The organism is uncultured Oscillibacter sp. (genome assembly GCF_950073225.1).
GTDB lineage: Bacteria > Bacillota > Clostridia > Oscillospirales > Oscillospiraceae > Oscillibacter.
This window is the reverse complement of sequence record NZ_CATMPS010000021.1, coordinates 1-47,715: the sequence shown is the minus strand read 5'-3', so window position 1 is coordinate 47,715 and position 47,715 is coordinate 1. Positions and strand designations below refer to the sequence as shown.

Here is a 47,715-nt window from a genome sequence, read left to right as displayed (position 1 = left end):
ATCATTGCGGTGAACAAAAACGACACGGCCCCCATCTTCGAGATTGCGGACTACGGCATCTGCGGCGACCTCTTCAAGGTGACCCCGCTGCTGACCGAAGCCATCCGGGCCGCCAAGGCCGCGAAGTGATACTTTCTTGAAAGAAAGTATCCAAAGAACTTTCGCGCGCTCTGGTTGTCTGGTGATGAACCGGGCCGGAGCGACGGCAACGAAGTCTCAGCGCACCAAAACGACCGAAGGGCGCAAGCCCTTCGGTCGTTCTTTTGTTTGCTTCACGGTTTTTTGCGTCAGTTCTCCAGGAATTTTTCCTTGTCCCGGTCGATCTGCTTCTGATAACGGTCCTGCTCCGAGAAGACGCAGCCGCAGTATTTCTGCATATAAAAACCCAGCTCCCTGGCCCGGCGGTTGCCCTCCCGGAAATTGGGCCGGAAGTCCCGGTAGAAAAATTCCACGCCGTACTGCGCCGCGTACCGCTCCGCAGCCTGGACGATGCCCTCATGATCCTGGTAGAGGCTGGCCAGCAGGGTGGTGGTGAAGGAGGAAAAGCCGTGCTCCGCGGCGTACTTCGCCGTTCCCTCGATCCGGTGCTCGTAGCAGTAGGTACAGCGGTGGTCAATGTCCCCCGCCACCTGGCGGCAGAACTCCTTTAAGCCATAGTCCTCCCGCACCCGCACCTCCATGCCGATGGCGGGGGCGTACTCCAGCAGGCAGTCCCGCCGGGCCTGGTACTCCTTCCAGGGGTGGATATTGGGGTTGTACCAGAAAGCCACGGGCTCAACGCCCTCGGAGCGGAGGGGGTCGATGCAGCTCAACGAGCAGGGGGCGCAGCAGCAGTGGAGGAGTACGGTTTTCATGGTCATGCCTCGCTTTCGTTGTGAATAAGATGAGTATAGCACGTCCCCGGAGAATCCGCAAGCCCGGTCGGACAGGCCATTTTTAACAGGTTCTTTACAGTTTTGAAAGGGATTTCCGATTGAAAAAGTCGTCGAAAGCGTGTATGATACCAAGGATATGATACTTTGCGGTTCCTGCCGGATGGACGGCGGGTAATCGTTTGCCTAAAGGAGGAGCGCGGCTTGAAGATTGGCCTTGACGTGGGGTCCACCACCATCAAATGCGTGGTGCTGGACGGCGCGGACAACATCGTATACAGCACCTACGAGCGGCACTTCAGCCATATTTTGGAGAAGTCCGAGGAGCTGCTGCGCCGGGTGGCCGGGCAGTATGTCCCGTCCGGAAGGGCGGAGCTGGCCATTTCCGGCTCCGCTGGAATGGGCATGGCGGAGAGCGTGGGCGTGCCCTTCGTTCAGGAGGTCTTCGCCACCCGGGTGGCCGCGGGGCGGCTGGTCCCGGGCACCGATGTGGTAATAGAGCTGGGGGGCGAGGACGCGAAGATCCTCTTCCTCACCGGCGGCATGGAGGTCCGCATGAACGGCTCCTGCGCCGGGGGCACCGGGGCGTTCATCGACCAGATGGCGACCTTGCTGAAAATGACCGCCGACGAGATGGACCTGGCCGCGCAGACGGCGGAAAAGACCTACACCATCGCCTCCCGCTGCGGCGTCTTCGCCAAAAGCGACGTGCAGCCCCTCATCAACCAGGGGGCGCGGGCTACGGACATCGCTGCCAGCATCTATCAGGCGGTGGTGAACCAGACCATCGCGGGCCTGGCCCAGGGGCGGCCCATCAAGGGAAACGTCCTGTATCTCGGCGGGCCGCTGACCTTCTCCAAATGCCTCCGGGAGAGCTTTGACAAAACCTTAGGCGTCGCCGGGACCTGCCCGGAGAACAGCCTTCTGTTCGTGGCCCTGGGGGCGGCGTTCTACGCCGACCAGAGCTTCGATTTAAGCGCGCTGGCAGACCGCCTCCGGGAGCGGGGGGCCTCCGAGACTTACCGGAGCCAGCCGCCGCTGTTTGAGACCCGGGAGGAATACGCGGCCTTCCAGGCCCGCCACGCCAGGGCGAAGGTTGCCCGGGCCCCCTTCGGCCCGGACTACGCCGCCCCGGTCCACATCGGCATCGACTCCGGGTCCACCACCGTCAAGGTGGCGGTCATCGACCAGGAGGCCCGGCTGCTGTTTACGGACTACCGGCCTAATCTTGGCAATCCCGTGCCCCTGATCCGGGGCGTGCTCCAGCAGCTTTACGACGAGCATCCGGCCTTGCAGGTGGCCTCCGTCACCACCACCGGCTACGGCGAGGAGCTGGCGAAAAACGCCTTCCACGGCGACTACGGCGTGGTGGAAACCGTGGCCCATTTCACCGCCGCAAGGCATTTCCTGCCCAATGTGGATTTTATCATCGACATCGGCGGGCAGGATATGAAGTGCTTTAAAATCGAGGACGGGGCCATCAGCAACATCTTTTTAAATGAAGCCTGTTCCTCCGGCTGCGGCAGCTTCCTCCAGACCTTCGCCCAGGCCCTGGGCCACGACGTGAAGGACTTTGCAGAGCTGGGCCTCTTCGCGGACCGGCCTGTGGACCTGGGAAGCCGCTGCACCGTCTTCATGAACTCCAGCGTGAAGCAGGCCCAGAAGGACGGGGCCAGCGTGGAGAACATCTCGGCGGGCCTCTCCATTTCCGTGGTGAAAAACGCCATCTACAAGGTCATCCGGGCCGCCAGCCCCGAGGAGCTGGGCAGGAACGTGGTGGTCCAAGGGGGCACCTTCTACAACGAGGCGGTGCTCCGGGCCTTTGAAAAGGAGATGGGGGTGGAGGTTATCCGCCCGGATATCGCCGGGCTCATGGGGGCCTTCGGCGCGGCCCTTTACGGCCGGAGCAAGTCCGTTCCGGGGAAGGTGAGCGCCCTTTTGAGCCGGGAGGCCCTGGCGAACTTCACCCAGGAGACGGAGAGCCGGGTGTGCGGCCTCTGCGGCAACAACTGCCAGCTCACCGTCAACACCTTCGCGGGGGGAGAGACTTTCATCAGCGGCAACCGCTGCGACCGCCCCGTCACCGGAAAGGCCGACAGCGGGGAGCGGAACCTGTACGCTTACAAACGGAAGCTGATCCTGGGCTACAAGCCCGTTCCCGGAAAGCGGGGGAAGATCGGGATTCCCCTGTGCCTCAATATGTGGGAACTGCTGCCCTTCTGGCACACCTTCTTCACCAAGCTGGGCTTTGCCGTGTACCACAGCCCCCTTTCCAGCCGGGACCTGTACCTCAAGGGCCAGGCCACCATTCCCAGCGACACTGCCTGCTTCCCGGCCAAGCTGGCCCATGGGCACATCCAGTTCCTCTCCAAGCTGGGCCTGGACGCCGTTTTTTATCCCTGCATGACCTACAACCTGGACGAGGGCCTGGGGGACAACCACTACAACTGCCCCGTGGTGGCCTACTACCCGGAGGTCATTGCCGGGAACTGCCCGGAAATCAAGGACACGAAATTTATCTATGACTACGTGGGCCTCCACCGGCCCAAGGACTTCACCAAAAAAATCTACAACATCCTCCAGCGGTATTTCCCCGGCATTTCGAGGTCCGAGATCCGGGAGGCCGGGGACGCGGCCTACGCCGAGTATGCCCACCACATGGCGGAGATCCGCAGGGAAGGGGCCCGGATTATGAATCAGGCCCGGGCGGAGGGACGGCGCGTCATCGTCCTGGCGGGACGGCCCTACCATGTGGACCCGGAGGTCAACCACGGCATCGACACCCTGATTACACGCTTCGGCGCGGCGGTGGTGACGGAGGATTCCGTTTCCGGCCTGGTGGACAAATTCCCCACCACGGTTTTGAACCAGTGGACATACCACTCCCGGCTCTACGCCGCCGCCCGGTACTGCTGCGAACACCAAGACTGCGATTTGGTGCAGCTGGTCAGCTTCGGCTGCGGCGTGGACGCCATCACCACCGACGAGACCCAGGCCATTTTACAGGCCGGGGGAAAGCTGTACACGGAATTGAAGATTGACGAGATCACCAACCTGGGCGCGGTGCGCATCCGCCTGCGGAGCCTCTTCGCCGCTTTGGATGAAAAGGAGTGAGAGCACGATGGAAGCCTTGAACTATCCCAAATTTACACCGGAGATGAAGAAGACCCACAAGATTCTCATCCCCAACATGGCCCCGGTGCAGTTCCGCATCCTGGCGGCCGTCATGGAGCAGGCGGGCTACACCTGCGAGCTGCTGGAGAACTGCGGCAGCCAGGTCAGCGAGCTGGGGCTCAAGTACGTACATAACGACACCTGCTACCCGGCCCTGCTGGTGATCGGCCAGTTCCTGGACGCCCTGGCCTCCGGGCGGTACGACCTGGATCATACTGCCCTCATCATCACCCAGACCGGCGGAGGCTGCCGGGCCTCCAACTACATCCACCTGCTGAGAAAAGCCCTGGTGAAGGCGGGCTATCCCCAGGTGCCGGTGGTGAGCCTGAACTTCTCCGGCCTGGAGAAGGACTCCGGCTTCCCCATGACCCTGGATCTTCTGCGCAAGCTGCTGGCGGTGATCTACTACGGCGATCTGCTGGCGGCCCTCCGGGCCCAGACGGAGCCCTACGAGGTCCGAAAAGGGGACGCGGAGCGGCTGCAGGAGAAGTGGCTGGATACCATCTGCGGCTGGATTCATGAGAACAAGGGCTGGACCAACCGGGAGATGAAGGGGGCCATGCCCGTCATTGCCCGGGAGTTTGCCGCCATCTCCGTCCGCCGGGTCCCCAAGGTGAAGGTGGGCGTGGTCGGTGAGATCTACGTCAAATACTCCCCCCTGGGGAATAACGACCTGGAGCGGTTCCTGGCCTCCCAGGACTGCGAGGTGAACCTGCCGGGGCTGATGGGCTTTGTGCAGTACTGTGCCTACAACCCCTCGGAGACCGCCCGGCTCTACGGCGGGACCTTCCTGGAAAAGCACGTATCCGATTTTGTGCTTAAGTACATCGAGGGAATGGAGAGCGTGGTTATCCAGGTTTTGAAGGATAACGGCTACCACGCGTCCCTGCCGTTCCGGGAGCTCATCAAGCTCACCGACGGGGTGATCAGCACCGGGGACAAAATGGGGGAGGGCTGGCTCCTCACGGCGGAGATGATCGAGCTGGTCCGGGCGGGGTATGAAAACATCGTCTGCGCCCAGCCCTTCGGGTGCCTGCCCAACCACATCTGCGGCAAGGGCATGATCAACAAAATCCGGGAGCTGTATCCCCAGGCCAACATCACCCCCATTGACTACGACCCCAGCGCCACCCGGGTGAACCAGGAAAACCGCATCAAGCTGATGCTGGCGGTGGCCCGGGAGCGCCTGGCGGAGCGGGCGGCGGAGGCAGAGGAAGCGCCCCGCCGGGCCGCGGCGGAGCGTCCCGTCCCGGAGCGGCTGGGAAGACGGGCCAAGGCCGTGGTGTGACGGCGGCCCCGGCGTTTTAAGACGGAAAAAAGGCAGAGACGAATCGTCTCTGCCTTTTTGACGCGCGTGGAGCCCCTTCAGTCCTTCTTCATGGCGGCGGCGATGGCCTCCTCCTCCAGGCTGTGGGTCCGCAGATAGTTCAGCCAGACCTTGCACCCGGCGGGGTTCAAGTGGATGCCGTCGAAGTTTAAGTCCTTGGGCAGAAGGCCGTCCCCGCCGGTGAGGCAGGCCGCCACATCCAGGAAATAGCATTCCTTTTCCTCCGCCAGGGCTTGGATGACCCCGTTGTATTCGGCAATGCGGGCGTTGTTGACGTAGGTTTTTTTGGCCTCCTGCTTGGCGCTGACGGGGGGAATGGACTGGAGGACGATTTTCGCCTCCGGGTGGTCCGCCCGGACCCGGTCGACAAGCTTGGCATACTGGTCGTGGAAGGTCTTGACCTTGCTCCAGCCCAGCTCGTTGATGCCCAGCATGATGTAGATTTTGTCACAGTCCTGCTCCGCCACCGCGTCCAGCAGGGGGACCTTTTCCCCGCCCTCCGTCTCAAAATTCTTCTTCGAGAAGACGGACTCCACCGTAGCCCCCACGGCGGTGTAGAAATACCCGGTCTTCAAGCCGCTGTAGAGGGACAATCCTTCCGTCCGGGAGTCCCCCAGGAAGACGGCGCCGTCAAAATATGTATCCTCCACCGCCTCCGTTTCCGGCAGGGGGCAGGGCAGGGACTCCGTCTCCTCCGGCAGGGCCTTGGCCCTGGCCTCCGTTCCCGTTCCGATTTTCCCGGCGGCGGGGGCCGCCTTGTATGGCACCGGCTCCGCCGCCTCCGCCAGCGGGGAGCTCACCGCCGTGCCGCCGGACGCGCCGGTGGTCAGCAGCAGCGTGGCCGCCGCCAGGGCGGCCATGACGCCGGGCAGGCGGCGCCTGCGGACCCGTTCCCGTTTTCCCTCCATAAACGTATCCCTTCCTCATCTATCGTCATCCCGCCGCGGTGCGGGAAAGCCTCTCTTTTATTATACGCGAAAACCATCGAAAAAAGTCGAAACAATTTGTTAAAATTTTGGTGACAAAATGTCTCCGTCTTTCCAATCCTATCCAGTATACGCGGGGCCGCCGCCGGATATGCCGCGGTCAGTCCCGAAGGCTCCGCGGGTATTCCCCGCTCTCGTGGAGCCGCAGCAGGGCCTGGGCCACGGCCTCCCGGTCCTCCCGGTAGGTCATGCCGAACCACTGCCCGGCGGAGGAGAGGAGGGAGACCTCCAACGCTCCCCGGCGGAGCTGCTCGTCCACCATCTCGGGCAAAAGCCGCTCGGCCCGGAGATCGTCTCCGGCGGCGCGGAGGAAGTCCTCGAAGTCCCGCCGGAGGACGGAGAAGATGGAGGGCATGAACCCCCAGAAATTCATGGACACCACCGCGTCCGGGTCCAGGTCCCGGCCCGTCCCCAGGTCCCGGAGGGAGCCGTCCGGGTAGAGCTGGATGTTCCGGGTTTCCCGGACGCTTTCCAGAATGCCCTCCCGCCCGGCGCACAAACCGCGGGTGACGGTGCCGTGAAGGCTGGCGGTGTTTTTCAAAAGATAGCCCACCATGGCGGCGCGGCCCTCCTCCGGCAGGCGGCGCAGGGCCTGCGCCATCTGGCGGTAGGCGTCGAAGCCGTAGAAGTCGTCGGCGTTGATGACGCAGCAGGGTTCCCGCACCGTGCCCTCCGCGCAGAGCAGGGCGTGGACCGTGCCGAAGGGCCGGGTTCTCTCCGCCGGGATGGGGTAAAACGCGGGGATGGAGGAGAAGTCCTGAAAGGCATATTCCACCTCCACGGGGCTGCCGTCCGGTGTGGTCCGGCGGCGGAGATAGCCGCAGCGCGCCTCCATCATCTCCCGCATCTCCGGCTTGATGATGAACACCACCTTGCCGAAGCCCGCCCGGAGGGCGTCGTGGATGGAGTATTCCATGAGAATTTCCCCGTGGGGGCCGATGCCGTCCACCTGCTTGCTGCCGCCGTAGCGGGAGCCCAGGCCCGCCGCCATAATTACCAGAGCGAGTTTCATGGTCGTGTTCTCCTGTCTTCCGGGCGCGCCGCCCGGTAATATCCGTCTCTATGTTACCCCGGTTTGCCGGATTTTGCAAGAGTCCTTCTCAATCCTTTCCGCAGCGAAAACGCCGGGCCTCGCCGGTCCAGTCCCAAAGGGACGGGGGGAAAGCCTCCGGAGCCTCCGGGAGAATCAGATGGTTGGTGAACCGCCCGGGATACGCCTCCACCGCCATAAGGAGGAGGTCCGTCTCCAGAGGCCGGGGGAGGAACAGGGACAGCAGGGCCCCGGGGGCGGGCCTGCCTTGACGCGCTTCCCCGGGGCCGTCAGGGCGCAGTAGGGCCGGGGGTCCCGGAGGCCCACCTGGGATTTCTGGGTGACGATTTCCGTCTCCGGCCAGCGCTCCAGGGCCCCCAGGAGGAAGGAACGGACAGAGGGCAGGGCCTGGGGCTTTCGGGCGAAGAAGGCCTCCGCCAGGCGCAGGGCTTCCAGGTCCATCACCCCACCGCCTTTTGTTCCAGGCTGTAGAGCCCCGCGCCGATGGCCGTTGCGAAGGTGGCCCGCTCCGGGATGACGTATCGGATGCCGTAGAGCCGCTGGAAGTTCTCAAAGTTGGGCTGGGCCTGGGACAGCGTGGTGACGGAGCCGGTGAGGACCACCGTGTCCGCCCCGCAGCACCGGCAGGCCAGCACCGTCATGGTGCCGATGGCCTGGAGCACCAGGTTCACCGCCCCGGCGGCCAGGTCGGCGGGGGTGGCGTCCTCGGAGAGGTTGCCGAAGTTGGCGGCGGTGAGGGTGGGGTCCAGGGTGGCGGCGGGGTCCGGCGTGATGTCCCGGATGGTCAGGTCCACCTTGCCCAGATCCCCCTGCTCCGCCAGCTTCTTGATCTGGCCGAAGCGCTCCATGTCCACCAGCTTCCGGCAAAGGCCCCCCAGGGTGCCGCCGCCGATGCCGCTGCCGCAGAGGTGCCGGACGCCCCGGCCCTTTTCCGCGAAGAGAAAGGCGGTGCCGGTGCCCATGGTGGCGACGACGGCCTTGTCCTGCCCGCTCATGGCCAGGGCGCCGGTGCCGCTGGCGGAAAACTCGTCCACCACGCAGGTGGGCAGGCCGTAGATGTCCCCCTGCACGTAGGAGGCCCCCACGCCGGTGAGGACCACCCGCTCCACATCCGCCAGGGTGAGCCCGTTTCCGGAGAGATAGCTTCCGAAAGCGCCGTAGAGACTGGTCAGTGGATCTCCCGCCTGAACCCGGAGGGTGGAGAGGAGGGTTCCGGCATAGTCAAGGCCCACGATTTTCGTCGTGGTACCGCCGATGTCGATGCCGAGGATGGTTTTCATAAGCGCGTCCTCCCATGTTAATCTTCTGCCATTATGGGACATCCGGGAAGAAATGTCAACAGGACTTTGGAAGGGCCCGGAAAGAGGGAAAAAAGGGCGGCTTTCCTTGACAAATCTTCCCAAAAATGGTATGGTCAACATAGCTGTTTTCAGAAAACGGCGGGGGCTTCCAGCGGCTTTGCCGGCGGGGGCCCCAAACTAAGAAAGGGAAGGAAAAGAAAGGAGGAGAAACGTGAATCAAACCGATCAGCGCTATCACCATTTTGTGCAGATCCTGCGGGAGGAGCTGGTGCCCGCCATGGGCTGTACCGAGCCCATTGCAATCGCCTACGGCGCGGCCAAGGCACGGGAGGTTCTGGGCCGCCTGCCCGAGAAAATCCTGGTGGAGGCCAGCGGAAACATCATCAAAAACGTCAAAAGCGTGGTGGTGCCCAACACCGGAGGGCTGAAGGGCATCGAGGCGTCCGCCGCCGCCGGCGCGGTGGCGGGAGACGCGGGAAAGATCCTGGAGGTTATCTCCCAGGTGACGGACGCACAGAAAGAAGCGATCAAGGCCTATCTGGCGAGCCATGAGGTCCGGGTGGCCCCCGCGCCGGGGGACGTGGTGTTTGACATCATCGTCACTCTCACCGCCGGGGAGGACACGGTACGCCTGCGCATCGCGGACTATCACACCAACATCGTCCTGATTGAAAAGAACGGCGAGACCCTGCTGGAGGCGGGAGCCGTGGTGTCCCAGGACGCGGCCGGGGGCCTGACGGACCGCAGCTGCATGTCTGTGGAGGCCATTGTGGACTTTGCGGACACCTGCGATATCGAGGACGTGCGGGAAATTGTCCAGCGGCAGATCGACTACAACTACGCCATCGCCCAGGAGGGCATGAAAAACCCCTGGGGGGCCAACATCGGCAAGGTCCTCCGGGAGCACTACGGCGACGACATCAAGATTCGCGCCCGGGCCATGGCCGCCGCCGGGTCCGACGCCCGGATGAGCGGCTGCGAGATGCCGGTTATCATCGTCTCCGGCAGCGGAAACCAGGGCATCACCGCCTCGGTTCCCGTCATCGAGTACGCGAAGCACCTGGGGGCGGACGAGGAGAAAACCCTCCGGGCCGTCACCCTCAGCGACCTTTTGACCATTCACATGAAGACCGGCATCGGGCGGCTCAGCGCCTACTGCGGGGCCGTCAGCGCCGGGTGCGCCTCCGGCGCCGCCATCGCCTGGCTGAACGGCGGGGGCTATGAGGAGATCGCCCACACCCTGGTCAACGCCCTGGCGACGATCTCCGGCATGATCTGCGACGGGGCCAAGCCCTCCTGCGCCGCCAAAATCGCCGCCGCCGTGGACGCGGGCCTCCTGGGGTACAACATGTACCGCAGCGAGCAGCAGTTCCGGGGCGGGGAGGGCATCGTCTCCAAGGGCGTTGAAAACACCATCGCCAACATCGGCCGCCTGGGCCGTCTGGGCATGCGGGAGACGGACCGGGAGATCATCCGCATCATGACCGGCCAGCCCCCCAAGGCGTAAGGACTTCGCTTCCACCCGGCGTGCGCATGCGCAGGCTCCGCCGCGCGTATGCTGGAATAAGACCGCGGAGCGGAATTTAAATGTGTTTCAACACAAGAAAGAGAGGAATCCTTATGGCCGCTGAGAAAAAGGGCATGAGCCTCCCCCTGAAGCTGCTGATCGGCATCGCCGTCGGCATCGTCTGCGGACTGTTCCTGCCCGAGAGCGTCATGACCATCGTGGTCACCCTGAAGTATGTCCTGAACCAGCTCATCATGTTCTGCGTGCCCCTGATCGTCATCGGCTTCATCGCCCCGTCCATCACCAAGATGGGCTCCAATGCCACCCGGATGCTGATGGTGGCCATCATTGTGGCCTACGCCAGCACCGTCCTGGCTACCCTGATGTCCATGATCGCGGGCTATGTCCTGGTGCCCTTCCTGCCCATCGCCTCCAGCATGGAGGGATTGAAGGAGCTGCCGGGCGTGGCCTTCCAGCTGGACATTCCCCAGATCATGCCCGTCATGAGCGCCCTGGTCTTCTCCGTCCTGATCGGCCTTGCCGCCGTGTGGACCAAGGCCAGGACCATCACCGCCATGCTCCAGGAGTTCCAGAACATCGTCCTGAGCGTTGTGAAGAAGGTCGTCATCCCTGTTCTGCCCTTCTTCATCGCCCTGACCTTCTGCGGCCTCAGCTATGACGGCACCATCACCAAACAGTTCCCCGCCTTCCTGCTGGCCATCGTCATCGTCATGGCGGGCCACTACATCTGGATGGCCGCGCTGTACGGCTTTGCCGGTGTGTACTCCGGCCGAAGCTCCATTGAGGTGGTGAAGCACTACGGCCCCGCCTACCTCACCGCCGTGGGCACCATGTCCTCCGCCGCCACCCTGGCCGTGGCCCTGGACTGCGCCCGGAAGAGCAAGAGCCTCCGCTCCGACATGGTGGAGTTCGGCATTCCCCTGTTCGCCAACATCCACCTCTGCGGCTCCGCCCTCACGGAGACCTTCTTCATCATGATCGTCTCCAAGGTCCTCTACGGCGAGCTCCCCAGCGTGGGCAATATGATCCTCTTCATCCTTCTGCTGGGCATCTTCGCCATCGGCGCCCCCGGCGTCCCCGGCGGCACGGTTATGGCCTCCCTGGGCCTCATCACCGGCGTCCTGGGCTTCGACGGCGACGGCACCGCCCTGATGCTGGCCATCTTCGCCCTCCAGGACAGCTTCGGCACCGCCTGCAACGTCACCGGCGACGGCGCCCTGACCCTGATCCTCACGGGCTACGCCGAAAAGCACGGCATCAAGGAGCAGGCCATCAAGTCCGTGGACCTCTGATCCCCCTCCAAAGCGCAAAACCATATTGAGAGCCGAGGCCCCCGGAGTACCCGGGGGCCCGGTTTTTTCCCGCCCGGAGCCGGCGGGAGCTGCCCCTCTTATTAATTTTGGGCAGATTGTTTCAAATGTCCGGTGATTTCTTATGCTATTTATGTATTGCTTTCCAGAAAATGAACGATTATAATGGTAAGGCATTTAGGCAAACGTTTGCCAAGCGGACGGCGGGCACCGCCGCCCAGCGAACGCTAAAAATAACGGAGGAATGAAAATGAGCAAAAAGTACTGCTACCTGTTCACCGAAGGCAACGCCAACATGCGTGAGCTGCTGGGCGGCAAGGGCGCGAACCTGGCCGAGATGACCAACATCGGCCTGCCTGTCCCCCAGGGCTTCACCATCACCACCGAGGCCTGCACCCAGTATTATGAGGACGGCCAGAAAATCAACGACTCCATTATGGCCGAAATCATGGAGTATATCACCAAGATGGAGGAAATCACCGGGAAGAAGTTCGGCGACCTGGAGAACCCCCTGCTGGTCTCCGTCCGCTCCGGCGCCCGGGCCTCCATGCCCGGCATGATGGATACCATCCTGAACTTAGGCCTCAACGAGGACGTGGTTCAGGTGCTGATCCGCAAGTCCGGCAACCCCCGCTGGGCCTGGGACTGCTATCGCCGCTTTATCCAGATGTACTCCGACGTCGTTATGGAAGTGGGCAAGAAGTACTTCGAGCAGCTCATTGACGAAATGAAGGAAAAGAAGGGCGTCACCCAGGATGTGGACCTGACCGCCGAGGATCTCCAGGAGCTGGCGGGCCAGTTCAAGGCCGAGTATAAGGCCAAGCTGGGCGTGGACTTCCCCTCCGACCCCAAGGAGCAGCTGATGGGCGCCATCAAGGCCGTGTTCCGCTCCTGGGACAACCCCCGTGCAAACGTTTACCGCCGGGACAACGACATCCCCTACTCCTGGGGCACCGCCGTCAACGTCCAGTCCATGGCCTTCGGCAACATGGGCGACGACTGCGGCACCGGCGTTGCCTTCACCCGGAACCCCGCCACCGGCGAGAAGAAGCTCTTCGGCGAGTTTTTGACCAACGCCCAGGGCGAGGACGTGGTGGCCGGCGTCCGGACTCCCATGCCCATCAGCCAGATGGCGGAGAAGTTCCCCGAGGCCTTCGGCCAGTTCGAGAACGTCTGCAAGATCCTGGAGGACCACTACCGGGATATGCAGGACATGGAATTCACCGTGGAGAACAACAAGCTCTACATGCTCCAGACCCGCAACGGCAAGCGCACCCCCGCCGCCGCCCTGAAAATCGCCTGCGACCTGGTGGACGAGGGCATGATTGACGAAAAGAAGGCCGTGGCCATGATCGAGCCCCGGTCCCTGGACACCCTGCTGCATCCCCAGTTTGACAGCGAGGCCCTAAAGGCCGCCCCCGTGGTGGGCCACGCCCTGGGCGCTTCTCCGGGAGCCGCCAGCGGCAAGATCGTCTTCACCGCCGAGGAGGCCAAGGAGTGGGCCGCCCGGGGCGAGAAGGTGGTCCTGGTCCGCCTGGAAACCTCTCCCGAGGACATCGAGGGCATGAAGGCCGCCCAGGGCATCCTGACCGTTCGCGGCGGCATGACCTCCCACGCCGCCGTGGTGGCCCGGGGCATGGGCAAGTGCTGCGTCTCCGGCTGCGGCGAGATCAAGATGGACGAGGAAAACAAGAAGTTTGAGCTGGCCGGAAAGACCTATCACGAGGGCGACTGGCTGAGCCTGGACGGCTCCACCGGCAAGATTTACGACGGAGCCATCCCCACTGTGGACGCCGTCATCGGCGGCGAGTTCGGCCGGGTCATGGGCTGGGCGGACAAGTACCGCCGCCTCCAGGTCCGCACCAACGCCGACACGCCCCACGACGCCGCCCAGGCCCGGAAGTTCGGCGCCCAGGGCATCGGCCTGTGCCGCACCGAGCACATGTTCTTCAATGAGGACCGCATCCCCGCCATCCGGGAGATGATCTGCTCCGACACCCTGGAGCAGCGGGAGAAGGCCCTGGCCCGCCTGGAACCCATGCAGCAGAGCGACTTCGAGGGCATCTACGAGGCCATGGAGGGCTGCCCCGTCACCATCCGCTTCCTGGATCCCCCCCTGCACGAGTTCGTCCCCACCGAGGAGGCCGACATCGCCAAGCTGGCCCAGGATATGGGCAAGACCGTGGAGGATATCAAGGCCATCATCGCCGGGCTCCATGAGTTCAACCCCATGATGGGCCACCGCGGCTGCCGCCTGGCGGTCACCTATCCCGAGATCGCCGCCATGCAGACCCGGGCCGTTATCAAGGCCGCCCTCAAGGTCCAGGCCGCGCATCCCGACTGGAAGATGGTCCCCGAGATCATGATTCCCCTGGTGGGCGAGGTCAAGGAGCTGAAATACGTCAAGGGCGTGGTGGTAGAGACTGCCGACGCCATCATCAAGGAAGCCGGATCCGACATGAAGTACCTGGTGGGCACCATGATCGAAATTCCCCGCGCGGCCATCACCGCCGACGAAATTGCCAAGGAGGCCGGATTCTTCTCCTTCGGCACCAACGATCTGACCCAGATGACCTTCGGCTTCTCCCGTGACGACGCCGGGAAGTTCCTGGACGCCTACTATGACCGGAAGATCTATGAGAACGACCCGTTTGCCAAGCTGGACCAGACCGGCGTGGGCCGTCTGGTGGAGATGGCGGCGAAGCTGGGCCGGGGCGCGAATCCCGATTTGCACCTGGGCATCTGCGGCGAGCACGGCGGCGATCCCTCCAGCGTGGAGTTCTGCCACCGCACCGGGCTGGACTATGTGTCCTGCTCCCCCTTCCGCGTGCCCATCGCCCGTCTGGCGGCTGCCCAGGCGGCGATTAAGGAAGCCTGAGCAAAGCCTTAAAGCCGCGTGAATCGAATAAAGGCGCGCCTCCCGGAGCTCTCCGGGAGGCGCGCCCTTTCGTTTCCGCGGGCCGGGGAAGGAAAGACCTTGACATTCCGGGGAAAGGACGATATCATATTTGTAAGAGAGGAAGATCGGAAAGCCCGCGGCGGCGTTCGCCTGGCGCGGGGTTTGCGGAGGATACGGGAGGGATTGCGTATGGAGGCGCTGCTGATCAAGTTCAGCATATTGGCCGGGGTGTTCGGCATCATCGGCCTGATTGGACTGGCGGCGCTCTTGGCGTCCGTGATTTGGCTGGTTATCCGGGTGGCTAATTTTGATTCCCTGCTCCCGGCGCTCCTCTGCGTCCTGGTCTCGATTGCCCTGGTGGTGGGGGGAATGTTTTTGAGCCCCGCGCCGGAAGGCCGCGCGGCGCCGTACCTGAAAGCGTCCTGGGAGGTACCGCTGGAGGCGATCAAGGGCCAAATCGGCAAACTCGAGGAGCTCAAGGACAATGGGCCCTGGGCGCGGTTCTTCAAGGATGGGGACGGGGAAATGGAGACAATGGAGGTAATCCGAACAAGCGCCCCGGACAGGGTCCTCGTGGACGAGACGATAGACGGCTGGCGCGTGCGGCTGACTCTCCCGAAAGAGTGGAAGGATGCGTGCGTGGTCGAAAACGACGGGACGAGCTTGTCCTTTTATCAAAAGGCTTCCAAGCAGGACTATGGCGGTCTGGTGTTCTTCCTGGTTACCGCGGAAAGCCCGGCCGACCTTGATTCGCCGGAATTTGGGTATATGGACGGCCCGAGCGTGGTGGTGGAGAAGGAAGGGGCGGCCCTTATTTCCGCAGGTCCCACGGACGTGCAGTACAATTCTGAAATAACGGAGCTTTCGGACGAATATGACCGGATGCGGGCGGAAATCCCCGGCATCCTGGAGACCGTAGAATTTGATCCTACATAAAAGCACAGCGCGTGACCGGACCGGCCACGCGCTGCTTTTGTTTTTATGGGATATTTACAGGTCCACCACGGTGACCGCGTGCCCCGTGCGGGGAAGGAGTTTTTCCAGCACCTCCGCCGTTTTCAGCTTCAGGCTGCTGGTGCAGATGCAGGGGTGGCAGCTCAGGTACTCCGCCTCATAGACCTCCCGCTCTATGAGGAGTCGGACCCGGTGCTCCGTATCGTTCATCAGACCCAGCACAGTGGCGGAGCCGGGAGTACAGTGGAGCAGCTCCCAAAGGCTCTCCTCCGGCGCGAAGGACAGCCGGGCGGAGCCGATCTGATGGGACAGGTCCTTGGTGTGAAAGGGCTTATCCGGCCCCATGAGCAGAAGGTAAAACTGCGTCTTCTGCCGGTTGCAGAGAAAGAGATTCTTGCAGATGGGCACGCCCAGGACCTCGCTGACGGCGGCGCACTTCTCCATGGTGTCGGCGGGTTCGCCGGACACCCGGACGTAGTCCATACCCAGCTCCTCCAGCAGGGCGAAAGCCGCCTCCTCCTGGGGCAGCAGCTCCCCCTCCGGCCGGGCGTTGTGAATAAGCGGCGAATGCTCCATAGCGATCATTCCTTTGCCAAAAGCTTTTCTCCGGCCCGGTAAATATCCCCCGCGCCGACGGTCAGAATCAAATCCCCGGGCCCGGCCAGCCGCCGGACGGCCTCCGCCGTCTTGTCCAGGGTAGAGCAGTAGACGGAGCCGGGAATTTCACGGGCCAGGTCCGCCGAGGAGATGCCCAGGATGTTCTGCTCCCGGGCGGCGTAGATCTCCGCCAGCACCACCACGTCCGCCAGCTTCAGCTCCTCCACAAAGCGGTCGAAAAGCTTGGCGGTCCGGGAGTAGGTGTGGGGCTGGAAGGCAACGATAAGCCGCCGGTAGCCCAGGCCCTTGGCTGTGGTCAGCAGGGCGTGGAGCTCGTCGGGGTGGTGGGCGTAGTCGTCGTAAATCTCCGCGCCCTGAAAGGCCCCCTTGTACTCAAAACGCCGCCCCGCGCCGGTGAAGGACGCCAGGCCCTGTTCCACCGCCTGGCCGGGGAGGCCCAGCACATAGGCCGCGGAGGCCGCCGCCAGGGCGTTGGACACGTTGTGCCGCCCGTAGACCCGCAGCTCCGCGTGGGCGTAAAACGTTCCGTGAACGTGGATGTCGAAGACCGGGCGGCCCTTGTCCTCCCGGAGGTTCACGGCGGTGCACTCCGCCCCCGGCTCCAGGCCGAAGGTAAAGGCGTCCAGGCCCTGGGCAGCGTCCCGCGCCCCGGCGTTGTCCGCGTTGACAATCACATGGCCCCCGGCGGGCACCAGCTCCGCGAAGCGGCGGAAGGAGCGCTTGATGTCCTCCAGGTCCTTGAAGAAGTCCAGGTGGTCCGCCTCCACGTTCAAAATCACCGCCACGGTGGGGTAGAAGCTGAGGAAGCTGTTGCAGTACTCGCAGGACTCCAGAATGATGGTGTCCCCCTGGCCCACCCGGTAGCCGGAGCGGAGCAGGGGCAGGGTGCCGCCGATCATCACCGTGGGGTCCGCCTCCGCCGCCATGAAGACGTGGGTGCACATGGAGGTGGTGGTGGTTTTCCCGTGGGTCCCGGCCACGCAGAGGGCGTTGGGATAGTGCCGCATGATGGCCCCCCAGGCCTGGGCCCGCTCATAGACGGGGATGCCCCGGGCGACGGCCCCGGCGATTTCCGGGTTGCCGTCGTGGACGGCGGCGGTGCGGATCACCAGGTCGCAGTCCCCCAGGTTGTCGGCGTTGTGCCCCACGGCCACGGGGATGCCCAGGGACCGCAGGTGCTGCACGGTGCCGCTCTCCGACATGTCGGAGCCCTGAATGACAAGCCCCTTGTCCCGCAGGACCTCCGCCAGGGGGCACATGGACACGCCCCCGATGCCCACCAGATGGGCCCGGGCGCCGGGGACAAAGAAGTCGCTGATGGGTTTTTCGTTATGCATCATGGAACTCAGCTTCCTTTCCAGAAAACGGAACTTAAAAAAGATTGTATCCTCACAATTTGTTTATTATAATATAAGAAGCAAAGAAATGCAACGGCGAAAGGGGGCAAAACCTGTGGATATCCCGGAGAATGTACAGGCAGTCCTGAAAACGTTGGAAGCGGCGGGCCACGAGGCCTGGTGCGTGGGCGGCTGCGTCCGGGACGCCCTCTCGGGCCGGAGGCCGGAGGACTGGGACGTGGCCGCCTCCGCCCGGCCGGAGGAAACCCTGGCGGTGTTCGGCTCCCGGGCGGAGCCCACGGGGCTGAAGCACGGCACCGTCACCGTGAAAACGCCCGGCGGCCCGGTGGAGGTTACCACCTACCGGGTGGACGGCGCGTACCGGGACCACCGCCGCCCGGAGTCCGTGACCTTCACCCGTTCCATCGGGGAAGATCTGGCCCGGCGGGATTTCACGGTCAACGCCATGGCCCGGAACCTCCGGGGCGAGCTCCGGGACCCCTTCGGCGGAAGGGAGGATCTGCGCCGGGGAATTCTCCGCTGCGTGGGGGACCCGGACCGCCGTTTCCAAGAGGACGCCCTGCGGATTCTCCGGGGCCTCCGGTTTGCGGCGGCGCTGGGGCTGGAAATCGAGCCTGGGACGGCGGCGGCTGTCCGCCGGAACCGGGAGGGGCTGCGGGACATCGCGGCGGAGCGGATTCAGGTGGAATTCTTCAAGCTTCTGCCGGGAGAAGGCGCGGCGGCGGTGCTGCGGGGATACCCGGAGGTTTTCGGCGTCTTCTGGCCGGAGCTCCTCCCCATGGTGGGCTTCGGCCAGCGGAACCGCCACCACTGCTACGACGTGTGGGAGCACACCCTCCACGCCCTGGACGCCGTGCCGGGTGACGTGGTCCTCCGCTGTGCCATGCTCCTCCATGACGTGGGGAAGCCCGCCTGCTTTACCCTGGATGAAAAGGGCGTGGGCCATTTCTACGGCCACCCCGCCGTCAGCCGTGATTTGGCGGATAAGATGCTCCGGCGGCTGAAATGCGGCACGGCTTTCCGGGAGACCGTGGTCCGGCTGGTGGAGTGGCACGACAAGGATATCCCCCGGACGGACAAGTCCATCCGGCGGGCCCTGCGGATTCTGGGGGAGGCGGACCTGCGCCGCCTGATTCTGGTAAAGCGGGCGGATAATCTGGGACAGGCCCCGGCGTACTGGGACCGGCAGCAGGAGCTGGATAAGGCGGAGGAAATCTTGGACCGCCTCCTGGCCGGGGACGCCTGTTTCTCCCTAAAGCAGCTGGCGGTCAATGGGCGGGACCTGCTGGCCCTGGGTCTTTCCGGCCCGGCGGTGGGAAAGGCGCTGGAGGATCTCCTGGAAAAGGCCGTCGACGGCGTGCTGCCCAACGACCGGGAGACGCTGTTGGAGCATGTCCGAAAAAACCGTGAGCCCGGCGGAGAGGGGGGCGGATATGAAAGGCTTTGAGGGAGTTCCCCCGCGGAGCGTATGGGGGGATTGATGAACGCGATTCCTTCATTCCCCACCAAAACCAACGGCCGGGTCTGGGAAAAGCCGAAAAACTGAAACACGGCGCCGGAAAATTCCGGCGCCGTTTGTTCATACGATGTTCAAAAGCTCCCGCAGATCGGAAATCTCATAGTCAACCCGAAGCCCCGCCCGCCGGGGCTTTTTTGCCGGGTTGAACCAGCAGCAGGGCAGTCCGGCGTTGTTGGCCCCCTGAATGTCTGTAGACAAAGAGTCCCCGATGACCAGGGCGTTTTCCTCCGTCAGCCCCGGAAGCCGGCGGCGCACATAGTCGAAATAGGCCCGGCTGGGCTTGGCGGCCCCGGCCTCCTCGGAGATAAAGGCGGCCTCGAAAAGCTCCGCGAAGGCGCTGCCTTGGAGGCGGCTGCGCTGGACGGAGGCCACGGCGTTGGTGACGATATACATCCGGTGGCCCTGGGCCTTTAACTCCCGGCAGACCGCCTCGGCGTGGGGGAGGGGGTAAACACCTTTGCCCAGGGCGGCCAGATAGTCCCGGTTGCAGGCCGCCGGGTCCCGTTCCAGATCCAGGGCCTTCAAAAAGCGGACGTAGCGCTCCAGGGTGATGAACTCCTTGGTCAGCTCTCCCCGGTCGAAGGCGGCCCAGAGCTCCAGGTTGATTTCATGGTAGAGCCGGTAAATCTCCGGCGTGTAGGGGATGCCGTGGGCCCGGCACATGTTCTCAAAGGCCCGGGAGGAGGCCTTGGGGAAGTCGAACAGGGTGTCGTCGGCGTCGAAAAGCAGGTACTCGTATCTCATCATCGTCCAGTCCTTTCGGCAGGTTTCACGGCTTTCATTGTAGCACGTCCGCCGGAAAAAGACAATCACCCATTTCTTCTCCCGGCCATACCATGGAGCGAGGGGGAGTGTTGAGATGAAGAAAACCTTTGGCGTCATCGGCGGGGACCGCCGCCAGGCGGAGCTTGGGCGGCTGCTGGCCGGAGACGGCCATTTTGTCCGTACTTACGGCCTGGAGCGCTGGAAGCCCGTGGGAGCGGGTACGCTGGATCGTGCCGCCGCCTCCGACGTGGTGATTCTGCCCCTGCCGCTGTGCAGGGGGGATGGCGTCTTGAACTGCGAGGAGGGGGCGGTGCCCACGGCGGACCTGTTCCGCCGCCTCCAGCCCGGACAGCGGATTCTGGCGGGCCAGGTGCGGCCCCAGCAGCGCCGGGAGGCGGAGGCCCTGGGCCTGACGGTGGAGGACTACTTTCTCCGGGAGGAGCTGGCGGTGGCCAATGCCGCCGCCACGGCGGAGGGGGCCGTCCAAACCGCCATGGAGCGGCTGGACCGGACGCTTTTGGGGCTGGACTGCCTGGTGCTGGGCTTCGGCCGCATCGGAAAGCTCTTGAGCTGCCGCCTCCACGGCCTGGGGGCCAGGGTCACGGCTACGGCTAGACGGCCGGAGGACCTGGCCTGGATTCGGGCCTACGGCTACCGGGCCTTGGAGACCGGGAAGCTGGACGGCTGTTTAGGCGCTTTCGGCGCGGTGTTCAACACGGTCCCCTTTCCCGTCCTGGGCGGGCCGCTTCTGGCCCAGCTGCCGCCGGACTGCCTTTTGATGGACCTGGCTTCCGTCCGGGGCATCGAGGCGGCGGAGGACGGCCCGGAGGTTCTCTGGGCCCGTTCTCTGCCGGGGCGGCTCAGCCCGCGGTCCGCGGCGGCGGCTGTTCGGGACGCGGTGTATTACATCCTATTGGAAGAATGAGGTGACCTGTATGCGCAAGGAACGGGTCGGTTTCGCGGTCTGCGGGTCCTTCTGCACCCACGAGAAGGTGCTGAAGGCCCTGGAGGCGCTGACGGAGATCTATGAAACGGTGATTCCCATCGTCTCGGAGATTTCCGCCTTTACGGACACCCGCTTCGGCCGGTCCGAGGACCTGCTGGAGCGGCTGGAGGACCTGACGGGGAACGACGTGCTGCTGGATATTCCGTCGGTGGAGCCCATCGGGCCCAAGGGGCTGCTGGATGTACTGGTGATTGCCCCGGCCACGGGGAACACGATTGCAAAGCTGGCGGCGGGCATCGCGGACACATCGGTGACCATGGCGGCCAAGTCCCATCTGCGGAACGGCCGGCCGGTGGTGCTGGCGGTGTCCAGCAACGACGGGCTGGCGGCGGGGGCGCGGAACATCGGCGAGCTGCTGGTCCGGCGGAATTATTATTTTGTGCCGTTCGGCCAGGACAACGCCGAAAAGAAGCCCAGTTCTCTGGTGGCGGATTTCGCGAAGCTGCCGGAGACGGTGGATGCGGCGCTCCGGGGGGAACAGTACCAGCCGATTTTGCTGCGGTGAGAGGATGAGAGAAACAGGGGGAGAGGCGGCTGCCTCTCCCCCTTTCGTTCCAGCGGGAAGTTACAGGGACTTCTCGTAGGACTCGATCATCTTCTTGAACGTGTGACCCGTACGACGTTTGAGATTTGTGAGGTATTTGTCGGTAGTGTCCCCGGTGAATATCTTGATTTGCAGCTTTAAGCGCCCATCCTCGGGGGTGACGAAAATCTTGTCAATGTAGCGATCCACAAATTCCTTGTTGATGATGCCTTGGGCGGCGTCCCGTTTGACCTCCCGGAGTACCCGGCGGATGGTGTCGATGTGCTTCTTGAACTCTGCCTTTGAAAGCTGCTGCTGTTCCAGCTCGTAGATCTGCCGCTCGGCCTCGTCCATCTCCCGGTCGCACTCTTTATTCATGGAAAGAAAATCCCGGTCGGAGAGCTGCCCGGCGGCGTTGTAGCCCAGGAGCTTGCTTTTCTTCTTTTGGGCCAGCTCGATTTGCTGACGCAGAGCGGCGATCTGCTTGGCTGTGTCCTCACCATCTCCCAGGGATTTGTACATCTCAATGTATTCCTCAATGAGAGCGTCGGCGTCCGCTTCCGCCTCCTGGAACACTTCAAAGAGAAGGGGTTTTAGCTCTTCCTCGTAAATCGGGAAGGAAGCGCAGGAATCGGCCCCGTTTTTGATTTTCCCGGAGCAGACCCACTTGCTGTTTTTCTTTCCGGTTTTGTCCACGGAATCCCGGCGGTAGTAGGCCGTCCCGCAGTCTGTACAGAACAGCTTACCGGTCAGGAGGTTGGCATGGTTGCAGATGCCTTGACGGCCCTTCACGTCCTCGCTGCGCTTCTGGAGGACTTTGTTGGCCTGCTCCCATAGCGTTTCATCCACGATAGCGGGGACAATCTCGCCGGTTTCATCCTTGAACATAACCCACTCTTCCGGAGGAAGGAATTTCTGTTTTTTCGTGAACAGGTCCACCACCTTGACCTTGTTTCCCACATAGTAGCCTTTGTATTTCGGGTTGGAAATCATGCCCGACATGGTGGTATGGGCGATTTTTTTCCCGTTGTGGTTTCGGTAGCCCTTATCCCAGAACAGGGTTTCGATCTGCTTCATGCTGTATTCGCCGGAGGCGTACAGCTCGAACAGCTCCCGGACCATGGGGGCCTCGCCCTCGTCAATCGCCAGCCGCCCGCCGTCCTTGACGTAGCCGAAAATGCGGCTGTTGCCCAGGACCACATTTTTCTTGATGGCCTGGGCGTGGCCGAACTTGACACGGCTGGAGAGCTTCCGTAATTCGTCCTGGGCAATGCCGGACATGATGGTCAGGCGCAGCTCGGAGTCCTCGTCAAAGGTGTTGATGTTGTCATTCTGGAAAAACACCCCCACCCCGGCGCTCAGCAGTTCCCGGGTGTACCGGATGGAGTCCAAGGTGTTTCGGGCGAACCGTGTGATCTCCTTGGTGATGATGAGGTCAAATTTGTGGGCCCCGCCGTCCGCCACCATGCGATGGAAATTCTCCCGCTTTTTGGTTGTAGCGGCGGACAGGCCCTCGTCCACGTAACCGGGAACATATACCCAGGCAAAGTTTTTGCGGATGAGCTCCTCGTAGTAACTGACCTGGTTGCCCAGGGAGTTGAGCTGCTCGTCGCTTTCGGAGGACACACGGGCGTAGTAGGTCACCCGCAGAGGGATGTCATAGATGGATTTTGTCCGCAAGGACTGACGGATGCTGTGCAGGTCCATGGGACCCTCCCTTTCATTTCGTTTTATCATGTTCTGTTTTTCAGTATATCACAGAACACAAAAAAAGCAAGGGGACTGTGGAAAATTCACAGTCCCCTTGTGTAGGATTGTCAAACAAATTGGACAAGGAATTCGAGAGGAGAAAGCCAGGCGAGGGGACGCATCGGTAAGTTGTTGGAGCTGTGGTTATGGACAGCAGGCTGTTTGTGAAAGTCAGCCAGAGAGAAGAAAGAGTGGACAGAATAAAAGCGTTTCTGGTCTTCCCGGTGGCTGCGCTCCACTTTGCCGTTATGCCTGGGCGTGTAAGGACGAATGAGCTTGTGTTGGATACGAAGATCAAAGGAGTTTCCCGCAGGGAGATCTGTTTGAAGCTCTGTCCCAGTGCGGACCGGCAGGAGAGCATATCAAGAAGCTCTTTGGAGATATTACTTCCGAACTGAAAGGTCGGAAGTAATATGTGCCATGTTCTGCGGTTGCCGCTGTTTACAGCGGCAACCGCAAAACGGCTTAAATCAAATGTATTATTTCCGAGTTTTAAGCTCGGAAATAATACCTCCCACCACGATTTGCCTTCTGAGCTTAGGCCATGTTTCAAACAAGGCCTAAATTTATCTGACTGAAATCTTATCATAAAACCAGGCGGTGAATCAAGACGATTTTGAGGCCGTTTAGAGTTTGAAAATCAGCTTCTATGACATGCAAAGTATCTCTGTGAAACATTCTGCAAGAATTTTGATATTTTCTATTGAACGCTGATATCCTGCACAAATATATTCCTGTAGAATAGAAGACACTGGTTGAAATGGCAGAAAACACCTGGCGGCAGGAGGGACGCTTCAACATGAACATGCCTGGCCCAAACAGCGGAATCGCACGGTTTTTAACCAAAATCTGCGACCTGATTTTTTTGAACGTGGTCTTCATCCTTACCTCATGCACCGTCGTCTGTTTGGGGGCGGCGGTCACGGCCCTTTACATGACAGCGATGGAGCTATACCAGGAAAGGGACTGTACCCCCGTTCGGGATTTCCTTCGGAATCTGCGGAAAGCCTTTACCGCCTCAACGCCAGCGGCGGTACTGCTGCTGGCGGACCTGACGCTGCTGGCTGTCCTTTGCCGGGCCCTCTATGCCGGGACGCTTCTGTTTCCGCCGGAGCTGTTTGTGCTGTTTTGCATCGCTGCTGTGATTTTGACAGCTATCCTGTCCTGGCTGTTTCCACTTCTGGCCTGTTTTGAAAATACCTTCTCCAGGCATTTCGGGAATGCCGTGCGGCTGGCACTGGCAAGGCTCCCAATCACGTTTTTTATAACAGCGGTCAATCTCCTGCCGATCCTGGTTCTTCTTTTTCTGCCACAGTTTTTTGGCGCCTTCCTGGGTGTGTGGCTGCTGATTGGGGCCGCGGCGGGAGCCTATGGGAACCTCTTTTATCTGCGCAGGATATTCAAGCAGTAACAAAACAATGCGATCTTAGAAGGAGATGAAATCATGAGCGAATATCTCTCTTATGACGGGTATGCCCTGGTTTTCGAGGACGATTTTAACGGGGAAACTCTGGATAGAACCAAATGGAACGTAGAGCTGCACGATCCGGGCTGGGTCAATGAGGAGCTTCAAGCCTACGTAGACGCGGAAGATGTCCTGTCCCTGCGGGACGGCTTCCTGCATATCCGCCCCACCAGGCTGGCGCTGGGGGATGGAAGCGTCTTTTACCGTTCCGGACGGATTTCCACCCAGGGAAAGCACGAGTTTACCTATGGGATTTTCGAGGCCCGCTTGAAGGTTCCGCGGGGAAAAGGGTTTCTCCCGGCCTTCTGGCTGATGACGGGGGACGAGGAGCGCTGGGGCCAGTGGCCCGTCTGCGGCGAGATCGACGTCTGTGAGGTCCTGGGCCACGAGCCCCGGACGAACTACGGCACGCTTCACTACGGCCTGCCCCACGAGCAGAGCCAGGGGGCGGTTACTCTGCCGGAGGGGGACTTTGCGGCGGATTTCCACACATTCTCTTTGGAGTGGCTTCCCGGGTGCATCCGCTGGTATGTGGACGGCAGGCTGTTCTATGAAGCGGAACAGTGGTTTTCCGCCGGGACGGATGGCCTCCGCACGCCCTTCCCGGCGCCCTTTGACCATAACATGTATGTGATTTTGAATCTGGCGGTGGGCGGCGTTTGGCCCGGCCCGCCGGATGAAGCAACAGACTTTGCCCGCGCCGCTTTTGAGGTGGACTACGTGCGGGTATACCGGAAAACACGTCAATCAATGGAGGAGCTATGATGGAGAAAATCCGCTTTTTGGATGAAAACGGAACCTTTGAACTGAGAAATCCCGAGGCGGTCAGCGGCCTCTATTTTCCCCTAGCCAGCGAGACCGGACTAAAAAGCGCCATCGCCCCCGATCTGGCCGGAGACAGCAAGCTGGACCAGGAGTCTTTTCTTCTGGAGCCGGTAAGCATCGAGGACCTGCGGAACAGCCGCGGCACCCGAAATTTCTGGTGCGTGACAGAAAAGGGCTGCTGGTCCGCCTCCGGCGTCAGCGCCGAACAGGAGGCCGCCCGCTTTACGCCGGACCAGGACGAGAGCGTCCTGACGGCGGGATTCTTGTGGCAGACGGTGCGCCGGACCTCAAGGCGCTATGGCCTTCAGGCGGAGCTGACGGCCTTTGTGCCGCCGGATGAGAATGTGGAGATTCTGGAGGTGCGGGTGACAAACCGGGACGCTGCGCCCCAGCGCGTCACCGGCGTCGCGGCGGTTCCCATCTACGGCCGGAGCGCGGACAACCTCCGGGACCACCGGAATGTGACCTCCATGCTCCACCGGATTCGGACCACAAAATACGGCGTCCAGGTCAAGCCCACCATGTCCTTTGATGAAAAGGGCCATCGGGAAAACCGCCGGATTTACTATGTCTGCGGAACAACCGGGAACGGTGGCGCCCCCGCCGGATTCTACCCGACGGTGCAGGAGTTTGTGGGCGAGGGCGGCACATTTCTCCATCCCCGGGCCGTCTGCGAGGACCGGGAGGCCCGGCCCGCCGGAATGGAGATCGACGGCAGGGAGGCCATGGGCGGCATCCGCTTCCCTGAGGTCACCCTGGGACCTGGAGAAACGTCGGTGTACCTCGTCTTCCTGGGAATTACGGAGGATGCCGGGGACATGGACCGGATTTTAACGGCCTGCGGCACAGAGGAACGGGTCCATGCCGCCCTGGAGCGCACAAAAGCTTATTGGCAGGACAAGGTAAACGTCCGCTACCAGACCGGCTCGGCGGACTTCGACCGCCTGATGCGCTGGGTGAGCCTCCAGCCCCTTCTGCGGCGGATCTACGGCTGTTCCTTCCTGCCCCACCACGACTATGGCCGGGGAGGCCGGGGCTGGCGGGACCTCTGGCAGGACTGCCTGTCTTTGCTGCTGATGGACCCCGGCGGCGTGGGGGAGATGATCCAGGCCAGCTTCGGCGGCGTGCGGATGGACGGAACCAACGCCACCATCATCGGAGAGGGCCTGGGGAACTTTATCGCGGACCGCAACGGCATCGCCCGAGTCTGGATGGACCACGCCCTCTGGCCCTTGATGACCACCAAGCTCTACATCGACCAGACGGGGGACCTGGATATCCTGCGCGCGAAGGTCTCCTACTTCAAGGACCCCCAGGCTATGCGGGGTACAGAGATCGACGGACAGTGGGACCCGGCGTACGGAAACAGGCAGCGGACGGCTTCCGGCAAGGTCTACACCGGCAGTATTTTGGAGCACCTGCTGATTCAGCACCTCACCGCCTTTTATGAGGTGGGGGAGCACAACATCTTCCGCCTCCGGGGGGCCGACTGGAACGACGCCCTGGACATGGCCCCGGAGCGGGGGGAGAGCGTGGCCTTCACCTGCGCCTACGCAGGCAATCTCAAGGACCTGGCGGGGCTTCTCCGGCGGCTGGCCGAGACCTGGAAAAACGTGGAGCTGGCGGAGGAGCTGGAGGAGCTGCTTCGGACGCCGCCCATAGACTACGACGATCTGTCGGAGAAAAAGGCGGTCTTGGAGCGATACACCCGGCGCTGCGCCCACAATGTCAGCGGCGGGACCATCCGGGTCCTCCCGATGGAGCTGGCGGAGAACCTGGAGGGCAAAGCGGACTGGCTGATGGAGCACATCCGCCGTCAGGAGTGGATCGCGGACGGGAGGGACGGCTGGTTCAACAGTTACTATGACAACCACGGGCAGCCCCTGGAGGGCATTGCGGAGACCGGCGCACGCATGATGCTTACCGGACAGGTGTTCGCCATCATGAGCGGGACCGCCACGGAGGAACAGGTAAAGGCCATTGCCCGCAGTGCCGACAAATACCTCTACAAAAAAGAGGAGGGGGGCTACCGGCTGAACACGGACTTCCACGAGCTGAAATTCGATATGGGCCGGATGTTCGGCTTTGCCTACGGTGAGAAGGAGAACGGGGCGGTGTTCTCCCACATGACGGTGATGTACGCCAACGCCCTCTACCGCCGGGGCTTCGTCCGGGAGGGCTATAAAGCGCTTCAGACCCTGGCGGACGCCGCTCTGGATTTTGAGAGCAGCAAAATCTATCCCGGCATCCCGGAGTATTTCAACGCCGAGGGCCGGGGAATGTACCACTACCTCACCGGCGCGGCCAGCTGGTACATGCTGACGGTGATCACGGAGGCGTTCGGCGTCCGGGGGGAGAACGGCAGCCTGGCGATCGCCCCGAAGCTGGTGCGGGAGCAGTTCGGCGAAGCAGGGACCGCCTCCCTGACCCTTCCCTTCGCCGGTAAGCGGTTCCAGGTGATCGCCGTCAACCTGAGCCGGAAGGACTACGGCGAATACCGGCTGGAAAAGGCGTACCTGACCACGGCGGACGGCCCTCAAATGCGGCGGCTGCCGGTGACGGAAGGACGGGTCCTGCTGGACCGGGCGCTTCTGGACCGGCTGCCTGTGACGGAAAATCAGATCACAGTGGAATTGATGTAAGGAGATGACGCGCGATGCAGTATGGATTTTTTGACGATCAGGCCCATGAGTACGTGATCACCCGGCCCGACACCCCGGCCCCTTGGGCCAACTACCTGGGCTCTCCGGAGTACGGGGCGCTGATCTCCAACAACGCCGGAGGCTACAGCTTTGTCAAATCCGGGGCCAACGGACGGATTCTTCGGTATGTGTTCAACCAGTTCGACCAGCCGGGGCGGTACCTCTATCTTCGGGACAACGAGACGGGGGACTTCTGGTCCGCCTCCTGGCAGCCGGTGGGAAAGGACCTGGATACGTACAAAAGCGAGTGCCGCCACGGAATGGGCTACACGGTCATGACGGCGGATTACGGCGGCATCCACAGCGAGGCGGCTTATTATGTGCCCTTGGGCGGGACCCACGAGGTCTGGCGGCTGACAGTGCGCAACGACTCGGACCGCCCCCGGACGTTGACCCTCACGGGCTACGCGGAGTTTACCAGCCACGGCAATTATGAGCAGGACCAGGTGAACCTGCAATACTCCCAATTTGTCACCAGAACCCTGTTCGACGAAAACCGGGTCCGCCAGCAGATTCACGGCAATCTGGACGCGGCGGAGGACGAGGTGGACGCCAAGTCCGTCATCGAGCGATTCTTCGGACTGGCCGGGGCGGAGGTTTCCTCCTACTGCGGCGACAGGGCGGAATTCCTGGGACCCTACCGGGGATACGGCAGTCCCGTAGGCGTGGAGCGTGGGAACCTCTGGAACCGCCTGGGCTACAACGGCAACAGCTGCGGCGCGCTCTCGGCGGCTGTGACCCTGAAGCCGGGAGAGACTGTGACAGTGGCCTTCCTGCTGGGGGAGAAACACGAGCGGGAAAGCGCCGCTCTTATGAAGGCGTATCAAGACCCGGAGGCGGTCTGTGAACGGGAACTGGAGGCCCTGAAACAGTTCTGGCACGGCAAGCTCTCCCATTTCCAGGTCAAGACCCCCTGTCCGGCGTTCGACACCATGATCAACACCTGGAACGCCTACAACAGCTTCATCACCTTCACCTGGTCCCGGGCGGCGTCGTTCATTTACTGCGGTTTGCGCAACGGCTACGGCTACCGGGACACGGTGCAGGATATCCAGGGCGTCATCCATCTGGAGCCGGAGGCTGCGGCGGAGAAAATCCGCTTCATGCTCTCGGCCCAGGTGGACCACGGCGGTGGACTGCCCCTGGTGAAATTCACCCACGACCCGGGCCATGAGGACACACCGGAGGACGCCTCCTACGTTCAGGAGACCGGCCACCCCGCCTACCGGGCCGACGACGCGCTGTGGCTGTTCCCCACGGTCTACAAATACATCGCCGAGACCGGGAACGTTGGTTTTTTGGATGAGGTCATTCCCTTTGCCAATCGGGATGAGGGCACCGTATACGAACATTTAAAGCGGGCGCTGAACTTTTCCCTCCAGCATTTAGGCCCCCACGGGATGCCCGCCGGCCTTCACGCCGACTGGAACGACTGCCTGCGGCTGGGGGCGGAGGGGGAGTCCTCCTTTGTGGCCTTCCAGTTCTACTACGCCTTTACCGTCCTGCGGGAGTTTGCCGCCTGCCGGGAGGACGGCAGGTATCTGGACTGGCTGGAGAGGGAACAGAAAAAGCTCCGGACCCTGCTCAACGACCTGTGCTGGGATGGGGACCGCTACATCCGGGGCTTTACCGAGGCCGGCGAGGTCATCGGAAACCACAGCGCCCCGGAGGCCAACCTGTGGCTCAATCCCCAGAGCTGGGCGGTCATCAGCGGCCTGGCGGACGGGAAACAGGCCCAGCTGGCCATGAACAGCGTCTATAACCGGCTGAATACCGACTACGGCGCCATCCTCATGGACCCGCCCTACCACGCCCACGCCTTCGACGGGGCGCTGGCCGTCATCTACAACGCCGGGGTCAAGGAGAACGCCGGGGTCTTCTCCCAGTCTCAGGGATGGCTGATCCTGGCGGAGGCCCTCCTGGGCCACGGGGACCGGGCCTTTGAGTATTTCAAGGAAAACGCCCCCTCCATGCAGAACGACCGGGCGGAGATCCGGAAGATCGAACCCTACTGCTACGGCCAGTTCACCGAAGGGCCGGCCAGCCCAAACGCCGGGCGGTCCCACGTCCACTGGCTCACGGGCACGGCTTCCACCGTTATGGTGGGCTGTGTGGAGGGCATCCTGGGGATGCGGCCGGACCTGGAAGGGCTGAAAATCGCGCCCTCCATCCCGAGGGAATGGAAGGCGCTGGAGATCGAGAAGGATTTCCGGGGGAAAAGGCTTCACATTCTGGTGGAAAATCCAAACGGCAGGGAGTCCGGCTGCGAGTCCCTGACGGTGAATGGAATGCCCATGGAGGGAAACTACGTGCCGGAGGCCTGCCTCACGGCGCGGACGGAGATTGTCCTGACGATGTGAAAGACTCCCGGTTCACGTTCCAGTTGTTCATGTAGTTCCTGTCCCGGTAGGCCTTGGGCGTCATGCCCATCTGGGTGCGGAAATGCTGGATGAAATGGCTCTGGGAGGAGTAGGACAGCATGGCGGCGATGTCCGCGAAGTCGTAGTCGCTGAAGCGGAGGAGATTCTTCGCCATGTCGATCTTCCTCTGGCGGATGTACTCGCTGACGGAAATGCCGGTCTCTTGCTTGAAAATGCGGGACAGGTGGGCCGGGGAGATGGAGATGGCGGAGGCCAGCTCCTGGATCGTAATACGGTCCATGATGTGGACGTAAATGTAGTCGATGGCCTCCGCCACCTGCTTGGAAGAGGCGATGCGCTTTTTCAGGTTCCGCATGCGGCAGACATAGTCCAGGGCCATCTGGTCGTGGACGTAGACGATTTCCGCCATATTGGTGCAGCAGTCCATCCGGCGGATGTACTCGTCACTGAGCCCGAAGGCCTCCTCCATGGCCATGCCGCCCTCCATGCAGAAACGGGTCAGCATGGCTGCCGTCACTACGAAGTGATAGCGCAGATTGGTCACCGGGTCCTCGGAGAGCTGCCCCACGCCCTCCATGTTCTCAAAGGCGCCCCGGCTGCAGTTCTCCTGTACCGCGTCGATCATTCCCTCCGCCACGGAGCGGTAAAACAGAAACTCCTCCCCGGGCTCCCGATGGCTGGTGACCTCCCGCTCCCCGTCGGCCTCCAGAGGCTTCCACGCCTTTGCTCCATTCATATGCACACCTCCTTCAATATCTTTCAGGGCTAGAATATATCATAGATTTGATATTTCGGCAAGAGGAAAGACGGGAGATTTTTCCGCAGGCTAACTGGAAATTATATGTAAAATACCTAAAGTCCGGCATGAATTTGATATATCTTTCTTTAATTTTGTATACGCTTTTTCGGCGGCACTTTATAATGAGGGGAGCATCACAGCAGACGGCTGTATCAAATTGGAAATAGGAGGAAACGATCGTGAAGAGAAGAATTTGGTATGCCGCTCTGATGGCCGCGATGATTCTTGGCCTTCTGAGCGGGTGCGGCTCCAGTCCCGGCGGTTCGGATGTTGTGCCGGGCGTGGAGGGCAAGATCCTCAACATCTACGTGTGGAACGATGAGTTCCAGGGGAAGTTCAACGCCAACTATCCTGAGATCGACCATCTGTCCAACGACAAGTCCGTCACCTTCCTGAAGGACGGCACGGAGATCCACTGGGTCATCAACCCCACTCAGGACGGCGTCTACCAGCAGAAGCTGGACGAGGCGCTGCTCAAGCAGGACCGTGTCTCCGCCGATGAGCGGGTGGACATGTACCTGGTGGAGGCCGACTACGCGCTGAAATACATCGACCCGGAGGCCAATGTGGCCATGCCCATCTCCCAGCTTGGCATCACGGACGCGGACATCGCCAACCAGTACCGCTACACCTTGGACGCCATGCGGACGGCTGACGGCGAGATCCGGGGCCTCAGCTACCAGGCGACCCCCGGGATGCTGGTCTACCGCCGCTCCATCGCTAAGGCCGTTCTGGGCACCGACGACCCGGAGACCGTGGCCGCCGCCGTCTCCGACTGGGATAAATTCTATGAGACGGCGGAGCGGATGAAGGACGCCGGCTACTACATGTACTCCGGCCGGGCCGACACCTACCGGGTGTACTCCAACAACGTCTCCTCCCCCTGGGTCAAAAACGACAAGACCGTGGTGGTGGATCCCAATATGATGCGGTGGGTGGAGCGCTCCTTGGAGGATACCCGGAGCGGGATCAACCACAATGTGCCGGGCCAGTGGATCGACGAGTGGAACAAGGACATGGGCCCGGACTCCAAGGTTTTCTGCTTCTTCCTGCCCGCCTGGGGCCTGGACGTGTGCATCAAGCCCAACGTGACGGACACTGCCGCCGCCCAGGACTGGGCCTCCTGCCCCAGCCCCCAGAGCTTCTTCTGGGGCGGCACCTGGCTGGTGGCCGCCCAGGGCTCCGACAACCCCGAGCACGTGAAGGACATTATGCTCAAGATGACGGCGGACCGGGACATCCTCCGGAGCCTTGCGGTGAACAATGGGGAGATGAGCAACGACCAGCCCCTGATGGAGGAGCTGGCCCAGTCCCCCGACTTCGGCATTGAGCTGCTGGGCGGGCAGAATTACCTGGGCGTGCTGTCCGAGGTGGCCGCCAATATCGACCTGAGCAACATCTCCTCCTATGACCAGGGCTGTGTCGAGGAATTCCAGAACACCTTCGGCGACTACTTCAACGGCAAGATCAGCCTGGAGAAGGCCAAGGCCAATTTTGAGATGTCCATCACCGAACGCTACCCCTGGCTGGTAGGCGGCGGCGTGGAATGGCCGTAAAAGCGGCAGACCATTGATACTGTGAAAGGGGGACCTCTTATGCAAAACCAGAAGAAACTCAAAACCGTCAGCTACGCCAAATGGGGCTATCTGTTCATCCTGCCCTTCTTCCTGTCCTACGCCATCTTTTCCCTGATTCCGCTGGCGGACACCATTCGCAACAGCTTCTATGAGTACTACGCCTTCGGCCTGAAGACGGTGGGCCCCAACTGGACGGGCCTCAGCAATTACATCTCCCTGCTCTCCTCGGACCTGCCCAAGTACGCCTGGAACACCTTCGTCATGTGGATCCTGGGCTTCGTGCCCCAGATCGTGGTGGCCCTGGTGCTGGCGTCCTGGTTCACCGACGCCCGGCTGAAGATCCGGGGCAAGCAGTTTTTCAAGGTGGTCATCTACCTGCCGAACCTGATCATGGCCTCCGCGTTTGCCATGCTGTTCTTCGCCCTGTTCTCCAACGCGGGACCCATCAACAACATCCTCCTCAACATGGGCGTGATCGGGGAGGCCATCCGGTTCATGGAGTCCACCCTGGGCGCCCGTACCTTGGTGGGCCTGATGAACTTCCTCATGTGGTTCGGCAACACCACCATTATGCTGATGGCGGCCATCATGGGCATCAACCCCTCCATCTTTGAGGCGGCGGAGCTGGACGGCTGCACCCACCTCCAGAAGTTCTTCAAGATTACCCTTCCCCAAATCAAGCCCCTGCTGACCTACACACTGATTACCTCCCTCATCGGCGGTCTCCAGATGTTCGACGTGCCCCAGATCCTCACCGGCGGCAAGGGCGCGCCCGACCGGACCACCATGACCCTGATTATGTACCTCAACAAGCACCTCCAGGCCAAGAACTACGGCATCGCCGGTGCGCTGTCCGTGTTCCTCTTCATCATCAGCGCCATCCTCTGCTGGTTTGTCTTTAAGATGAACACCGATCCCGACCCCGACGGCTCCAAGTCCGCCGCCAAGCGCGCCAAGAAAGGGGGCAACGCGTAATGCAGGAAAAGAGATCTCACGGGCGTGAAATTCTCGCCCATGTCGTTTTGATTATCTTGGCGTTCCTGTGCCTGTTCTTCTTCTACATCCTGATTATCAATGCCACCCGTTCCCACGCGCAGCTTCAGCTGGGCTTCTCCGCGCTGCCTGGTTCCAGCCTGGTGACGAACTTTAAAAACGTCATCAACGACCCGGCTATCCCCATCCTCCGGGGCGTCCTGAACAGCCTGATCGTCTCCGGCTGCTGCGCCGCCATCGTAACCTACTTCTCCGCCCTGACGGCCTACGGCATCTACGCCTATGACTTCAGGCTGAAAAAAGCGGCCTTCACCTTCATCATGGCCATCCTGGTCATGCCCACTCAGGTGACGGCCCTGGGCTTCCTCCGCCTGATCACCAACATGGGTATGGACGACTCCCTGCTTCCCCTGATTATCCCCTCCATCGCCTCTCCCGCTGTGTTTTACTTCATGCACAGCTACATGCAGTCCTCCCTGCCCAAGGACCTGATCGAGGCGGCCCGGATCGACGGCTCCATGGAGTTCAGCACCTTCAACCGCATCGTACTGCCCATCATGAAGCCCGCCATCGCGGTACAGGCCATTTTCACCTTCGTGGGCTCCTGGAACAACTACTTCATTCCCGCCCTGGTGATTACCTCCAAGAACAAACAGACCCTGCCCATCATGATCGCCACCCTTCGGGGCGCGGACTACATGAACTTCGACATGGGAAAAATCTACATGATGATTACCATCGCCATTGTGCCCATCATTATCATCTACCTGCTTTTGTCGAAGTTTATCGTAGAAGGCGTCACCTTGGGCGGCGTCAAGGAGTAACGACGGCAAGGAGAGACCGCACATGGAAAAATGGATTCGCACCCGCTATCAGCCCAATCTGCCCCTCAACGGCGAACGCCGCGTGACGGCCTGCCCGGAACACATCGCCCTCTCCCGGCAGGCCGCCCAGGAGGGCATGGTGCTGCTGAAAAACCGAAACAGCCTGCTCCCCCTGGCCCCCGGCAGCCGGGTGGCTCTGTTCGGAAAGGGCAGTTTCGACTATGTAAAAGGCGGAGGAGGCAGCGGCGACGTGACCTGCGCATATGTCCGCAATGTCTGCGACGGGTTGAAAGAGGAGGGCGTTTTCGTCTACGAACCCCTTTCGGACTACTACCGGGCTTATGTCGCGGAGCGCTATGCCGCCGGGGACATCCCCGGATTGATGGCGGAGCCGGAGCTTCCGGTGGAACTGCTGTCCTCGGCGCGGGAACATGCGGATACCGCCGTGATCGTCCTCAGCCGCTTCTCCGGCGAGGGCTGGGACCGGATTCCCGTGATTCCCGAGAACAAGGACTATGTATGGGCCGACGAGGTGCTTATGCCCCAGCGGGCCCAGAGGATCTTCCCCAAGGGGGATTATTACCTGACGGACGCTGAGAGCGCCATGGTGGACCAGGTCTGCGCCGCCTTTGACCGGGTGGCCGTGGTGCTGAACGCGGGCGGCGTCATGGACGTCTCCTGGTTCTATGAGAACGACCGGATTTCCTCCGTGCTGCTGGCCTATCAGGGCGGTATGGAGGGCGGAAGCGCCATCGCCGCCCTGCTGGCCGGAAAGGCCAATCCCTGCGGCAAGCTGCCGGACACCTTTGCCCGGGACCTGGATGACTACCCATCCACGGAGCATTTCCACGACTCCACAGACTATGTGGAATACGCCGAGGATGTCTATGTGGGCTACCGGTATTTCGAGACCCTGCCGGGCGCGGCGGAGCGGGTTTGCTATCCCTTCGGCTTCGGCCTGTCCTACACCCGCTTTGCTCTGGAGGTCCTGGAGGCCGGGGCGGAAAACGGAATAATTCAGATCCGCACCCAAGTGACCAACATCGGGGACCGGGCGGGGAAGGAAGTGGTCCAGCTCTATTTCTGCCCGCCCAAGGGGCGGCTGCAAAAGCCCTCCCGAAATCTGACGGCGTTCCGCAAAACCGGACTTCTGGGCCCCGGCGAGAGCGAAACGGTGACGCTGTCCTTTGCCGTATCGGATATGGCCAGCTTTGACGACCTGGGAAAGATCGCCCCCTCCGCCTGGGTGCTGGAAAAAGGCCGCTATGACCTGTATCTGGGGACCAGTGTCCGGGACGCGGAAAAGCTGGATTTTGCCTGGGAACAGGCGGAGACGGAAATCGTCCGGCAGTGCAGGAATGTCCTGGCCCCGTCCCAGCTGGCGAAGCGTCTCCAAGCGGATGGGACCTGGGAGTATTTGCCTGCCGCCCCGGCGGTAGACACGGATGCCAACGCCCTTGTTCCCCTGGATCCCAATACCCTGGAGGCGGTGGCCCCGGAAGCGCGGGCCAGAGGGCGGTACTGGCTGGCCCGGCCTTACCCGGAGGGGGTGCGGCCCCTGTCTGAGGTGGCGGAGGGAAAACTGACCCTGGACGCTTTCATGGCCCAGCTCTGTGACGAGGACCTCATCCATCTGCTGGGCGGCCAGTCCAACGTAGGTGTTTCCAATACCTTTGGCATTGGGAACCTGCCGGAATACGGCGTGCCCAACATCACTACAGCCGACGGCCCTGCGGGCCTTCGGATTCAGCCGGAGGCGGGCGTGTGCACCACCGCCTGGCCCTGCGCAACGCTTCTGGCGGCAACCTGGGACGAAGACTTGGTTTTCAGAGCCGGCGAGGCCGCCGCCGCGGAGGTGAAGGAGAATAACATCTCCGTCTGGCTGGCTCCGGCGGTGAACATCCACCGCAGTCCCCTCTGCGGGCGGAACTTTGAGTACGACTCCGAGGACCCCCTGCTGGCGGGAAAGATCGCCGCCGCCATGGTGCGGGGCATCCAGTCCCGGCATATCGCCGCCACGGTGAAGCACTTTGCCTGCAACAACAAGGAGACCAACCGGAAAAACAGCGACTCCCGCCTCTCCCAGCGGGCTCTGCGGGAAATCTATCTGCGCCCCTTTGAGATCGTGATTCGGGAGGCGGAGCCCTGGGCGGTCATGAGCTCCTACAACATCATCAATGGCCGCCGGGCCTCGGAGAGCCGCGAACTGCTGACGGACATTCTCCGAGAGGACTGGGGCTATACCGGCATGGTCATGACCGACTGGTGGACCAAGGGAGAGCACTATAAGGAAATCCTGGCCGGAAACGACCTGAAAATGGCCAACGGCTACCCGGAGCGGGTCCAGCAGGCCATGGACCTGGGGCTGGTGTCCCGGGAGGACCTGGAGACCTGCGCACGGCGAGTTCTGGAACTGATTTTGAAGATTGACTGACGAAGGAGGAACCTTACTTATGGCAACTTTGAATTTGAAAGGGATCACCAAGATCTATCCCCACAGCGGCGGACAGAAGAAGCCCAAAAAGGGGGCGCCTGAGAAGAAGACCAACCTCCAGGTGACGGACAAGGGCGTTGTGGCGGTCCAGCAGTTCGACTTGGACATCAGGGATAAGGAGTTCATCGTTTTGGTTGGCCCCTCCGGCTGCGGCAAGTCCACCACGCTGCGGATGGTTGCCGGCCTGGAGGAGATCTCCGGCGGCGAGCTGTACATCGACGGGAAGCTGATGAATGACGTGGAGCCCAAGAACCGGGACATCGCCATGGTGTTCCAGAGCTACGCCCTGTACCCCCACATGACCGTCTACGAGAATATGGCCTTCCCCCTGAAGCTCCGCAAGGTGCCCAAGGACGAGATTGACAAGCGCGTCAAGGAGGCCGCCGCCACCCTGGACATCACCCAGTACTTAGACCGCAAGCCCAAGGCCCTCTCCGGCGGCCAGCGCCAGCGGGTGGCCATCGGCCGGGCCATCGTCCGGGAGCCCAAGGTGCTTCTCATGGACGAACCCCTCTCCAACCTGGACGCCAAGCTCCGCAACCAGATGCGCGCCGAGATCATCAAGCTGCGCCAGAAAATCAACACGACATTTATGTACGTGACCCACGACCAGACGGAGGCCATGACCCTGGGCGACCGGATTGTCATCATGAAGGACGGCTTCATCCAGCAGATCGGCACCCCCCAGGAGGTGTTCGACCATCCGGCGAACCTGTTTGTGGCGGGCTTCATCGGCATGCCCCAGATGAACTTCTTCGACGCCAAGCTCCTCTGCGAGGGCGGCAAATACTTTGTCAGCGTAGGCGGCTGCAAGGTGGAGCTGTCCGGCGACAAGCAGAAGAACCTGGCGGCCCAGGGCGTCCAGTCCCAAGCCATCACCCTGGGCGTCCGGCCCAGCCACATGGTGCTCTCCAAAGAGCCGGGCAACACCCTCACCGCCACCGTGGAGGTCAGCGAGATGATGGGCAGCGAAGTCCACTTCCATGCCAACGCCAACGGCAAAGACGTGGTGGTCATTGTTCCCACCATGGACGCCGAGGGCCGGCACATCGATTCCTTCCACGCCGGCGACCAGCTGAATCTCACCTTCTCCGGCAGTGTGTGCCATATCTTTGACCGCGAGGGAAGAAATCTGGAATTTTAATGACGAAACGGGTGCTGTCTTTTGACAGCACCCGTTTTTTCTTCTTGGAACCCGTATTCATACCGGGGATGCCGAATGGGTGAGAATTTTTCCCGCCAGACAAGGAGCGTTTCCACAGCTATATTGACGTATGGCAAGGGAAAGCGACGCGGTATGGCGGATAGGGGCCCCCGCGAAATCGAAGATTTCGTGGAGAGAGGACTGCGCCTGCGGCGCATTTCGGAGATCAACCGCCCGTAGGGCGGCTCTCAGGCCGGAGATGAAGAAATGCAACAGAACGGAGCTTTCGGCATAGCCGGAGGCGGAACGAGCGGAGTTTCTTCTGACGAGGACCGGCCAGACGGCGTCCAACGGTTGTGAATACAGGTTCTTAAACAAGACCCGGCGTATTCATCAAGTCAGGCTCAGATACAAGTCTTTATATTGTTTTGCGGAGTTCTCCCAGGACAGGTCCTTCACCATATCCCGCAGGATCATTTCATCCCAATACTTGCGCTGGTCAAAATAGAACGCCTTCGCCCGGTTGATGGCGTCCAGAAGCAGGCCGGCGTCGTAGCGGTCGAAGGTAAAGCCATTCCCGGAGTTGAGGCCCATGTTATAAGGCTCCACCGTATCCTTCAAACCGCCGGTTTCCCGGACGATGGGAATGGTGCCGTAGTGCATGGCGATTAGCTGCGTCAGCCCGCAGGGCTCAAATTGAGACGGGACCAACAGGGCGTCCGCTCCTGCGTAGATCCTATGCGACCGCGCTTCATCGTACATGATATTCGCGCACACACGCCCTTTATACGCACTCTCATAATACCGGAAAGAGTCCTCATATACCCGGTCTCCGCTGCCGAGCACCACAACCTGCGTATATTCGTCCACAACTTGGGGAAGAACGGCATTGACCAAATCCAGTCCTTTCTGATTCGTCAGCCGGGAAATCAGCCCGATCACAAATTTGCCGCTGTCTTGGACCAAGCCCAATTCCTCCTGTAACTTCCGCTTGTTCTCCTTTTTCTTTTCCAGAACGTTGGATATGTTGTAGCCGGCGTGCAGGCAGGAATCGGTCTCCGGGTTCCATATATCATAGTCGATGCCGTTTACAATGCCGCGCAGTTTGCCGGAATGATACCGCAGATGGGCGTCTAAGGTCTCTCCGTAGTACGCGCTCTGAATCTCACCCGCATAGGTCTGGCTTACGGTGGTAATGATATTTGCGTAGGCCAATCCGCCTTTGAGCATATTTGCGTCGTTATAGCCCGTTTTCAAAGCGTCCTTGTTAAAGACGTAATCCGGCAGTCCGGACCAGTAGCGGATCGTGGGAATATTGTAAATTCCCTGGAAACGGAGATTGTGGATTGTCAGGATTGTCTTTGCGGAGGTCAGCTTTGTCTCAGCAAACAAAGTCCTCAGATATACCGGGATTAGGGCGGCCTGCCAGTCGTGGCAGTGGATGATATCGGGGATCCAATCCATGTAGTTCAGCGCCGCAAGAGCCGCTTTTGCAAAGTAGCAGTATTTGGGTATATCATCAATGAGATTGGTGTATGGATTTCCCCAGCTGAAAAACTCTTCGTTGTCAATGAAATCGTATACCACGCCATCCCAGACATACTCCATGATGCCCACATAATAAGACCGGCCGTCGGCGCAGAGGTCCATCTGAAAAGAGCCGCGGTAAATCATTTTCTGCTGATACTCCCACGGGATGCACTTATAGCGGGGAAGGATGACTTTCACATCGCAGTTTTGCTTCACCAGCGCCTTGGGAAGCGCGTACATCACATCGCCCAGGCCGCCGGTCTTGACAAATGGGTAGCATTCCGAACCGATGAACACGACGCTTCTTCTGGGGGACCCGCAGGGCTGCTCCGGCACGGGCGCTTCCACAGGCTCAGACGCCGGAGTATTCTCCTCTGCAGCTTCCGCACGGGCTGCCTCTGGCTGTTCCTCCAGGACCGGTTTAGCAGGTCCGATCTGTGGACGCTCTTCGATCCTGTCTTTTACCACTCTTGGAGGGTCCGCTTTTATTTCTGCCGGTGTCTGGCTCGCACTGCCTGCTTCGGTGTCTTGAGACTTGCGTTCCGCGGCTGTGGATTCTAATAGGACTTTGCTTCTTTTGTCGGTTTTTGCGCTTTTCCTTTTTGCCATTTTGCATCACCTTTTCATTATTTTTGATGATTGCTATAGGGAGCTAAGAAAACACGAATGTATAAAAAGCGGCAAGTTCCTCAATTGGATCCGCTGCTTTATAGCATTTTACAGGCTATGGCTCCTTCAGCCACTCCCGATATTCCTCCAGCGTGATCTTCCCCTCTTCGCACTCCGTTTTTTTCTCTCTGGCCTTCTCGCCCCAGGCGTAGAGCGTCGTAGAGGAGATCTTCCCGGTCTTCGTCCAGGCGAAGCGCTTCTTGTACTCCCGGCGGTAGACCTTGAAGATCTCGTCATCCTCCTTGCTCTGGGACCATTGGACAAAGGCGCCGATCTCCTTGCAGACGCGGCCCTTCCCATCGGTGGTGATGTCGCAGTACTCGGCGGTGCCCCTGCCCTTGACGGCGAAGTAGAGGCCGCAGTTTTTGCACACGCGCATCCGCTGCTCCCGCTGGACGCACTCCCGGAGGAAGTAGTCGATCAGGTCGTAGACCGTTCCGGGGTAGAGGACTTCCGTAAAGTTGCGGGAGTCTACCGGCTCAAATTTCAGCGGCAGGGCGCGGAACTGAAATGTGTTCAGAGTATCGGAGCCCTCCCGGTTATAGTAGCTCGCCATGAGGTTCTGGAGAGAGGACTTTTTCCCAAGCTCAATGTCCAGCACATTCTGAAAGAGCCGCTGGATTTGCTTCTGCATGGAATCAATGTCGCTTGGGATGTGCGTCAGCTTTTTTCCAGGCAGCAGAGCGGTCAGCGCGGAGCCCTCCGCGTTTACCGCCTGATCGAAACGCTGCATCCAGTCCAGGCGGAGCTGCTGGAAATAGATGTGAGCCTCCGCCAGCTCGTCCAATCCGGCGAGGACAATGCCGGCATCCTGTGGCGCTTTCGTCTGATAGAACCGCAAGAGTGCTTTCTCCATATCCTTAATCAGAGGTTCGTATCTCCAAATGTCCAGACGCAGCAGCTTCAAAAGACTTTCCGAAAACGGGAAGTCTTTTTTTTCCAGCGATGAGTCAGGACCATAACAAAAATACTCTCTGCGGTTGGCGATGTAGGTTTTGAATGTATAGTGGTTCATTTCATACCCTGCAAGATAGACTGCCAATAAAAATAATTATACGACCAGTCTTGACAAGAACTCGGAGGTCTTCTAAACTGAAACGAGAAGGGACCGCTCATATAATAAAAGATAAAATAAGACTATCACATGAGCGAATAAAAGTCAAATCAATTTTCAAAGGAAGTACTGCGGAAATAACCTGCCGGGGACTAGACAAAGCCGCGGCTAACTGCTAGAATGAAAAATCAGGAAATGTCCCCGATTCCAGGGGGCGCGAGGAGGTAGGAAGAGGTCATGAAGGAGAAGAAGGGAGGCTTCCTCCGCTGGCCGTGGAATGTGGCGGTTTACATCGCGCTGCTGGCGGTGTTCCGCCTGTTTGCCGTTCCCATCATTCTGATTTTGATGGCGGTCCAGCGGAAGAACAATCCCCACGGCGTGGAGGAAGGCTATTGCCTCAGCCGGACTCGAAGGCGGTTCAGCTGGGTGCTGTGGGGACTTTTGTGGCTTGCTGCCGCCGCCGGGCTGTTTTACGTGTTTTACATAGGATTCCAGCAGGACCGGACCTATTGGGAGTCCTCGGACTATGTGACGCTGGCGGTCAGCGGGGGAGGCGGGGCTCTGTTCCTGCTTCTGGGAGCTTACATGGGCTATGCCGGTGCCCGGGATACGTTTTTCCCGGAAAAAAGCGCCTTGGCGGCGTCTATCCGCAGCCAGCTTCCCTACCCGGAGGAGGCCCCTCCGGTTGGAGAACTCTTCGCCATGGTGGACCGCGACCTGAAGGCGAACGGCCGGTGGTTTGACGAGATGGGCATTGGCCGGGAGTGGGTCCTGGGTGAGCAAGCCAACCGGATTGACCGCATCCGGGGCGTCTTCGTGGTGGATGAGACCAGGACCCGCCGCAGCGGCGGCCGTACCATCACCAGCCGGGTCTTGCAGCTGGTGCTGGTGGACGACCGCTGGCAAAAGCACATTACGGATTTCAAGAAGCCCCAGGAGCTGCGGGCGGCGGCGGACTGCCTGGCCCTCCGGGTCCCCGACGCCCGGCGGGGAACCAACAGCCAGTGGAGCGCCTTTTGGTCCATGGACGAGAGCGAGCGGGAGGCGTTCGAGCGGGACTTCCGCCAAAAGCAGAGCCGCCGGGCCTCGGAGGCCGCCCAGCGGGAGATTCTCAGCGAGGGCCCCCAGGACATGATTTTAAAGCGCCGGAACGGCGAGGTGACCTCCCGTGTGACGGCTTCCCTGGTGGAAGAGGTGCTGAAACGCTGCCTCAGCGGGGAGGAGTCCGGCTTTGAGCTGATGCCCACCCGGCCCGTGGAGGGCGGGGGCCGCACCTTCCGCGCCCTGGACTGCCTGATTCGGGAAGAAGGAGAGGAAAAGATCCTGCTGCTGCTGGAACTGGCTCCCTCAGAGGGAGAGAATCTGGCCCTGGCCTTGACAACAGACGCCCGGGGGGCGGAGAAGGTCCTGCGGGGCTGGCTCCGCCGGGAGGTCCCGGACCTGACGGGCTGGGACCTGCGGCGGGTTTATAGTGCGCCCCAGGCCGCCCGCCCTCAGGCGCAGCGGAAATCCCAGGCGAGGCTTTCCCTGGTCTATGCCAGCGGCGCGGCGGAAAACCACACTACCTTTACGGAGGAGGATGTCCAGATGGCGGCAGAGGGCCTTGTGGACGGGACCTATCAGCTGGTGGACCTGACCCACGCCTCTGGCTATTTGTGGATTCGGGTGACGGCGGGGGATAAGATGGACGCCCGCTGCACTGTGGAGGCCACGAAGCCCGAGGGGGCGGAGCTGGGTTTCTATATGGCAAAGATGCCGCCCAAAGAGGCGGCGGCATGGCTGACAGGATATCCCCGCGGAGAGTTCCTGCCGGGAGGCCGGGACTGGAAGCGGGTAAAAAAACCAAGTTGACAAAGGAGAGGTTCCATCATGGCAGCAGTTTTGAGCGATGAAGTGAAGCAGGCCCTTCAGGACATCTATTACAATGTCCGCACAGGCCGGGGCAAGGAGGCGTTTGCCCTTTTGGAAAAGGCTTCCGCCGCCGGGGACGGCGACGCCAGCTGCATTCTGGCCCGGTGCCTGTGCGGCCATCAGTACGTCTGGGGCTGGCACGGCTTCCCGGAGGATGACGAAAGGGCCACAAAGCTCCTCCACAAGTCCGTGGAGCAGGGCAGCGCCCTGGGGGTGCTGGTGGCCCTGCGGAGCGGGGAGCTGACGCCCTCCGTCCAGAAGAAGATGCCCTTTGAGAGTCTCCAGCAGGCCTTTGAGCAGGTGGAGGCTTTGGCGAAGGAAGGGGACGCGTTCTGTCAGTATATTGTCGGCAACAGTTATTTCTGGTGGGACTTCCTCCGTATTCAGAACAAGGGCAAGGATTCCTTCCCCAGTCAGGCGGAGTTCAAGGCGTACTTAAAAGGAGAGATTTCCAAGTGCGAGGACTGGTTCTGGAAGGCCTTCCGGGGCGGGATTTATTTCGCCGCCAATAACCTGAACCAGTACTATACCAAGGGGGACGAGGACATCATCGCTCCTCAGCCGGAGAAGGCCGAGGGCCTTTTTAAAATGGGCGCGGAAATGGGATACCCTCTCCATCAGTACTTCTATGCGCAAGAGCTGGAAGAGGCGGAGAACTTTGCGGAGGCGGCCCGTTGGTATAAGGAATCCGCCGAGGCTGGAAACGGCGGCGGCTGGTATAAGGTTGGGACGATCTATTTCGACGGGAAGGGTGTGGAGCAGGACGAGGCCTATGCGGTGTCCTGCTTTGAAAAGGAGCTGGCCCGGGACTCGGAGCACATCGGGTCCAACAATCTGCTGGGCAAGGCGTATTTCTACGGACGGGGCGTTCCCCAGGACTATGCCAAGGCGTATCAGCTCCTGACGCTGGCCCATGATAAGGGAAATACGAATTGGGGCGTGTACTATCTGGCCAAGTGCTGCTTCAAGGGCTGGGGTACCCCCCAGGATTACGGTAAGGCGCTCCAGTATCTAAACGAGATGGACTGGAATCACTGGGAAAAGGATTATATGCTGGGTGTCATCTACGCTCGGGGCCTGGGCGTGGCGGAGGATATTCCCAAGGGCGTGGCCCATCTCCAGAAGGCGGCGAGCCACACGGAGGCCAAGGAGGAGCTGCTGAACTACAAAAAGACCCTCTTCGGCAAGTGGGTCCGGCGGAAATGAGGGCGGAAACAGGCGGCGGAAGCGTATTGCTTCCGCCGCCTCTGGCGCGCACCGGGTCCTCCACGGCGTCCAGCTCAAGTATTTTTACAATCAAGAGGCCATCAACTGCATGGAGCACAATTACCAGCGGGAGCTCAGCGTGGAGGAGCTGGCGGACGTGTGCAAAAGGACAGCATTTTTGTGATGCCTCCTTATGTGTGATGGAAACATCATTCGTGTATAAACTAGGCTTGTCGAATCTTGGACGCATTGCAGGCAAAGGAAAGCCCATCTGCAGCAAAACAATTTGTCTGCTCACAGATGGGTAAAGATTCTCTAAATCTAACCGAGTATAATTTCGGCTTGATTAACTTTATTGAAATGTTCCATCTTTGAACTCAATAAGCGCCTGTCTCTTGAGTTCGGCTATCTACATATATGATGGGTTTATGGTTGCAATCGATTTGAACTCTATTTATAGCAATCCAAGAAATTAGCAAGGAATACCAGCGGCAGAAAACCAACCAATGCAGTCGGATGGGCGGATCAGCGAGAAAGCCTCAGCAATACCATGCGGAAGCTGAGGCAATAATCTGATTTTCAGCTTGCGAAGAATCGCCTTGATTTTTGACCGCTGCTTCTCGGTGCAGAGAGCCAGAACCGCAAGAATTTCCCTGCGGGTTTCCATGCGGCACACATATTCCTCCGGTGATTCGCAGCAGGGCAAGCAGCCCTCGGTGACAACTATGTACCGTCATAGCCGCGTTCGTCCCAATGGTCTTTCCACTAGCGGTAAAAGCTCCGATCAAACTGCTTGGCTATCACCCAAAACGCGTCAAGGGTGACAGCATCATCATATGACAAATTGCGCCGATGCTTTTTGATGGTAATTCCCATCCTGCATTTTCCTTTTGTTCAGTTTTTGCTGGGGCCTGAACGAAAGGGGAGAGGAGCGGCAGCGGGGCCGGTGCCGCTGGCTCGAAAATGCAAAAGCACCCGGACGGCGCGGGGCCATACGGGTGCAGGCAACAATATTATGGGTCGTCAAGAAACGACTATTTTCGCAATCCTGGGTGGACTTCGCCGCTGCGGGGGGGGTAGGCTTTTTTTGACAGGCTCTTATCTATCTGTAATTGCATAGCGGTATTCTCCTATATGTCGAGAAAGCAAATAGAAAGGCGGCGGCTTTCATAAAACCGCCGCAGAAAATAAGCCCTAAATGGATAGAGCTTCTGTTATTCGCTGAAATTACCCTACATCATCCGACGGAGCAGAATAGTGATTCTGTACTGTTACCGGAAGCTCGTCATACTGTACCTCGCTCCAGTCCAGGACGCCCCGGACCGGCATGATGGTCAGACGGATAAAGGCCCCCTCCCGAAGTTCTCTGGATGTCCCGAAGGTGATCTCTTTTTCGCTCCCGTTTTCGTCATAGGACAGCAGCGTGTAGGAATAGGGCAGGCTGCCTTTGAAGTTAATGACGCCTCCGTTAGAATCCACCTGTTCCACCCTGGTGTTATCAATCTGGGCGTAATACTCGGTGCTGCCGGAGCCGGAGAGGAACCATGCGCAAAAGCCGGCCAGACCAATGAGCAGGACGGCAACGATTCCTATTGTGATTTTCACTTTTTTCTTCATGTTGTTTGACACCCCTTACCAACCTTTTTTAGTGATGACCCGTTTGGGCTTTTTTGTCGTCTTTGGAGCCGCGCCTTTTTTTGCTGTCGCCACAAAAGCGGCGGCAATCAGCAGAGCGGCCAGCAAACTGAACATACAAAGCAGCGGATTCCAATGGACAGCCGCATCATAGCTGCGGTATCCAATCAGCCCCATGCTTGCGGTCACGGGATACAAATTCGCCAAGGTCATGCTCCCCGCCGCGAACATGCCGCCGTAGCCGTAGACAAAGGCGACAACCGCTCCAATCAAGTGCCCGTTTGGAATACGGGCGGCGATGGCGATGATTGGCAGAACCGCGATATAAAGGAGCAGACAGTTGGCCGTGATCTGCAACCCGGCCTGCATAATTACCGGAAAATCACCGCCAGGAAAGCCCAAGAGGAAGGATGCCATCACCGTGAACACAGTGCTGACGATCCCCAGGAACAGGGAGAGCAGTCCGCAGACGGCCAGCTTGCCAGCCAGCAGAGCGGGAAACGACAGGGGAACCGTCAGAATATTTTTCAGCGTGTCGTCCGTTCCCTCCCGGCTGATGATATATCCGGTAATCAAAGCGATGCACATGGGGAAAATTGTTGTGATGTTGTTCTTCAGGACCTGCTCCACGAAAAAGGAGAAGGTCCATACACTTCCATCCTGGGCGGTGGTGGAGAAAACGGTCAGCAGGACGGACAGCAGCATCAGGAAAACCCCTGCCCAGATCATGTGGTACCGTTTCAGTTTCCAAAATTCGGTTTTCATCAATACCAGCATTTCAATTCCCCCCTCTCGTTTTATACAGCCGGTCAATCAGCAGAATGGACAGGACAGTCATTGCACTCAAAATCAAAACGGTCTGCATTGTTGAGGGAATCAGGTATTGCAGTTCCCCCAAGCTGCCCTTGACGCCATGCCGAACCATATCCCCCGCGCACCAGAGGTTTGTGAGGGGAATCGGCATCAGCCAGCACAAAAACTTCGGCAGGACACCGAAACTGCTTTCGGCGGTCAGGCTTAACACGCTGTAAAAAATGCACAGCAGAACGGAGAAGATATAAGTCTTGCTGAAAAAGACCACCAGCACCACCAGCGGCAGAGTGCCCGCTGTGATGAAAATCCCCATCTCCACCGCCAACCACAGCTTATAGCCCAGTCCGCCCACCTCGGCAATCAGGCCCCCACAGACAATGGTGACGGCGGCTGTGGACAGGCAGAAAATCAGTCCGAACAGAAACAGAACGATCATTTTGGCAAAAATCATCTGGGTGCTGGTCACCGGGATGGTCCGCAGGTTTTTGAAGGTGTCGTTGTCCCGCTCCATAAAGAACAGCATGGCGGCGATGACGCCGATGACGCAGGGCAGAAGCAGCTCCACCCCATAGCCCAGGACAAACTGGTAAAAGTCGTCAAAGAGCTCGGCTTTCGTGTCGTACCGCTCCATCATGCGGGGCGTCAGCATCATCAGTGCCAGCGGGGGCGGGAACAGGAACGCGGAGAGGATTACAAAAGGAATGAACTTCTTCCGTTTCAGCTTCTGAAGCTCACAGGAAATCAGCTTAAGCA

37 protein-coding genes and 1 pseudogene are annotated in these 47,715 nt (G+C 60.6%); 21 read left to right on the top strand and 17 right to left on the bottom strand.

Annotated features, from left to right (window positions below; all coding sequences use genetic code 11):
* A pseudogene (locus Q1M04_RS10830) lies at positions 1 to 129 on the top strand (electron transfer flavoprotein subunit alpha/FixB family protein); the annotation flags it as partial.
* A gap of 158 nt (positions 130 to 287) precedes the next feature.
* Here Q1M04_RS10830 and Q1M04_RS10825 read toward each other — a convergent pair.
* Positions 288 to 854 carry an epoxyqueuosine reductase QueH gene (locus tag Q1M04_RS10825; protein WP_297999136.1) on the bottom strand — a complete coding sequence of 189 codons (567 nt, stop codon included), beginning with the start codon at positions 852 to 854 and terminating at the stop codon, positions 288 to 290.
* A 222-nt stretch (positions 855 to 1,076) separates the two neighbouring features.
* On the opposite strand from Q1M04_RS10825, the gene Q1M04_RS10820 reads away from it, so the two are divergent.
* Both Q1M04_RS10820 and Q1M04_RS10815 read left to right on the top strand, forming a co-directional pair.
* A complete protein-coding gene (locus Q1M04_RS10820; RefSeq protein ID WP_297999134.1) occupies positions 1,077 to 3,986 on the top strand; it encodes an acyl-CoA dehydratase activase in 2,910 nt (969 codons plus the stop codon).
* Positions 3,987 to 3,993: 7 nt separating this feature from the next.
* Positions 3,994 to 5,334: a 2-hydroxyacyl-CoA dehydratase gene (locus tag Q1M04_RS10815; RefSeq protein ID WP_297999132.1), complete on the top strand. Its 1,341-nt coding sequence runs from the start codon at positions 3,994 to 3,996 to the stop codon at positions 5,332 to 5,334.
* Positions 5,335 to 5,411: 77 nt separating this feature from the next.
* Here Q1M04_RS10815 and Q1M04_RS10810 read toward each other — a convergent pair whose 3' ends face one another.
* The 4 genes from Q1M04_RS10810 to Q1M04_RS10795 all read right to left on the bottom strand — a co-directional run bounded on the left by Q1M04_RS10810 (position 5,412) and on the right by Q1M04_RS10795 (position 8,690).
* The gene (locus Q1M04_RS10810; RefSeq protein WP_204791508.1) at positions 5,412 to 6,281 is read right to left on the bottom strand and encodes a GDSL-type esterase/lipase family protein; all 870 of its coding nucleotides are present in this window, start codon (positions 6,279 to 6,281) and stop codon (positions 5,412 to 5,414) included.
* Between the two features lie 178 nt (positions 6,282 to 6,459).
* Positions 6,460 to 7,371, bottom strand: a complete 912-nt coding sequence (locus Q1M04_RS10805) for a sugar phosphate nucleotidyltransferase (RefSeq protein ID WP_297999130.1) — start codon at positions 7,369 to 7,371, stop codon at positions 6,460 to 6,462.
* 174 nt (positions 7,372 to 7,545) lie between these two features.
* The gene (locus tag Q1M04_RS10800) at positions 7,546 to 7,851 is read right to left on the bottom strand and encodes a hypothetical protein (RefSeq protein WP_297999127.1); all 306 of its coding nucleotides are present in this window, start codon (positions 7,849 to 7,851) and stop codon (positions 7,546 to 7,548) included.
* A complete protein-coding gene (locus Q1M04_RS10795) occupies positions 7,851 to 8,690 on the bottom strand; it encodes a BadF/BadG/BcrA/BcrD ATPase family protein (RefSeq protein WP_293280279.1) in 840 nt (279 codons plus the stop codon). Before Q1M04_RS10795 ends, Q1M04_RS10800 begins: the two co-directional genes overlap by 1 nt.
* Positions 8,691 to 8,922: 232 nt before the next feature.
* Between Q1M04_RS10795 and Q1M04_RS10790 the strand changes: the two genes are divergently transcribed.
* The 4 genes from Q1M04_RS10790 to Q1M04_RS10775 all read left to right on the top strand — a co-directional run bounded on the left by Q1M04_RS10790 (position 8,923) and on the right by Q1M04_RS10775 (position 15,384).
* A complete protein-coding gene (locus tag Q1M04_RS10790; protein ID WP_297999124.1) occupies positions 8,923 to 10,218 on the top strand; it encodes a serine dehydratase subunit alpha family protein in 1,296 nt (431 codons plus the stop codon).
* Positions 10,219 to 10,331: 113 nt separating this feature from the next.
* Positions 10,332 to 11,531, top strand: coding sequence for a dicarboxylate/amino acid:cation symporter (locus Q1M04_RS10785; protein WP_297999121.1), 1,200 nt, complete (start codon positions 10,332 to 10,334; stop codon positions 11,529 to 11,531).
* 268 nt (positions 11,532 to 11,799) lie between these two features.
* A complete protein-coding gene (gene ppdK, locus Q1M04_RS10780) occupies positions 11,800 to 14,427 on the top strand; it encodes a pyruvate, phosphate dikinase (protein ID WP_297999120.1) in 2,628 nt (875 codons plus the stop codon).
* 210 nt (positions 14,428 to 14,637) lie between these two features.
* Positions 14,638 to 15,384, top strand: a complete 747-nt coding sequence (locus Q1M04_RS10775) for a hypothetical protein (protein WP_297999118.1) — start codon at positions 14,638 to 14,640, stop codon at positions 15,382 to 15,384.
* A gap of 54 nt (positions 15,385 to 15,438) precedes the next feature.
* Here Q1M04_RS10775 and Q1M04_RS10770 read toward each other — a convergent pair whose 3' ends face one another.
* Together Q1M04_RS10770 and murC are read right to left on the bottom strand one after the other, a co-directional pair.
* Positions 15,439 to 15,978 (bottom strand): prolyl-tRNA synthetase associated domain-containing protein, encoded by a 540-nt coding sequence (locus tag Q1M04_RS10770; protein WP_297999116.1) that lies wholly within the window; start codon positions 15,976 to 15,978, stop codon positions 15,439 to 15,441.
* Between the two features lie 5 nt (positions 15,979 to 15,983).
* Complete coding sequence (murC, locus tag Q1M04_RS10765; protein ID WP_297999114.1) at positions 15,984 to 17,360, bottom strand: UDP-N-acetylmuramate--L-alanine ligase; 1,377 nt, start codon at positions 17,358 to 17,360, stop codon at positions 15,984 to 15,986.
* Positions 17,361 to 17,472: 112 nt separating this feature from the next.
* Between murC and Q1M04_RS10760 the strand changes: the two genes are divergently transcribed.
* On the top strand, positions 17,473 to 18,825 hold the full coding sequence (locus tag Q1M04_RS10760) for a CCA tRNA nucleotidyltransferase (RefSeq protein ID WP_297300649.1): 1,353 nt from the start codon (positions 17,473 to 17,475) through the stop codon (positions 18,823 to 18,825).
* A 132-nt stretch (positions 18,826 to 18,957) separates the two neighbouring features.
* Here the strand turns inward: Q1M04_RS10760 and Q1M04_RS10755 are convergent, their stop codons facing one another.
* Positions 18,958 to 19,641 (bottom strand): YjjG family noncanonical pyrimidine nucleotidase, encoded by a 684-nt coding sequence (locus tag Q1M04_RS10755; RefSeq protein WP_300447712.1) that lies wholly within the window; start codon positions 19,639 to 19,641, stop codon positions 18,958 to 18,960.
* Between the two features lie 115 nt (positions 19,642 to 19,756).
* On the opposite strand from Q1M04_RS10755, the gene Q1M04_RS10750 reads away from it, so the two are divergent.
* Entirely contained in the window at positions 19,757 to 20,587 is an 831-nt protein-coding gene (locus Q1M04_RS10750) for a dipicolinate synthase subunit DpsA (RefSeq protein WP_297293913.1), read from the top strand.
* Between the two features lie 10 nt (positions 20,588 to 20,597).
* Positions 20,598 to 21,173, top strand: a complete 576-nt coding sequence (locus Q1M04_RS10745) for a dipicolinate synthase subunit B (protein ID WP_204790803.1) — start codon at positions 20,598 to 20,600, stop codon at positions 21,171 to 21,173.
* Between the two features lie 60 nt (positions 21,174 to 21,233).
* Here Q1M04_RS10745 and Q1M04_RS10740 read toward each other — a convergent pair whose 3' ends face one another.
* Together Q1M04_RS10740 and Q1M04_RS10735 are read right to left on the bottom strand one after the other, a co-directional pair.
* Entirely contained in the window at positions 21,234 to 22,898 is a 1,665-nt protein-coding gene (locus Q1M04_RS10740; RefSeq protein WP_297999111.1) for a recombinase family protein, read from the bottom strand.
* Positions 22,899 to 23,008: 110 nt separating this feature from the next.
* The gene (locus Q1M04_RS10735; protein WP_297999109.1) at positions 23,009 to 23,179 is read right to left on the bottom strand and encodes a hypothetical protein; all 171 of its coding nucleotides are present in this window, start codon (positions 23,177 to 23,179) and stop codon (positions 23,009 to 23,011) included.
* 560 nt (positions 23,180 to 23,739) lie between these two features.
* On the opposite strand from Q1M04_RS10735, the gene Q1M04_RS10730 reads away from it, so the two are divergent.
* Genes Q1M04_RS10730 through Q1M04_RS10715 form a run of 4 tightly spaced genes read left to right on the top strand, consistent with a single transcriptional unit; the run spans position 23,740 to position 30,292 of the window.
* Positions 23,740 to 24,351 carry a DUF624 domain-containing protein gene (locus Q1M04_RS10730; RefSeq protein ID WP_297999107.1) on the top strand — a complete coding sequence of 204 codons (612 nt, stop codon included), beginning with the start codon at positions 23,740 to 23,742 and terminating at the stop codon, positions 24,349 to 24,351.
* Positions 24,352 to 24,384: 33 nt separating this feature from the next.
* Positions 24,385 to 25,170: a glycoside hydrolase family 16 protein gene (locus Q1M04_RS10725; RefSeq protein ID WP_297999104.1), complete on the top strand. Its 786-nt coding sequence runs from the start codon at positions 24,385 to 24,387 to the stop codon at positions 25,168 to 25,170.
* Positions 25,167 to 27,872, top strand: coding sequence for a GH36-type glycosyl hydrolase domain-containing protein (locus Q1M04_RS10720; RefSeq protein WP_366132063.1), 2,706 nt, complete (start codon positions 25,167 to 25,169; stop codon positions 27,870 to 27,872). Before Q1M04_RS10725 ends, Q1M04_RS10720 begins: the two co-directional genes overlap by 4 nt.
* Positions 27,873 to 27,886: 14 nt before the next feature.
* Entirely contained in the window at positions 27,887 to 30,292 is a 2,406-nt protein-coding gene (locus tag Q1M04_RS10715) for a GH36-type glycosyl hydrolase domain-containing protein (protein WP_297999102.1), read from the top strand.
* On the opposite strand, the gene Q1M04_RS10710 is transcribed toward Q1M04_RS10715, so the two are convergent.
* Positions 30,258 to 31,049, bottom strand: coding sequence for a helix-turn-helix transcriptional regulator (locus Q1M04_RS10710; protein ID WP_297982419.1), 792 nt, complete (start codon positions 31,047 to 31,049; stop codon positions 30,258 to 30,260). The genes Q1M04_RS10715 and Q1M04_RS10710 overlap by 35 nt on opposite strands.
* Before the next feature lie 242 nt (positions 31,050 to 31,291).
* Between Q1M04_RS10710 and Q1M04_RS10705 the strand changes: the two genes are divergently transcribed.
* Genes Q1M04_RS10705 through ugpC form a run of 5 tightly spaced genes read left to right on the top strand, consistent with a single transcriptional unit; the run spans position 31,292 to position 38,144 of the window.
* Positions 31,292 to 32,668, top strand: coding sequence for an extracellular solute-binding protein (locus Q1M04_RS10705; RefSeq protein ID WP_295736706.1), 1,377 nt, complete (start codon positions 31,292 to 31,294; stop codon positions 32,666 to 32,668).
* A 39-nt stretch (positions 32,669 to 32,707) separates the two neighbouring features.
* Complete coding sequence (locus Q1M04_RS10700) at positions 32,708 to 33,664, top strand: carbohydrate ABC transporter permease (RefSeq protein WP_295736703.1); 957 nt, start codon at positions 32,708 to 32,710, stop codon at positions 33,662 to 33,664.
* Positions 33,664 to 34,506: a carbohydrate ABC transporter permease gene (locus Q1M04_RS10695; RefSeq protein WP_295736701.1), complete on the top strand. Its 843-nt coding sequence runs from the start codon at positions 33,664 to 33,666 to the stop codon at positions 34,504 to 34,506. Before Q1M04_RS10700 ends, Q1M04_RS10695 begins: the two co-directional genes overlap by 1 nt.
* 22 nt (positions 34,507 to 34,528) lie before the next feature.
* Complete coding sequence (locus tag Q1M04_RS10690; protein WP_297999705.1) at positions 34,529 to 36,940, top strand: glycoside hydrolase family 3 C-terminal domain-containing protein; 2,412 nt, start codon at positions 34,529 to 34,531, stop codon at positions 36,938 to 36,940.
* 19 nt (positions 36,941 to 36,959) lie between these two features.
* Positions 36,960 to 38,144 (top strand): ABC transporter ATP-binding protein, encoded by a 1,185-nt coding sequence (gene ugpC / locus Q1M04_RS10685; RefSeq protein ID WP_297999706.1) that lies wholly within the window; start codon positions 36,960 to 36,962, stop codon positions 38,142 to 38,144.
* Positions 38,145 to 38,537: 393 nt separating this feature from the next.
* On the opposite strand, the gene Q1M04_RS10680 is transcribed toward ugpC, so the two are convergent.
* Positions 38,538 to 40,283, bottom strand: coding sequence for a glycogen synthase (locus Q1M04_RS10680; protein ID WP_297999707.1), 1,746 nt, complete (start codon positions 40,281 to 40,283; stop codon positions 38,538 to 38,540).
* A 115-nt stretch (positions 40,284 to 40,398) separates the two neighbouring features.
* On the bottom strand, positions 40,399 to 41,184 hold the full coding sequence (locus Q1M04_RS10675) for a DUF6076 domain-containing protein (protein ID WP_366132242.1): 786 nt from the start codon (positions 41,182 to 41,184) through the stop codon (positions 40,399 to 40,401).
* 450 nt (positions 41,185 to 41,634) lie between these two features.
* On the opposite strand from Q1M04_RS10675, the gene Q1M04_RS10670 reads away from it, so the two are divergent.
* Together Q1M04_RS10670 and Q1M04_RS10665 are read left to right on the top strand one after the other, a co-directional pair.
* Positions 41,635 to 43,248, top strand: a complete 1,614-nt coding sequence (locus tag Q1M04_RS10670; RefSeq protein ID WP_297999712.1) for a hypothetical protein — start codon at positions 41,635 to 41,637, stop codon at positions 43,246 to 43,248.
* An 18-nt stretch (positions 43,249 to 43,266) separates the two neighbouring features.
* Positions 43,267 to 44,514, top strand: a complete 1,248-nt coding sequence (locus Q1M04_RS10665; protein ID WP_297999714.1) for a tetratricopeptide repeat protein — start codon at positions 43,267 to 43,269, stop codon at positions 44,512 to 44,514.
* Positions 44,515 to 44,986: 472 nt separating this feature from the next.
* Here Q1M04_RS10665 and Q1M04_RS10660 read toward each other — a convergent pair whose 3' ends face one another.
* From Q1M04_RS10660 to Q1M04_RS10645, 4 genes are all read right to left on the bottom strand, one after another.
* Entirely contained in the window at positions 44,987 to 45,181 is a 195-nt protein-coding gene (locus tag Q1M04_RS10660; RefSeq protein WP_297999716.1) for a hypothetical protein, read from the bottom strand.
* Between the two features lie 560 nt (positions 45,182 to 45,741).
* Complete coding sequence (locus Q1M04_RS10655; protein WP_300346575.1) at positions 45,742 to 46,131, bottom strand: YxeA family protein; 390 nt, start codon at positions 46,129 to 46,131, stop codon at positions 45,742 to 45,744.
* A gap of 15 nt (positions 46,132 to 46,146) precedes the next feature.
* Positions 46,147 to 46,926, bottom strand: a complete 780-nt coding sequence (locus Q1M04_RS10650; RefSeq protein ID WP_300447700.1) for an ABC transporter permease — start codon at positions 46,924 to 46,926, stop codon at positions 46,147 to 46,149.
* Between the two features lies 1 nt (position 46,927).
* Positions 46,928 to 47,715 (bottom strand): ABC transporter permease (locus tag Q1M04_RS10645; protein WP_300447697.1); only part of this gene is annotated, 788 nt, incomplete at its 5' end.

Bases quoted from the DNA above. Each gene is read 5' to 3' on its own strand.
- Q1M04_RS10825 (WP_297999136.1), bottom strand. From the start codon at position 854: ATGAAAACCGTACTCCTCCACTGCTGCTGCGCCCCCTGCTCGTTGAGC.
- Q1M04_RS10815 (WP_297999132.1), top strand. From the start codon at position 3,994: ATGGAAGCCTTGAACTATCCCAAATTTACACCGGAGATGAAGAAGACC.
- Q1M04_RS10810 (WP_204791508.1), bottom strand. From the start codon at position 6,281: ATGGAGGGAAAACGGGAACGGGTCCGCAGGCGCCGCCTGCCCGGCGTC.
- Q1M04_RS10805 (WP_297999130.1), bottom strand. From the start codon at position 7,371: ATGAAACTCGCTCTGGTAATTATGGCGGCGGGCCTGGGCTCCCGCTAC.
- Q1M04_RS10800 (WP_297999127.1), bottom strand. From the start codon at position 7,851: ATGGACCTGGAAGCCCTGCGCCTGGCGGAGGCCTTCTTCGCCCGAAAG.
- Q1M04_RS10795 (WP_293280279.1), bottom strand. From the start codon at position 8,690: ATGAAAACCATCCTCGGCATCGACATCGGCGGTACCACGACGAAAATC.
- Q1M04_RS10785 (WP_297999121.1), top strand. From the start codon at position 10,332: ATGGCCGCTGAGAAAAAGGGCATGAGCCTCCCCCTGAAGCTGCTGATC.
- ppdK (WP_297999120.1), top strand. From the start codon at position 11,800: ATGAGCAAAAAGTACTGCTACCTGTTCACCGAAGGCAACGCCAACATG.
- Q1M04_RS10775 (WP_297999118.1), top strand. From the start codon at position 14,638: ATGGAGGCGCTGCTGATCAAGTTCAGCATATTGGCCGGGGTGTTCGGC.
- Q1M04_RS10770 (WP_297999116.1), bottom strand. From the start codon at position 15,978: ATGGAGCATTCGCCGCTTATTCACAACGCCCGGCCGGAGGGGGAGCTG.
- murC (WP_297999114.1), bottom strand. From the start codon at position 17,360: ATGATGCATAACGAAAAACCCATCAGCGACTTCTTTGTCCCCGGCGCC.
- Q1M04_RS10755 (WP_300447712.1), bottom strand. From the start codon at position 19,641: ATGAGATACGAGTACCTGCTTTTCGACGCCGACGACACCCTGTTCGAC.
- Q1M04_RS10750 (WP_297293913.1), top strand. From the start codon at position 19,757: ATGAAGAAAACCTTTGGCGTCATCGGCGGGGACCGCCGCCAGGCGGAG.
- Q1M04_RS10745 (WP_204790803.1), top strand. From the start codon at position 20,598: ATGCGCAAGGAACGGGTCGGTTTCGCGGTCTGCGGGTCCTTCTGCACC.
- Q1M04_RS10740 (WP_297999111.1), bottom strand. From the start codon at position 22,898: ATGGACCTGCACAGCATCCGTCAGTCCTTGCGGACAAAATCCATCTAT.
- Q1M04_RS10730 (WP_297999107.1), top strand. From the start codon at position 23,740: ATGAACATGCCTGGCCCAAACAGCGGAATCGCACGGTTTTTAACCAAA.
- Q1M04_RS10725 (WP_297999104.1), top strand. From the start codon at position 24,385: ATGAGCGAATATCTCTCTTATGACGGGTATGCCCTGGTTTTCGAGGAC.
- Q1M04_RS10720 (WP_366132063.1), top strand. From the start codon at position 25,167: ATGATGGAGAAAATCCGCTTTTTGGATGAAAACGGAACCTTTGAACTG.
- Q1M04_RS10715 (WP_297999102.1), top strand. From the start codon at position 27,887: ATGCAGTATGGATTTTTTGACGATCAGGCCCATGAGTACGTGATCACC.
- Q1M04_RS10710 (WP_297982419.1), bottom strand. From the start codon at position 31,049: ATGAATGGAGCAAAGGCGTGGAAGCCTCTGGAGGCCGACGGGGAGCGG.
- Q1M04_RS10700 (WP_295736703.1), top strand. From the start codon at position 32,708: ATGCAAAACCAGAAGAAACTCAAAACCGTCAGCTACGCCAAATGGGGC.
- Q1M04_RS10695 (WP_295736701.1), top strand. From the start codon at position 33,664: ATGCAGGAAAAGAGATCTCACGGGCGTGAAATTCTCGCCCATGTCGTT.
- Q1M04_RS10690 (WP_297999705.1), top strand. From the start codon at position 34,529: ATGGAAAAATGGATTCGCACCCGCTATCAGCCCAATCTGCCCCTCAAC.
- ugpC (WP_297999706.1), top strand. From the start codon at position 36,960: ATGGCAACTTTGAATTTGAAAGGGATCACCAAGATCTATCCCCACAGC.
- Q1M04_RS10680 (WP_297999707.1), bottom strand. From the start codon at position 40,283: ATGGCAAAAAGGAAAAGCGCAAAAACCGACAAAAGAAGCAAAGTCCTA.
- Q1M04_RS10670 (WP_297999712.1), top strand. From the start codon at position 41,635: ATGAAGGAGAAGAAGGGAGGCTTCCTCCGCTGGCCGTGGAATGTGGCG.
- Q1M04_RS10665 (WP_297999714.1), top strand. From the start codon at position 43,267: ATGGCAGCAGTTTTGAGCGATGAAGTGAAGCAGGCCCTTCAGGACATC.
- Q1M04_RS10660 (WP_297999716.1), bottom strand. From the start codon at position 45,181: ATGGAAACCCGCAGGGAAATTCTTGCGGTTCTGGCTCTCTGCACCGAG.
- Q1M04_RS10655 (WP_300346575.1), bottom strand. From the start codon at position 46,131: ATGAAGAAAAAAGTGAAAATCACAATAGGAATCGTTGCCGTCCTGCTC.
- Q1M04_RS10650 (WP_300447700.1), bottom strand. From the start codon at position 46,926: ATGCTGGTATTGATGAAAACCGAATTTTGGAAACTGAAACGGTACCAC.